General features: G+C 59.9%; 53 protein-coding genes (1 of these 53 running past the window's edge). 33 read left to right on the top strand and 20 right to left on the bottom strand.

The features are described 5' to 3' along the window. The first annotated feature begins 1,162 nt into the window (after window positions 1–1,162). The 6 genes from R5M92_RS03880 to R5M92_RS16175 all read left to right on the top strand — a co-directional run bounded on the left by R5M92_RS03880 (window position 1,163) and on the right by R5M92_RS16175 (window position 5,381). Window positions 1,163–1,474, top strand: a complete 312-nt coding sequence (locus tag R5M92_RS03880) for a DUF1153 domain-containing protein (RefSeq protein ID WP_295713727.1) — start codon at window positions 1,163–1,165, stop codon at window positions 1,472–1,474. Next, a complete protein-coding gene (locus R5M92_RS03875) occupies window positions 1,474–2,289 on the top strand; it encodes an IS3 family transposase (protein WP_346796058.1) in 816 nt (271 codons plus the stop codon). The genes R5M92_RS03880 and R5M92_RS03875 overlap by 1 nt, the downstream gene beginning before the upstream one ends. Before the next feature lie 946 nt (window positions 2,290–3,235). Beyond that, window positions 3,236–4,063 (top strand): WYL domain-containing protein, encoded by an 828-nt coding sequence (locus tag R5M92_RS03870; RefSeq protein ID WP_346798000.1) that lies wholly within the window; start codon window positions 3,236–3,238, stop codon window positions 4,061–4,063. 209 nt (window positions 4,064–4,272) lie between these two features. After that, entirely contained in the window at window positions 4,273–4,710 is a 438-nt protein-coding gene (locus R5M92_RS03865) for a hypothetical protein (protein WP_346797998.1), read from the top strand. 63 nt (window positions 4,711–4,773) lie between these two features. Beyond that, window positions 4,774–4,941, top strand: coding sequence for a hypothetical protein (locus R5M92_RS03860; RefSeq protein ID WP_346797997.1), 168 nt, complete (start codon window positions 4,774–4,776; stop codon window positions 4,939–4,941). 59 nt (window positions 4,942–5,000) lie between these two features. After that, window positions 5,001–5,381 carry a transposase gene (locus tag R5M92_RS16175; RefSeq protein WP_417339056.1) on the top strand — a complete coding sequence of 127 codons (381 nt, stop codon included), beginning with the start codon at window positions 5,001–5,003 and terminating at the stop codon, window positions 5,379–5,381. A 187-nt stretch (window positions 5,382–5,568) separates the two neighbouring features. Here the strand turns inward: R5M92_RS16175 and R5M92_RS03850 are convergent, their stop codons facing one another. After that, window positions 5,569–6,036, bottom strand: coding sequence for a hypothetical protein (locus tag R5M92_RS03850; protein WP_346797994.1), 468 nt, complete (start codon window positions 6,034–6,036; stop codon window positions 5,569–5,571). Between the two features lie 82 nt (window positions 6,037–6,118). On the opposite strand from R5M92_RS03850, the gene R5M92_RS03845 reads away from it, so the two are divergent. Then, window positions 6,119–6,397 (top strand): helix-turn-helix transcriptional regulator, encoded by a 279-nt coding sequence (locus R5M92_RS03845; RefSeq protein ID WP_346797993.1) that lies wholly within the window; start codon window positions 6,119–6,121, stop codon window positions 6,395–6,397. 708 nt (window positions 6,398–7,105) lie between these two features. On the opposite strand, the gene R5M92_RS03840 is transcribed toward R5M92_RS03845, so the two are convergent. Then, complete coding sequence (locus R5M92_RS03840; protein ID WP_346797991.1) at window positions 7,106–7,576, bottom strand: antitoxin Xre/MbcA/ParS toxin-binding domain-containing protein; 471 nt, start codon at window positions 7,574–7,576, stop codon at window positions 7,106–7,108. 454 nt (window positions 7,577–8,030) lie between these two features. Continuing rightward, window positions 8,031–9,581 carry a hypothetical protein gene (locus R5M92_RS03835; RefSeq protein ID WP_346797990.1) on the bottom strand — a complete coding sequence of 517 codons (1,551 nt, stop codon included), beginning with the start codon at window positions 9,579–9,581 and terminating at the stop codon, window positions 8,031–8,033. Between the two features lie 301 nt (window positions 9,582–9,882). Here R5M92_RS03835 and R5M92_RS03830 point away from each other — a divergent pair, with 301 nt between their 5' ends. Further along, on the top strand, window positions 9,883–10,110 hold the full coding sequence (locus R5M92_RS03830; RefSeq protein WP_346797989.1) for a hypothetical protein: 228 nt from the start codon (window positions 9,883–9,885) through the stop codon (window positions 10,108–10,110). Between the two features lie 125 nt (window positions 10,111–10,235). Here the strand turns inward: R5M92_RS03830 and R5M92_RS03825 are convergent, their stop codons facing one another. Beyond that, entirely contained in the window at window positions 10,236–11,234 is a 999-nt protein-coding gene (locus tag R5M92_RS03825; protein ID WP_346795917.1) for an IS5 family transposase, read from the bottom strand. A gap of 345 nt (window positions 11,235–11,579) precedes the next feature. Continuing rightward, window positions 11,580–12,433, bottom strand: a protein-coding gene (locus R5M92_RS03820) for an IS5 family transposase (RefSeq protein WP_346797987.1) whose coding sequence is annotated in 2 segments (ribosomal slippage) — window positions 11,580–12,091 and window positions 12,091–12,433 — 855 coding nt in all. Because the reading frame shifts where the segments join, the coding sequence is not laid out codon by codon here. 460 nt (window positions 12,434–12,893) lie between these two features. On the opposite strand from R5M92_RS03820, the gene R5M92_RS03815 reads away from it, so the two are divergent. The 4 genes from R5M92_RS03815 (at window position 12,894) to R5M92_RS03800 (ending at window position 15,401) form a co-directional block, all read left to right on the top strand. Beyond that, the gene (locus tag R5M92_RS03815) at window positions 12,894–13,253 is read left to right on the top strand and encodes an XRE family transcriptional regulator (RefSeq protein ID WP_346797985.1); all 360 of its coding nucleotides are present in this window, start codon (window positions 12,894–12,896) and stop codon (window positions 13,251–13,253) included. Further along, the gene (locus R5M92_RS03810; protein ID WP_346797983.1) at window positions 13,250–13,561 is read left to right on the top strand and encodes an RES family NAD+ phosphorylase; all 312 of its coding nucleotides are present in this window, start codon (window positions 13,250–13,252) and stop codon (window positions 13,559–13,561) included. Before R5M92_RS03815 ends, R5M92_RS03810 begins: the two co-directional genes overlap by 4 nt. A 731-nt stretch (window positions 13,562–14,292) precedes the next feature. Then, window positions 14,293–15,066: a hypothetical protein gene (locus R5M92_RS03805; RefSeq protein WP_346797982.1), complete on the top strand. Its 774-nt coding sequence runs from the start codon at window positions 14,293–14,295 to the stop codon at window positions 15,064–15,066. 59 nt (window positions 15,067–15,125) lie between these two features. After that, a complete protein-coding gene (locus R5M92_RS03800) occupies window positions 15,126–15,401 on the top strand; it encodes an HNH endonuclease signature motif containing protein (RefSeq protein WP_346797980.1) in 276 nt (91 codons plus the stop codon). A gap of 262 nt (window positions 15,402–15,663) precedes the next feature. Here the strand turns inward: R5M92_RS03800 and R5M92_RS03795 are convergent, their stop codons facing one another. Continuing rightward, window positions 15,664–15,948: an antitoxin Xre/MbcA/ParS toxin-binding domain-containing protein gene (locus R5M92_RS03795; protein ID WP_417339116.1), complete on the bottom strand. Its 285-nt coding sequence runs from the start codon at window positions 15,946–15,948 to the stop codon at window positions 15,664–15,666. 843 nt (window positions 15,949–16,791) lie between these two features. Between R5M92_RS03795 and R5M92_RS16170 the strand changes: the two genes are divergently transcribed. The 5 genes from R5M92_RS16170 to R5M92_RS03775 all read left to right on the top strand — a co-directional run bounded on the left by R5M92_RS16170 (window position 16,792) and on the right by R5M92_RS03775 (window position 19,535). Further along, window positions 16,792–16,881, top strand: coding sequence for a hypothetical protein (locus tag R5M92_RS16170; RefSeq protein WP_417339114.1), 90 nt, complete (start codon window positions 16,792–16,794; stop codon window positions 16,879–16,881). Then, the gene (locus R5M92_RS03790; protein ID WP_346797979.1) at window positions 16,878–17,162 is read left to right on the top strand and encodes an MBL fold metallo-hydrolase; all 285 of its coding nucleotides are present in this window, start codon (window positions 16,878–16,880) and stop codon (window positions 17,160–17,162) included. The genes R5M92_RS16170 and R5M92_RS03790 overlap by 4 nt, the downstream gene beginning before the upstream one ends. 76 nt (window positions 17,163–17,238) lie before the next feature. Next, window positions 17,239–18,258 carry an SDR family oxidoreductase gene (locus tag R5M92_RS03785; protein WP_346797977.1) on the top strand — a complete coding sequence of 340 codons (1,020 nt, stop codon included), beginning with the start codon at window positions 17,239–17,241 and terminating at the stop codon, window positions 18,256–18,258. A 189-nt stretch (window positions 18,259–18,447) separates the two neighbouring features. Continuing rightward, a complete protein-coding gene (locus R5M92_RS03780; RefSeq protein WP_346797976.1) occupies window positions 18,448–18,846 on the top strand; it encodes a hypothetical protein in 399 nt (132 codons plus the stop codon). Beyond that, entirely contained in the window at window positions 18,840–19,535 is a 696-nt protein-coding gene (locus tag R5M92_RS03775) for an RES family NAD+ phosphorylase (protein ID WP_346797974.1), read from the top strand. Before R5M92_RS03780 ends, R5M92_RS03775 begins: the two co-directional genes overlap by 7 nt. Before the next feature lie 30 nt (window positions 19,536–19,565). Here the strand turns inward: R5M92_RS03775 and R5M92_RS03770 are convergent, their stop codons facing one another. Beyond that, window positions 19,566–20,381: an inositol monophosphatase family protein gene (locus R5M92_RS03770; RefSeq protein WP_346797973.1), complete on the bottom strand. Its 816-nt coding sequence runs from the start codon at window positions 20,379–20,381 to the stop codon at window positions 19,566–19,568. A gap of 124 nt (window positions 20,382–20,505) precedes the next feature. Here R5M92_RS03770 and R5M92_RS03765 point away from each other — a divergent pair, with 124 nt between their 5' ends. The 3 genes from R5M92_RS03765 to R5M92_RS03755 all read left to right on the top strand — a co-directional run bounded on the left by R5M92_RS03765 (window position 20,506) and on the right by R5M92_RS03755 (window position 25,468). Then, the gene (locus tag R5M92_RS03765) at window positions 20,506–22,329 is read left to right on the top strand and encodes an ABC transporter ATP-binding protein (RefSeq protein WP_346797972.1); all 1,824 of its coding nucleotides are present in this window, start codon (window positions 20,506–20,508) and stop codon (window positions 22,327–22,329) included. A gap of 62 nt (window positions 22,330–22,391) precedes the next feature. Next, window positions 22,392–22,601 carry a hypothetical protein gene (locus R5M92_RS03760; RefSeq protein ID WP_346797971.1) on the top strand — a complete coding sequence of 70 codons (210 nt, stop codon included), beginning with the start codon at window positions 22,392–22,394 and terminating at the stop codon, window positions 22,599–22,601. Window positions 22,602–22,741: 140 nt separating this feature from the next. Then, on the top strand, window positions 22,742–25,468 hold the full coding sequence (locus R5M92_RS03755) for a cation-transporting P-type ATPase (RefSeq protein WP_346797970.1): 2,727 nt from the start codon (window positions 22,742–22,744) through the stop codon (window positions 25,466–25,468). A 57-nt stretch (window positions 25,469–25,525) separates the two neighbouring features. Here R5M92_RS03755 and R5M92_RS03750 read toward each other — a convergent pair whose 3' ends face one another. The 3 genes from R5M92_RS03750 to R5M92_RS03740 all read right to left on the bottom strand — a co-directional run bounded on the left by R5M92_RS03750 (window position 25,526) and on the right by R5M92_RS03740 (window position 29,852). Then, window positions 25,526–26,647 (bottom strand): patatin-like phospholipase family protein, encoded by a 1,122-nt coding sequence (locus R5M92_RS03750; protein WP_346797969.1) that lies wholly within the window; start codon window positions 26,645–26,647, stop codon window positions 25,526–25,528. A gap of 110 nt (window positions 26,648–26,757) precedes the next feature. Then, the gene (gene hrpB / locus R5M92_RS03745; protein WP_346797967.1) at window positions 26,758–29,220 is read right to left on the bottom strand and encodes an ATP-dependent helicase HrpB; all 2,463 of its coding nucleotides are present in this window, start codon (window positions 29,218–29,220) and stop codon (window positions 26,758–26,760) included. After that, window positions 29,217–29,852 carry a TetR/AcrR family transcriptional regulator gene (locus R5M92_RS03740; protein ID WP_346797965.1) on the bottom strand — a complete coding sequence of 212 codons (636 nt, stop codon included), beginning with the start codon at window positions 29,850–29,852 and terminating at the stop codon, window positions 29,217–29,219. Before R5M92_RS03740 ends, hrpB begins: the two co-directional genes overlap by 4 nt. A gap of 185 nt (window positions 29,853–30,037) precedes the next feature. Here R5M92_RS03740 and xdhA point away from each other — a divergent pair, with 185 nt between their 5' ends. Genes xdhA through R5M92_RS03715 form a run of 5 tightly spaced genes read left to right on the top strand, consistent with a single transcriptional unit; the run spans window position 30,038 to window position 37,021 of the window. Then, window positions 30,038–31,498 (top strand): xanthine dehydrogenase small subunit, encoded by a 1,461-nt coding sequence (gene xdhA / locus R5M92_RS03735; protein ID WP_346797964.1) that lies wholly within the window; start codon window positions 30,038–30,040, stop codon window positions 31,496–31,498. Further along, window positions 31,482–33,923, top strand: a complete 2,442-nt coding sequence (gene xdhB / locus R5M92_RS03730; protein WP_346797962.1) for a xanthine dehydrogenase molybdopterin binding subunit — start codon at window positions 31,482–31,484, stop codon at window positions 33,921–33,923. The genes xdhA and xdhB overlap by 17 nt, the downstream gene beginning before the upstream one ends. Continuing rightward, window positions 33,920–34,843 carry a xanthine dehydrogenase accessory protein XdhC gene (xdhC, locus tag R5M92_RS03725; protein ID WP_346797960.1) on the top strand — a complete coding sequence of 308 codons (924 nt, stop codon included), beginning with the start codon at window positions 33,920–33,922 and terminating at the stop codon, window positions 34,841–34,843. The genes xdhB and xdhC overlap by 4 nt, the downstream gene beginning before the upstream one ends. Before the next feature lie 15 nt (window positions 34,844–34,858). Further along, window positions 34,859–36,190, top strand: coding sequence for a guanine deaminase (gene guaD / locus R5M92_RS03720; RefSeq protein WP_346797959.1), 1,332 nt, complete (start codon window positions 34,859–34,861; stop codon window positions 36,188–36,190). Between the two features lie 45 nt (window positions 36,191–36,235). Continuing rightward, window positions 36,236–37,021: a dienelactone hydrolase family protein gene (locus tag R5M92_RS03715; protein ID WP_346797957.1), complete on the top strand. Its 786-nt coding sequence runs from the start codon at window positions 36,236–36,238 to the stop codon at window positions 37,019–37,021. A 91-nt stretch (window positions 37,022–37,112) separates the two neighbouring features. Here R5M92_RS03715 and R5M92_RS03710 read toward each other — a convergent pair whose 3' ends face one another. Further along, window positions 37,113–37,583, bottom strand: coding sequence for a pilin (locus tag R5M92_RS03710; protein WP_346797955.1), 471 nt, complete (start codon window positions 37,581–37,583; stop codon window positions 37,113–37,115). A gap of 227 nt (window positions 37,584–37,810) precedes the next feature. Here R5M92_RS03710 and pilB point away from each other — a divergent pair, with 227 nt between their 5' ends. From pilB to R5M92_RS03680, 6 genes are all read left to right on the top strand, one after another. After that, window positions 37,811–39,568, top strand: a complete 1,758-nt coding sequence (gene pilB, locus R5M92_RS03705) for a type IV-A pilus assembly ATPase PilB (RefSeq protein WP_346797954.1) — start codon at window positions 37,811–37,813, stop codon at window positions 39,566–39,568. A gap of 3 nt (window positions 39,569–39,571) precedes the next feature. Continuing rightward, window positions 39,572–40,801, top strand: coding sequence for a type II secretion system F family protein (locus R5M92_RS03700; protein WP_346797952.1), 1,230 nt, complete (start codon window positions 39,572–39,574; stop codon window positions 40,799–40,801). A 60-nt stretch (window positions 40,802–40,861) separates the two neighbouring features. Further along, window positions 40,862–41,707, top strand: a complete 846-nt coding sequence (locus R5M92_RS03695; RefSeq protein WP_346797950.1) for an A24 family peptidase — start codon at window positions 40,862–40,864, stop codon at window positions 41,705–41,707. Between the two features lie 34 nt (window positions 41,708–41,741). Further along, window positions 41,742–42,338: a dephospho-CoA kinase gene (coaE, locus tag R5M92_RS03690; RefSeq protein ID WP_346797948.1), complete on the top strand. Its 597-nt coding sequence runs from the start codon at window positions 41,742–41,744 to the stop codon at window positions 42,336–42,338. 70 nt (window positions 42,339–42,408) lie between these two features. After that, window positions 42,409–42,639, top strand: a complete 231-nt coding sequence (gene yacG / locus R5M92_RS03685) for a DNA gyrase inhibitor YacG (RefSeq protein WP_346797947.1) — start codon at window positions 42,409–42,411, stop codon at window positions 42,637–42,639. 40 nt (window positions 42,640–42,679) lie between these two features. Then, entirely contained in the window at window positions 42,680–43,552 is an 873-nt protein-coding gene (locus tag R5M92_RS03680) for a DNA replication terminus site-binding protein (protein ID WP_346797945.1), read from the top strand. A gap of 40 nt (window positions 43,553–43,592) precedes the next feature. On the opposite strand, the gene R5M92_RS03675 is transcribed toward R5M92_RS03680, so the two are convergent. Then, a complete protein-coding gene (locus R5M92_RS03675) occupies window positions 43,593–44,000 on the bottom strand; it encodes a hypothetical protein (protein ID WP_346797944.1) in 408 nt (135 codons plus the stop codon). A 417-nt stretch (window positions 44,001–44,417) separates the two neighbouring features. On the opposite strand from R5M92_RS03675, the gene R5M92_RS03670 reads away from it, so the two are divergent. Next, the gene (locus tag R5M92_RS03670) at window positions 44,418–45,359 is read left to right on the top strand and encodes an AraC family transcriptional regulator (RefSeq protein ID WP_346797942.1); all 942 of its coding nucleotides are present in this window, start codon (window positions 44,418–44,420) and stop codon (window positions 45,357–45,359) included. Between the two features lie 61 nt (window positions 45,360–45,420). On the opposite strand, the gene R5M92_RS03665 is transcribed toward R5M92_RS03670, so the two are convergent. The 8 genes from R5M92_RS03665 to R5M92_RS03630 form a co-directional block, all read right to left on the bottom strand. Beyond that, window positions 45,421–45,801: a histone-like nucleoid-structuring protein, MvaT/MvaU family gene (locus tag R5M92_RS03665; protein WP_346797940.1), complete on the bottom strand. Its 381-nt coding sequence runs from the start codon at window positions 45,799–45,801 to the stop codon at window positions 45,421–45,423. A gap of 400 nt (window positions 45,802–46,201) precedes the next feature. Next, complete coding sequence (rpsA, locus tag R5M92_RS03660) at window positions 46,202–47,887, bottom strand: 30S ribosomal protein S1 (protein ID WP_346797938.1); 1,686 nt, start codon at window positions 47,885–47,887, stop codon at window positions 46,202–46,204. 186 nt (window positions 47,888–48,073) lie between these two features. Then, window positions 48,074–48,763: a (d)CMP kinase gene (gene cmk / locus R5M92_RS03655; protein ID WP_346797937.1), complete on the bottom strand. Its 690-nt coding sequence runs from the start codon at window positions 48,761–48,763 to the stop codon at window positions 48,074–48,076. Continuing rightward, window positions 48,756–51,008: a bifunctional prephenate dehydrogenase/3-phosphoshikimate 1-carboxyvinyltransferase gene (locus tag R5M92_RS03650; protein WP_346797936.1), complete on the bottom strand. Its 2,253-nt coding sequence runs from the start codon at window positions 51,006–51,008 to the stop codon at window positions 48,756–48,758. Before R5M92_RS03650 ends, cmk begins: the two co-directional genes overlap by 8 nt. Then, window positions 51,005–52,096, bottom strand: a complete 1,092-nt coding sequence (pheA, locus tag R5M92_RS03645) for a prephenate dehydratase (protein ID WP_346797934.1) — start codon at window positions 52,094–52,096, stop codon at window positions 51,005–51,007. Before pheA ends, R5M92_RS03650 begins: the two co-directional genes overlap by 4 nt. Before the next feature lie 5 nt (window positions 52,097–52,101). Beyond that, window positions 52,102–53,205: a 3-phosphoserine/phosphohydroxythreonine transaminase gene (gene serC, locus R5M92_RS03640; protein ID WP_346797933.1), complete on the bottom strand. Its 1,104-nt coding sequence runs from the start codon at window positions 53,203–53,205 to the stop codon at window positions 52,102–52,104. Then, a complete protein-coding gene (gene gyrA, locus R5M92_RS03635) occupies window positions 53,189–55,930 on the bottom strand; it encodes a DNA gyrase subunit A (protein ID WP_346797932.1) in 2,742 nt (913 codons plus the stop codon). The genes serC and gyrA overlap by 17 nt, the downstream gene beginning before the upstream one ends. Before the next feature lie 186 nt (window positions 55,931–56,116). Beyond that, window positions 56,117–56,554 carry a thioesterase family protein gene (locus R5M92_RS03630; RefSeq protein WP_346797931.1) on the bottom strand — a complete coding sequence of 146 codons (438 nt, stop codon included), beginning with the start codon at window positions 56,552–56,554 and terminating at the stop codon, window positions 56,117–56,119. A 213-nt stretch (window positions 56,555–56,767) separates the two neighbouring features. On the opposite strand from R5M92_RS03630, the gene R5M92_RS03625 reads away from it, so the two are divergent. Then, on the top strand, window positions 56,768–57,671 hold the 5' portion of the coding sequence (locus R5M92_RS03625; RefSeq protein ID WP_346797929.1) for a recombination-associated protein RdgC. 56 nt of this gene lie beyond the right edge of the window; only the first 904 of its 960 coding nucleotides appear in the window; the start codon lies at window positions 56,768–56,770; its stop codon lies off the right edge, out of view.

Below are 57,671 nucleotides of genomic sequence, written 5' to 3'. Positions count from 1 at the left end.
GACACATATATAGAGCAACACCGAGGGCTTTGTATTATTAAGAAAATAAATCCTGTATTAGAATTACCCATGTGTCGGCATGCCCCCCATGTAGACACATATATAGAGCGCAATTCCCTCCCAAGCCTAAGCATGTGTCGAAATGGTTGATCGCTAAAAATTGGTTTACTCAGAGACGGAAGGCCAACATCGGCGACAACAGATATCTTTTTCGTATTTCAGCAGAGTAGATAGCTGATTCTTTGATAAGAGGCTCAAGTTCGCCTTGTGTACTTGCAGGTGCACTCAGGATGCTCAGTGCATGAATTTTCGTAAAAAAGTTACCTAAGGGGAACAAACCCTTAGTCCCTCCGGCAGTAAGTGCACTCCAGGTTCACTGGAAGTACGGATTGTGCATCGCTATCCCAACGCAGACCATGGGTCGCCCTCGGTACGATGATCGCCGTGGACGATACCTAAAAAGCGGAGCAGTATGGCTGCTCCGGCGAGAACTGCATCATCGCCGATAACATCAAACAACCGAATCACTGGTCATTCGAACTAAACCAACTGAAGGCATTGGATACCGAATTGCAACAGGCTGCTCTGCAGGTAGGCCGGAACATTCATACCTATGTACGAGATAGTGACGCACTGTTTCAGTCTTGGTGAGAGCGAGAATCGGAATCCTGACTACCGGCTTGTTCCTGCGAGCTTGGGGAATTCAGGTCTTTCAGAATCTTCCGAGCCTGTTGTTGTGCCCGCGCCACAACCTCGGGCTTTTCATCATTCAGAACGTCATCAAGCGATCTCGCCATAACAGCACCTCCTGTTCGCTAGCACCAGCGCCTGTACCACAATGGCCTTGAGCAGCGCATCCGCACGGTGATCGCCCTATCGAATGAGCTCAAAGCGATGGGTATTACGAGGGTGTCTGCGTGCTCAAGCCCGATAGCTTGGAGACGAAAGGCATACTACGGCGTACTTGAGCTCGATGATGTATTGGGCGTCGGGCAACGGCTAGTTGAGCGCCTGGCGATAGTCGGCGTGAAGAGCGCTTGGGACCTGGCCCAGGCCGACCCCAGGAAAATACGGCGACGCTTCTTCGTCACGCTTGAACGCACCACTGAAGTGACCCCCTCCAAAGCTGCACAGGCTATAGTGCAGCTATCAGGAGGACGAGATGAGCAACGAACCCACCGTCAAACGCTGGACCGCCAAGCGTAAAGCCGCCGTGGTCATGGATATCTTCAAGGGCAAGACCACCGTCGCTGAGGTGGCTCGACAGCATGACCTCACCGTCTCCGAAGTCGAGGGCTGGATCGAAGAGGCCCAACGCAACATGGAGAACGGGTTCCGAGCCCGGCCCAAGGATATCCGTGAGCAGTACGAATCCGATCTGCGGGAAACCAAGGAGGCGCTGGGCGAGGCTCACCTGCAGATCTATGCATTAAAAAAGTGGCGCCGCCTGCTCGACGAGGACGACAACTCGTAGTGTCGTTGCAGGCGGAATTGGCCAACGAGGGCCATTCGGTATCGCTATCCAAGCTCTGTCGCTGGCTAGGCGTACCCAGGCGGAGCGTCTATTACCGGCCCAGGAGACGGCAGCGCTTGATCAATACAGAGCTGGAAGCGCGCGTAAAGCTGACCTTGGAACGCTTCCCCACGTATGGTTATCGACGATTGGCCTGTGTCCTGGGCGAGAATCGCAAACCCGTACAGCGCATCCTGCAGCTCAAGGGCTGGCAGGTGCGCAAGCGTCCCCAAGGTTTTCGGCCTCGTGCCAAGAGCTTGCCATCAGTGACCACGCAGCCTGATGAGCGCTGGGCCACTGACCTTACTCACGTCTGGTGCGGCAAGGATCGACGGGCCAGCCTGGCAGTCATTATTGACTGCTGCACGCGGGAGATCCTCGGTTGGCGATTATCGGACAATGGCAGCAGCAATACAGCGGAAGCCGCCCTGGAAGAGGCCCTGATCCAGCGACTCGGCGCTCTGGGACGAGTCCATCAGCCTCTGGCGCTACGCTCGGATAACGGGCTGGTTTTCAGCAGCCGGCACTACACGGCGACGGTGAAGGCGTATGGCCTGAGCCAGGAGTTCACGACGCCGTACACGCCAGAGCAGAATGGCCTCGTAGAACGCTTCTTCCGTTCATTGAAGGAAGAATGCATCTGGCTTCATCGCTTCGAGTCACTAGGCCAGGCAAGAGCCGTCATCGGTCGCTGGATCCGGTATTACAATGAAGAGCGGCCGCATCAGTCCTTGGGCTATGTGGCACCCAAAGCTCACCCGGCATTAGTCGCTTGAGGTGAGCAAAAACCAGGGGGTCATTACACCACTTTGGAGCTGCGCGGCACTCCCTGCATCGAGATGAACGATTTCGGCGAAGCCCGCCAACGCATCATGACATCGCGCAGCTCTGGCAAGCTCACCCAGGACCTAAGCAAATTCAGGAGGTGATCCGGCAGAATGCTCAGCGCGGTGCAGAGAAATCGAGAAAGAAATACTGCCTGGCCTGTGCAGTGCCGGTATTCCTGAAGACTAACCCGCACAGGTTACAGGACCTCTAGTATTCACCCTCTCTTGTGCTAGAACTCGAACGCCCTACCGATGACAGCCGCGAACTCATACGCGTCGCACAGCAGGCCCTGTTGCGGATCTACCGCTCTCGGCATAACTTTTTAATGAAGGGTGGCGTGATACACCAGGAGTCGAACCCGGGACCTACTGATTACAAGCCTGCCAGTGGCGAGACGCCAGAATCAGACCGCCACTGCTCGCGGCGACGTCCTAGTTTAAAAACAGTTTAAAATAACAGTTAGTTTAGAGCCTCAAAAACAGCATTTAAGCAGTTGGATTTTAATAGAAATAAGTTATTCACAGTATGCCCATTCACGCAGATGGTATGTCCATTCACGCAGATGGTATGTCCATTCACGCAGTCCGGTAGACGGTATGTCCATTCACGCAGATAGTATGTCCATTCACGCAGGGCTACGGCGATCTCAATGACCAAGTGCAACACCTGTCCCATCTGTCCCGGTGCGGCCATGATTCATACCCTATGAAAGATCGTTGATGAGTTTCCGGACATGCTGGCAGAGGTCATGGATTACCGCGGCATGAACACGCCTGGCGAGCGGCTCAATTATCTACTGGCGACCCTGCAGGCGCACCCGCCCCGTCCGGAAAATGTCATTCTGGCAGGTTCAAGCCTCGGTGGCTGGCTGAGTGCCGCGGCGACAAGCGCACCGTGGAGCGGGGTCTTGAACAGCTGCGCGACCTTTTCCCCGAAGCCCTGCAGGAGCGCAGATGCCAAGGGAAAAACAGACGCACGACTCACTGGCTGCTGACGTCGCGGCATGGCCTGTTACCGGAAATGCTGCTCAACGAGCATGATCTAGCCATGGCCCTTTCGTTACTGGAGCGCCAGGCCCGCAGCCGGTTGCCGCAAGGTGTCCTTGAACGATTGACGCCATACTGGGAGCAGGCCCGGGCTACCGCGGCCCACAATGTCCACACCCAGCGCTGGCAGCGTGACTTCCAGTATCTTCCCGATCCCCTGCGCCCTGAGCCTCCCAGCGTCGACCCGGACATTCAGCAGGCCATCGAGGACGCCCTGGCCAACGAGCAACTGTTGAAGCTCCATTTCGATACGCTTGATGGCCCGCGTCAGTTGGAGGGTGTGTTTGCCTTGCGCCTGCTGCTTCTGGAAGAGATGCTGTATCTCCTGGCGGAGCATACCCAGGTAGAGGATCCGGAGGAGAGCCTGGCACTGATACCGCTGTACCGTGTCAGCCGAGCCGAGGCTCAGGGACTGGCCCTAGGCGGGCGTGGCCTGGAGCCCGACCTCGCCCAGCAGTACATGTTGGGTACCCGCGAGGCCATTACGCTGGAAATGCGCGTCAGCCGCGAACTGGCAGAAGCGCTCTTCCAGCGCCCCATTGGCCGCGGCCAGATCATCACCCCTCAGGGAAAGCACTATCGGGTAACCACACTCATTGTGGACTCTCCTCAGCTCCGGCGCTGGCTGAGGCGCCGGCAAGACGAAGCCGAAGTCCTGGCACCTATATTTTCCTGAGTATGGCCTTAATTCTGACGGATCCCCAGAAAATAGATAGCAAGATCAGGGGATATGATTTAAAGGGCCTGCATGGGCTGGCATGTTGTTAATCGCCAAACCAACAATATGCCGAAGGAGACCCATACAGGCCCCCCGATTCTTGCATACCTGCTGACCTTTTCACTCCCTCGATCCATGCCAAGCGCCTGCAGACACTGCTCGACACGGTGGGGGCCCTGCTGGGGGAGCGTCGCCTGGGCTTGACCGCCCTGGGCCGTGCCTTGCCGGGACCGGCGGATACCAAACACGCCATCAAGCGGGTCGATCGGTTACTGGGCAATTCTCATTTGCCCCAGGAGCGGCCGCTGTTCTATTGGCTCGTGGCCACCCGGCTGATTGGTCACACCACGCGCCCACTGATTCTGGTGGATTGGTCGCCGATCGATGATCGAGACCGACAGTTCCTGCTCCGCGCCGCGGTGCCGTTCGCCGGGCGATCACTGCCGATTTTCGAGAAGGTCCACCACAAGGAGGGCTGTCCTCGCTGCGAAGCGTACCTGCTGGCGGCCCTAGCCGAGATTCTGCCCGACGGCGCCACGCCGATCCTGGTCACCGATGCCGGCTTTCGCAATCCCTGGTCCCGGGCGGTCGAGGCGCGCGGCTGATATTACGTCGGCCGGGTTCGCTGTCCGACTCGCTACCAGGCACCGGGGCAAGCGTGGCAGGCCGTGGAGACGCTGTTTCAGCAAGCGACATCGGTGCCACGTACCCTGGGCCCCGTCCAGAACGCCGAAAGCAACCCGCTCACCACCCGGATGGTGCTATACCATCAGCCGCCGCGGGGGCGCAAGCATCGCAACAAACGCGGAAAAGTCTCCCTGGATAGCGGCAGCTAGGCGATCGCCCGGCGTCAGAAGGAGCCTGGGTACTGGTCAGCAACCTGCCGGACCGTTCAGTGCTGGCATACAAGCTGGTCGCTATCTACCGGCAGCGCATGCAGATTGAAGAAGGCTTCCGTGATATCAAGAGCCCCTTGTTTGGACTGGGCTTCGGTATGCATCGGTCTCGGCAGGGCAAGCGCATCGAGAGCCTGCTGCTGATCTCCATGCTGGCGAACGTGGCCGTGATGGTGGCTGGCCTGCAGGTCCAGGCCAACGGGCAACAGCGGCGTTACCAGAGCAACAGTCTCCGGCACCGGCGCGTGCTGTCTGTGTGGCGGTTGGACTTGGAGTGGCTTCGGCGTCATCAGTCGGGGGCCGTGCCCTGGCCCTCATGGGAAATCCTCCGAGAGAGCCTTCGCGAGGAGGTCAGTGAACAGACATTATGCGACGAATAGCACAGAACTCGTGGGGATCCCTCAGGCCTTAATTGACCGTATACCGTGACTAGGGCCAAGAGCCGCCTTGAGCGCCTTAAAGACTTAGATATACGGGAACCTACCTAGTAGTCCCGATGAAGCAAGTGTCTGTAACTAGTGCTAAAGTGTTCCCCTCCTGAGCTGCCAATGGCACGCTGTCGTTCAGTTAGCCATGCATATTCAACCAATTATTTGTTTTCTCACTCATAGAAAAAATCACCTTTTCCTCTTCCAATGTTTCATATTTATCAAAAGGCCAATCGCGCATGCTTTCCCGCCCATCGACCTCGTAAATGTACCCTTGCAGCTTAGGATTACGTTGACTTGAAACCTCATACAAGGACTTAAGAGGGTCCATCGCCCATCTTCCTAGGCCGTTCAGACTTGGCGGGCTAACAAGCATCACATCAATAAGCCAATGCCCCTCGATCAATCGCGGCAAAACATATTCGAACTGCGGCATCGGTGGAGCAAGCAGAATTAGATCGTCCTCCACTCCATTCCTGATACGGCCAATCCTTACGAAAAACCAAGCCCTTTTGTCAGCAAGCCAACCGTGCTCCCACCGGCGCTCAGGGGATTCCTCCAGCAAGCCGCCCCAGGGCATTTCAACTTGATCCAATGTGACAATCACGAGCACCTCCAAAAATGAACACTATAGATTGTAGCCCTAAAGTGTTCACTTTGGCTACATAGTCCCTTTTCAGGGGATAGTAATGGAGTCGAAACAAGCATTTGGGGCAGCATTACAGCGTTTGAGACGTGTCAAGAAGCTCTCTCAGGAGGACTTTTCAAATGTCAGCAGCCGCACTTATCTAAGTACGCTTGAACGCGGGCTGAAGACGCCGACGCTTGGCAAAGTTGAAGAGCTTGCGGAGGTGATGGGCATCCATCCGCTATCACTATTGGTCGAGTATTATTCGATCCGGGACGACTCTCCAGATCTTGAGCAACTCTTCGAATGTGTGCGCCGTGAGCTCCCAACGCATGTTTAGTTACGTAACGGCATGCCTTTTTCACCATGAGATGTAATTTTAGTTAACGATAGTACCGTCACGGTGGTTTTGGATTAGAAATAAGCAGGAACGTTTGCTCGTATCCAATAGCATCTTAATTTTGGGGACATAAGCCAAGTCAGGCCGCATTCATTAGCCCACTCCGGAGCCTCAATGCACATGATACGCTTCACTACCTTCGGGCCGTGACTGATCGTGCCGGCAGAAATGCCTTCCTGACGCCGGTGTTCGATTCAGCTCCAGCGAGTCGTGGTGAAGCGTATCAGCGACCACCCAACCGAGCTCGCCTCAGCATCGAATGGGAATCTCGGAATGCCAAGCTTGGCGCCGTCGGGCCGGTTCTCTTACTTCCGAAAAAAGTGACGCCATTATCCCCTTCACGCAGTGTACCGATAAAGCTGCAGATCTATTGAGCCCCCCGCTCGGTGCTTAACTTCTACCTTGATATGCGGGTGCGTCAGACCAAGGCCGTCCAGTGAGGCAGTTTCATCCACGCCACGATCATCAACCATTGCTCATACCGCTCCCTCGCGTTGCTATATCAAAAGTGGACACTTTAGAGAGTTCGATAAGCGATGGCTACTGTAGCTATTAATATGCGCAAGGCATGTTCTGCGGGAGGAAGCCTCGACGCCGATAGCTCTTCAGTCGCCACAAGAGACACCTCCGGTCTTGCCTACTTGATCGTCAGATATAGACCCCATAATCCAGACGATTTAGGAACTCATTAACGAGTTCGTAACCCACTTGGGTAGTAATCAGGTTAATCGGCTTATGGCCTTCCAGCCCCAACGCAGGTGTACTCATCCAGCGTACAGCTTCCACGGAGTCACCGAATACATCCTCAGCCTTGGTCAGAATCTCGGCGAACCGCCAAACGCGGCTGCTCTGATCAGCAGTAAGCGGTTCGGATTTCTTGATGCGGCGATATAGCGCGCGCTCGGACAAGCCGATTGCCTTGATCAGCGCCTTCTGGTCGTGAAGCAGGCTGAGCGACTTGACGAAGTCGATAATTTTCTGAGACGACAAGCCCTTCTCGATTACCTCAAGGATCTCGAAATCAGATTGAGCCTGCGACATCCGTTTACCGGTGAGCCGCTCCAAAGTACGCTCCCGAATGCTGAGTTCATGTTGTGCATATGATTCAGCGGCGGACATGGGCTTGCCCTCTTTTGTTTAACGCGTGACATAGTAAAGACAACTGTTAGGCTTGTACGAAAAGGGTTTTGCTAACTTCCCCTATGCCTTGACAGCATAGATGAGGTATGACAGGACGCTACGACCTTCCCCGACCAGAGCTGCTCACTGATCAAGAACATCGTCCCACTGTTCCAGGCGATGGGACGACCGCCAGGTTTTGATGGGATTCCTCTGGGTTCTGTGCTCGGGCCCAAATAGCGCGACCTACTCGAACGCGATGGTTCTGGACCACGGTATATGACCGATATAACCAGTGGCGTGACGAGGGTACTTCGAGTCCGTGCTAGAGCGCCTCCAGCTCAAGCTGCGCAAGGATGGCCTGATGCACCCGGACATCAAAATAAGCGACTCCGCGATCGCTTGCGCCACTCATGCCGCCTCGGGGGTAAAGGGGACCGGAAAACCCAGTAGATCATGCATTAGGCCGCTTACCCTCGTGATGCTCTAGCCAAGCAGGCACTTCACCGCTGCCGTACTCCTTGACCAGCACTTCAAGCATCAGCGAGCGAATCGGTTCCGGGGTACCAGGACGAGAACCAAATCGCACCATTAGTTGGAAGCTTTCTCGCTCCCGGCGACTGGTCAGCAAGATCTTGCGGTAGGCTTGGGCCGTAGAACTGGCTTTGCTGCATAGTGCCCATAGACGCAAATCGGCCAGCACTCCTTCATCAGATCGATCACAAGGCAGCTCCCAGCGCCACTGCCCATCGGCACGAGCCAGATCCTGGTCGGTGAGCCGGATACGCCGACGGCGGCGTTGGGGGATCATTTGCCAGGCAGCAATTTCCCGGCGGCACTGCCAAAGCGCCTCCGCATCGAAGCCCTGCTCAGCCAGCCGCACCAGTGTAGTCAGGCCGTGGAAGGCCGACTGCGCCCCGGCACGCTGCGGCAGCATGGTCAGCACACTCTCCAACAGCGAGTGCTCACCGGCTTCCAATCGGGTCAGCGCCTGCCTGAGCGTCGCCTCATCGATGAAAAAGCGTGCCACGTGTAGCAGCGGCATGGGCACCGTGCCGTGGCAGTCGATCGGCAGGCCATCGGGAAGGTTCACCGAGTCCAGCCGGCCACAATGATGCATCTCCAGCATGGTTGCCCACCCCAGCGATAGCCGTTCGAGACGAGGAGCATGAAGCTGCACCTCACGCCAGGCATCGGCCAGGGTCAGAGCTGGCATCTGACCGCGGAGGGTTAGATAACCCTGACACAGTACTGAATTCGGTCGCGCCTCATGGGAGTCCTCTCGGCACACCCCCTGACCGGCATCCACCCATTCCAGCGCGTCGAGCTGATCGCCTACGAAGCGCATTGGTCCAAGCAGTCGCAAGCTGCGCAAGGCGTATGCCCGCTTGATGCTGACGCGGCTGGGTCCCTCGACCACCAGTCTCTGAAGCGGGGAGGCATCGGACAGGTACACATGTCCCTTGCCCTTCAAGTGCAGCACACCCTCATGCTGCATAACTTGCAGCAATGCCGGTCCGAGAACGATGGTCAACGGCACCCCATCCTTGTCGATGAGAGAAAGGTCTGCCGGCCTGGCATCGTGCCCCAGCAATTGCACTCTCTCCCAGCAACGCCGGGGTTGAACCAGGCGAAGGGAACCCTGCTGCCAGTCAGCATCAATTTCGCTGACATTGCCATTGATGGTCAACGACCCTGGCAATTCCAGACTGAACAGGTGCAGGATGACGCCACCGACAAGGCGTGGCAGATGAATTTCACTCAGTCTCGGAAGACGATCGAGTTGCAGGTGAAGGTAGTGCTGTCGCCCACAGCAGCGCAGGTCCAGCACTTCCAGGTGCGGGTCGTCATGAAGATCCAACGCTCGCAGGCGAGGCTCATCTATTTGCAGACGACGACCTTGGTCCCGGTTACCACAGGGACCATAGAGTGCGGTACCGCCGTTGCTGTCTAGAACGATCGGGGCTTCGCATAGCCGGGTCTCGCTAGCCGTTACCTCCCCCATGTACCCCTCCTTCCTTGTCACTCTATTGTGAAATCGAGCTTAGGGTCTTGGTGCGACATATGGCGTCGCATCGGGGCTGTGACGTTTTTCTTGCGATTGAGAACTGTTGATTTTTTCCTGGTTCAGTCGACTAGGGAATGCTACTGCAAAGGAATGCCCATTTCTTAAAAAGTTATGGAGCGGGTAATTAAATAAAATTGCGAATTAGCCGAGCTACATTTTGGTGTATTAGGTGTTAATTTATAGTCAAGAAAATGAGCATTCATTTTTCTTAAATCGATCAAATTGATGAGGAGGTTGCATGAAAGAAAAGGAATTTAACCTTAACGGAATTGCCGTTAATGTTAAGAACATTCACTGTGACAACTATGCTTTTGAGGACCATGGCCTCGTAAAGGCTGACGTCACGATCTCAGAGAAAACTGCTGTCTATACTGCCTACCTAACTGACGGCAAGATCAATACTTCCAATCTTTCTTGCTGGAACGAATCCTGTGTCGATCTTGTTGCCTTGTTAGGGAACCGCTGATCAATTAGCCTCTGAGCGACTGAAGGACTCAGAGTAGCAAAATCACCGAGTCAGCGATCATTTTCTAACCACCTTAGGTGGTCTGTTTTTCCTGCCAGCCGGACTATCCGGCTGACAGGGCAGATTCAAGGCGCACTGGCCCCGTCAACTCGGCCTTCGCATCGTGTCGCCAGTACCAAATTGGCCAGTCCGAACAGGCTGAATAGCTGCGCTTGGTTCTTGGCCAACCCCTTGTAGCGCACCTTGCGGTAGCCGAAGAGGTTCTTGATGACATGAAACGGATGCTCGACCTTGGAGCGGATGCTGGCCTTGGCCTTCTCGATTGCCAGCAGCAGCGTTTTCATGGGGCTGTCTTCCATCTTCTTGATGGGGCTGCGCTTGGCGGCAACACAGCAGCGGGAGGCCGGGGCATCCTTCTCTTCGTCCAGATACTTCCACATGCCGGTGTAACCCGCGTCGCCGTATACCTGCTTGTCATCGTCTCGGACCAGCTGGTTCACCATGGTGACATCGGCGACATTGGCCGAGGTGGCAGTGACACTGTGAGCCAGCCCGGTGACGGCATCAACGCCGATATGAGCCTTCATGCCAAAGTAATACTGCTTGCCCTTCCTGGTCTGCTTCATCTCCGGATCGCGTTGCTTGGCCTTGTTCTTGGTGGAAGGCGCCGCCGCCACGATGGTGGCATCGACAATGGTGCCCTCGCGCATGAACAGGCCCTTCTCGGTCAGATGGGCATTGATTTCCTCGAAGATCCGCTGGGTCAGCGCATGCTTCTCCAACAAGTGGCGGAAACGCAGCAGCGTGGTCGCGTCCGGCACACTCTCGATGGCCAGGTCGATACCAATGAAGTCACGCATGGCCTGGCTATCGTAGATGGCATCTTCGAGCGCCTCATCGGCAAGCGCGTACCACTGCTGCAGGAAGTAGATCCGCAGCATGCGCTCCAGGCCGATGGGGGGCCGGCCGCGCTTGCCTGCCGCGTTGGGAAAGTAGGACGGCGACAGTGCATCGATCAGCCGTTGCCAAGGCACTAGCGCCTCCATCTGGGCCAGGAACCGCTCGCGGCGGGTGACTTTTTTCTTGTTCTGGTGCTCGGCTTGGGCAAACGAGATCTGCTTCATCGGGTGGCTCTGTCAGACGGTGGCAGGAAGGTCAGATTATACCCCGCCGGTACCAATCAGGCAGCTGCGGTGGGATTTGTGCAGCGTTTCCTTAGCGTCTGCAGGATGCAATGACATCGAAGATTGCGAACTCAAGTTTGCAGAGGCACTTAATCCTGAAATTTCGGATGAACAATTAACCGAGGCTGCAGTAGCTGAAAGACTTAATGAATACGGTCTTATTCTGTTCTCTCACGAATCCAGCAGCCATCCATGGCATGTCAAAAAAAGGAAACCTCGAAGCAAGAAAAACTATCTAACGATCGGTATTTTTTCTTCACTTACAGCGATAATTAACGATTTGAGCTAGGTTCTGTCTGAAAAGTCGGCTCTCATGCATCGCTCGATGCAGGCCAATGTCACCATGGCTTTAAAGCTACTGGCTAGTTTATCGTAACGAGTATTGAGCCGACGTTTTTCCTTCAGCCAGCCAAACAGACGTTCCACCACGTTACGCTGGCGATATTTTGGCCGGTCAAACCGGTGCGGAAGTCCGGGCTTCGGGCGTCGATGCATACGGCGATACGGGATGATCGGGCGCATGCCATAACGCGTGCAGTAATGCCGCAGCGCATCACTGTCGTACCCCTTGTCTGCCACGATGTAACGGCTGCGTTTGCGGGGTCGACCTGAACGACCCGGTAACCGGACCTTTTCCAGTAGTTCCGTCAGGTAAATCGAGTCGGCGCGCTGACCTGCCGACAGAGAAAAGGCGAGTGGAAAGCCATGGCTATCGCACAGCATGTGTATCTTAGTGGTCAGCCCGCCACGGCTACGGCCGAGCGCATGATCCCGGGGTTCTATCGATCCCCCTTTTTGCCGGCACCGCTGGCCGACCGGGTCGCTCTGATGGAAGTGGAATCCACCATCCATGTGTCGAGATCCATGGTGCCATCTTCACGCAAACGAAGATGCAGACGGGCCAGTATCCGGTCGAAGGTACCGTCATCACGCCACTGCCGAAAACGCTGATAGACGGTCTTCCAGGGACCATAACGCTCCGGCAGGTCGCGCCACTGTGCGCCAGAGCAAAGAATCCACAGGACACCGTTGAGCATCTGGCGATCATCCCGGCGTGGCCGCCCGATGGTCTGCGGTGGAGAAACGATGTCTTCGATCATCTGCCAACGTTGATCAGAAAGCTCGTAACGGCCTGTCATATCGCCCTCCCGTTCGATGAACGGGAATAGCGTAGCATTTATGACTTTTCAGACAGAACCTAGTACAAAAAGTATTTACCTACAAATTTTGGCACCAATCGGGTCCCGGCTAGTTGTCGGGACCCGTGTGATTCAACGGAGCTATGGTGACTTCTGGTGTATGCAGGCACCGCCGGCTGGGTCACCTCTGCTTCACCCCAGAGGCCGGTTTGCCAAAATCGATTGAGTGCCGAGGGGCGTTGCCCGTTTCGTCTTTATGTCTGTAAAGACTCACGGGTTCGCAGAGATGCAACCCACCCCAATGGACCATGGTCTCGGTTACGATTCCGGCCTCCACTCAGGTCACCACCATCTCACGCTTCGTCGGCCCTCGACGATGAGCCTCTTCCCTTCCCCTCGCTTGAGCTGCGGCCGACTCCATCTAAGCTGACGTATAAATACGTCATTTTCAGGTATTGCCATGAACGTTGAACTGCAGGATGTGATGGAGCGACAGGGTTACCTCGCGCCAAACGCCTTGGTCGCCGAACTGCACATCACCAAGAAGGAATTCGCCTCGGCGATCGGGCTCCGACACGATGCTATCATCCGCCGGGACCGCCTGACATCGGTTGCGACCCAGCAGAGGTTGCGCCAGGCGACGGAGATCCTCAAGCGCATCGAGCCCTGGGCCGGTAGTCTCAGTGTCGCCTGGTCGTGGTATCGCTCGTATCCGATCGCCCCTCTGGGCGGGTTGACGGCCGAGGATCTGCTCTCCCAGGGTCGGGCCGATGAGGTGCGCGAGTACCTGTCCCATATCGCCGAAGACGGGTATGCGTGAGTCTGCGAGATCACGCCTTCCCCTACCGCGGTATCGTGTATAAAGGTCACAACCCCCTCTGGCAGCACGCCTCCGAGAGCGGCGACGGTGCCGCTCGCTGGAATCAAAGGGGCCGTCCAACACTCTACACCAGCGAGCGCTTCGAGACGGCCTGGCTGGAGGCCCAGCAGGGGTTTGCGTTCAAGACTCAGCCATTGACCCTGTGCAAATATGAGGTGGATTGCGGACCGATTCTCGATCTGTGCGAGCCACGGATACAGTCGCTGGTGCATCCAGCCCCAACGAGTGGCTCAGCGAAGCCTGGCTGACTAAGAAGCGTCAGGGCAAACCTGTGATCGCCTGGCGCATCGCCCAGCAGCTGATCCATGAAGGCATCGTGGGCATACGGGTGCCACCCTAGGCAACCGGTGCCTTGGCGCGTGACGTCAACGTCGTGTTCTGGTCCTGGTCCGGCATCTCTCCCCTCAAGGTGGCGGTCATTGACGATGAAAGGCGCTTGAAAGGGAGAACGTAGACCGGCTGCAGATCGAGGGAAAGGCTGTTAGCCCCGAATTTATGTCTGATGGTAGAGTTCGAAGGAGGCCCGCAGCTTGTCGGTCGGTGCCGCCGGGCTTGTCATGGCGTCGAAGACCACTCTCTGGTCCGCTTCGGACAGGTCCGTGACGCGCTCGGACAGGCCCTAAAAGTCTGTTTCTGCATTGAGAGATGGGACGAAAGGCATCGCCATTGCCTCTTGGTCGGAGAGTGAATGGTGCTGGTCTCCGCACTATGGCACATCTTGTTGGAGCATTGCTCGGGCTTATGCTTCTATCGGCGAGTTGCTAGCTATGTCGCTACCGCTCTGCCGATCCGTTCCCGCGCTTCCCGCCCCGCTCGCCGATGCTATGGATGGCTGAAGTGAACACAGGCGTTGAAAGCGCACGGCATTACGATAGATACGAGTCGCAGGATGTCTTCAAAATCAAGAGCAGAAGCCAAAAATGCCGCGAAGCGAATGAGGTTGGCTCAGATCGAAAGAGAGCGGCTGGGATTACGTCGCATGAGCCCGCCGGGCAGAGTCCGGTTTGTCCCCTACGGCCGCCACAATGGCGAGCCACCGGAGCCGCTCCACCCGCTCGAACTAAGGCTGATCAGAGAAAATAAAGTCGTTTCCTGTGGCGACACTGGACCCATCATTGACGATTCTCTCGAAGCGGAACCTAAAGAAGCGGTATTCGCATACCCTACCCTGGGGCATCTCTGGGTCTACGAGCCCGACGATCTTGCCGAGATGACGCTCGACGAGGTGCATGTGATCTGGGAGCACCGCAACCGGCTGTGCGGGTCGCGCGAAGTGGCGGCAGAGGCGCTGGCGCTGGTCGAGAGCGACACCGGAGCTGTCGATACCTACCAGGGCTGGCTCGCCTACATGGATCGCGACGAGATCCGCACATTCATGCCCCAAGTGGAGCCCGAGTCGCCGCTGGACGACCAGGCGCCTTGTGAGTCGGATGACGCCAATGTCTCCACCTCCAGGCCGCTGACGCGCCGAGCCCTACCAGAGTTGAACCATGTGGAACTTAAGGAGGCCTGGGAGCGCCGGCCGGACAGCTTCGCCAGCCTGGAGGCCGCCTGTGGGGCACTCGCCCGGCTCCGCGCACAGGCAGGCATCGCCGCCGATAGCGGCTGGCAGTCGCTACTGGAACACAGCGAGATCCTCAAACTGGAAGAGTTTCTACCGGACCACGATGAGGGGGCGATGGCCCGCTGCTGGCGCCGGCGCCTGCTTCTTACGCCAGCGTTCCCAGCCCAGAGACTTTACGCAAGGACCTAAGAACACGCCGCCGCCATGACATCGTCGTCCGGGAAGGACAGCCAGGCTTTCGCCAGGAGGTGCTCGCTAACTTTGACGATACCTGCTGCGTCACCGGGTGCCGGGAAGACCTGGTCCTGGAGGCCGTTCATATCAGCCGCTATACGGGGCCGCACTCCAACCATCCCGCCAATGGCCTATGCCTGCGCGTCGACATACATCGCCTCTTCGATAGTTTTCGGATCGCCATCGACCCCGTCACCCTGACCCTTGTCGTCGCGCCCCAGCTAATTGAAGACCCCACCTATGGTGCCCTCGACGGTAAGCGGATGGCCCCTGGACATGTGCCGGCCTGAGGTGATCTGCTTGATGCGCACTATCGCCGTTTCCTGGAAGGGCTCCCCGAGGACCACCCTGCCCGCCTTCGCCGGCAAGAGGGTTAGGAAGCTCGTCCGCCGCACCCTCAAGTTGAACAAGAATCTCCAGCACGCAGAAGGCCGGTAATCCACGAGGTAGACTATGGGGCGGCCCTTGTGGCTAGGCCAACGCCATGGTACCTCCGTCCCTCCGATGTCCGAATTCCCCGAACTACGATATTTCGCCAGAGACAGGCCTCACTCATGACACATATCCGTAGCGCAGCTGCTCAAGCAGCTCCTCGACAGCGAGGAAGCCCGGAGTTGTCTTGATGGCGTCAAAGGCACTCTGTCCGTCCAGAGCGCGGCGCGGCTTGCTCAGCCACCTGGCGGCCTTCTCCTGGTTGACGAACACATCCTCGGCCAGCACCACGATCCGACTCAAGCGGTAGAGACGGTCCCCCTCGTCGCACGACAGGGGCTCCGACTTCTGCCGGCGGTGGCGCAGGGTGCGCGTATTGATGAAGCCTAGCCGGCTGGCGTCGATACCGTGCTGGGTGAGATTGTCTAGTGCGACCAGCGGGATACCCGAGCGGATCAGGCCATCCAGCGTGTCTCCGGCGCGGCCACCCAGAAGCTTGAAACGGCCTTCTCAGTGTCACGTTCATGCCTGTGCTCTTCCTTCAGTGCTTCCATAGCTGATACACCATGGAAATTTGATATAACTATATTGCAAAGTATCTCAGTCGGCGAACCGAAGGGCTATCCGGACATAGAATGCCATAGTACTGACCTCGCCCCCGTTAACAGAGGCAGCTCCTACTAAGGTCTAGGTATGGGAGAGAACTCACAAGTCACGAGCAGTGAGGTGTATGTGCCTCGCCAATTTCTAGGTTCCAAATAGGTTCCAAGCGTCGGCAACAAGCAGCAACATCCAGCAACATGCCATAAAGCCGGATATAGGCTTATCATTTTGATTTATCAACCTTTTCTACCTCATTAAGGTGGATATCGTTTATATCCAAAAACTCTAAGTAAAGGTATGGGGTTGCAAAGGTCGCAGGTTCGAATCCTGTCGCTCCGACCAGAATCAGTAAAAGAAACCGCCACTTACGGATCATGCCGGGTGGCGGTTTTTTTGTGTGGTCAACAAATTGTCAACTATCGCATAGGAACGCATAGGAATCCTATCCTGCAGAGCCATGTGCCTGCACTCGGCCGCTTACATAATTAAACTGCCAACTTCCCCACAACTCCTACCCTTAAGGTCAATCAGCCGATAAGGGAGGATTCGCCATGTCTCACAACCCGTTGCGCAACAAAGTCATGCCCATGACATCGTTCAAGAGCGGCGACCTCTCGATTCGGAGAGAACGCTCGTCCCGAAGCAATCATCCTGACTCACGGTCACTTCGATCACGTCGGTTCGGTAGCACTCAAGGACACGTATCTTTCTTCCGCGACACGGACCGCGCCATGATCGTCGGCGATGCCTTCGTTACCGTCCGCCAGGATGAGCTCTATCAGGTATTGACCCAACATCGAGAACTCAGTGGACCGCCGCGCTACTTCACTCCCGATTGGGAGGCTGCCCGCGATTCCGTGCGACGCCTGGCCGACCTCAAACCCAGCGTGGTCATGACCGGTCATGGACGCCCCATGTCCGGCGAGACCATGGCGCGCGATCTGGAGGCGCTGGCCCGCGATTTCGACAACGTGCCCGACCCTCGCACGGCAAGAGTGTGGAATAGTGTTAGCTGACTGAAACACCTCAGCGACAACCACTCTTGCCCCAACCCTCATCAGTCACCATCAACAGTCAGCAAGGAGAGCGACAATGGCACTGCACTTGAAAGACCTGGAAGATCAGACGATCGTGATAACCGGCGCCACCACGGGCATCGGCCTGGCGACCACGCGCATGGCCGCCGCCCATGGGGCACGTCTGGTGCTTGCGGCACGCGACGAGAATACGCTGCGCGAGTTGTGCGATGAAATCAATCATGCCGGTGGCGAGGCCGTCCACGTCGCGGTGGACGTCGGCGACAAGGTGCAGGTTCACAAAATAACGCAAACCGCCATCGAGGCCTTCGGCGGCTTCGATACCTGGATCAACAATGCCGGGGTGTCCCTCTTCGGCAACCTGCTCGACATCGGGGAGGAAGATCACCGCCGCCTGTTCGAGACGACCTTCTGGGGTGTCGTGCACGGCTCGCTGGAAGCGGCACGCCACCTCGGCCAGCACCGCGACGGCTACTCCGGCGCAATCATCAACATCGGTTCGATCGCCTCGGACCAGGCCATTCCCTATCAGGGTATGTATTCGGCCGCCAAGCATGCCGTCAAGGACTTCACCGACGCCCTGCGCATGGAACTCGAACACGTCGGCGCGCCCATCTCGGTCACGCTGATCAAGCCGGCCAGCATCGCCACGCCCTTCCCCGAACACGCCGGCAATGCCATGGACCACGAGCCGACCCTGCCGCCGCCGCTCTACGATCCCCGCATCGTCGCACGCAGCATTCTCTTCTGCGCCGAACACCCGCGCCGTGACATGTTCGTCGGTGGCGGTGGCCGGCTCATGGCCGCACTGGGACACTGCGCACCGCGGTTGATGGATAAAATCATGTCGGCGAAGGTCATTTCCCAGCAGCAGACCGGCAAGCCGGAACATCGTCGCCACTTCGCGCTGCACGAACCGGCTACTGACATGCGCGAACGCGCCCATTACGCCAGTCACGTTTCCAAGACCAGCCTGTACAGCAACGCCTCGATGCACCCGGTAATGACCACGACCGTGATCGCGGGCGCGTTGATCGGCGCCGTTGCCCTGGCCGGGCGGCGCTCGAAAAACTGATGCGGTAGCGCCTCGCTCGACACACCGGCAGCTCCTAAGGGCTGCCGGTTTTTTTGTTGTGTTCGATTAGGTGCAGGATGCCAATCACCCCCACCCGAAGTACCTTATACTCAGCCTTCTTCAGAAGTATTTGCAGATACTTTTTCAATGAACTAGTATTTGCAAATAAACATCAGGAGGCACTCGATCATGTATGCCCAGGAAGCGCTTACCCACGACAAGACTGTGGCTGCCACCGGCTTGAAAGCCGCCGTCCGCATCCTGGAGAAGTGGAACGCCAGCGGCGAGCAGGGTGAGGCTATTCTGCGGGTCTCACATAGCACCTACGCCAAGGCCAAGAATGGCAGCATGCATGAGATCAAGCTCGACCGAGACCAGCTGACGCGTATCAGCTATATCCTCAATATTCATGCCGCCCTGCGCATCGTGTTCGATAACCCGGACAACCTCTATGGCTTCATGAAGATGGCCAACGGCAACCCCTTCTTTGCCGGCCGCTCGCCGCTGGAAATCATGGGATCGGGGGACTTCGCCGCCATTTACGAGACATTCAAGCGTATCGATGCGCTGCGTGGTAGCCAATGGTAGCGCTGGAGCACCTGCCGCGCTTGCCGGCACGCCCGGTCAAGGGCTACCGGCTGGTTAACAGCAAGTTCCCTCCCATCAGCCTTTTCGAGGATGTCGCCAGCGCCGATGAGTTCGAGTCGCTGTACGAACTGCAGGCCCTGACCAACCCGCGAATATTGACAGAAGCGGGCAATCTCGCCCTGGTGGCCCGCGACGAGATTCCCTTCGGCATCTCCGGCTGCACCTATGCCACCGCTCCTTTTACCCATGTCACGCCCGACGGCTCACGCTTCAGTGACGGCAGCTTTGGCATTCTCTACATGGCGGATGCGCTACAGACCGCCATTGCCGAGGTGAAACATCATCAGCAGGCCTACTGGCGCAACGTACCGTCATTGAACTACGAACGCTTCACCTTCCGTGGCCTGGCCTGTGAATTCGACGAAGCGGGAGTTCGCGATGGGCTCGTCCTGCCGCCGAGCGACCCCATCTACAGCGCCAACGATTACAGCGCGGCAAGACAGCTCGGCGCAGCCATGCGGGATAACCGTGAAATCGGGATTCGCTACCACTCGGTACGCGAGGCCAATGCCGTGTGCTGGGGACTGATGACACCCAAGCCGGTACGTTCGATCGTGCAGACCGCGCACTACGAGATGATCTGGAATCAGGGGATCACCACGGTGATCCAGGTCTCGCGGCGCTATTGAACGCTTTCTGCTCCACTTTCATCTATTGGCTCATTCACCATCCGACTCACGCAGCAGTTTCTCCAGCGCCGAATGAATGGCCGGGGTTGCCACCACCAGATTTTCCCCATGAAGGTCTGCGGGAATACCGGAAGGAACCGGGTAAAGGTGGGAAACCGACGCGCCCGCTTCCTGGGCGATCACCCAGCCGGCGGCAAAGTCCCAGGGGGAAACGCTTTCGTAGTAACCATCCAGGCGCCCGCACGCCACATCGCACAGATCCAGTGCCGCCGATCCGTTGCGCCGTATATCCTGGCATTCATTGATCACCTGAGTGAAACGCTTGAGCAACGCCTGTCGCGACTCCCGGCGATAGGGAAACCCGGTCCCGATCAGGCTGCGTGCTAGCTGATCCTCGGTACTGACGCGTATGGGTTGCGAATTGCAATGCGCGCCCCCGCCTTCCACGGCAGAAAAGGTTTCCTGCAGAAATGGAGCATGCACCACTCCCAGCCTGGCCTTGCCCTCTTCCACCCAGGCGATGGATACCGCCACATGACGCAGCCCATGGGCAAAGTTGACGGTGCCATCGATGGGGTCGATAACCCATAGCGCCTTGGCCTGGGCGATGTTGTCCCGTTCCGGCGCCAGCTCTTCACTCAGGATACCATCGCCCGGGAAGAGCGAATTCAAGCGCTGGGTAATGAAGGTATCCACCTCTACGTCGATATCGGTCACCAGTTCGTGACCGTCCTTGTAGCGATGATCGAACCCCTGTTGCTCTCGGGCTCGGGATATCATGCGCCCCGCTTCATGGGCGATATCAATCGCCACGGCAAGACGTTCGGATAGCGTGTAATTCGGCATGGGCGTCTCGTATCCAATGGGCAAGAAAGATTGCATAAAAGCCGTCAGGTGTTCGTTAGACTAGCAATACCTGCCAGCCATCACGACTACCGATAAGGAAAATTATGCGTATCCGGTTGAAACCATGAGGCAAGTGTCGAACTTTCTGGGTGTCTTCCGCTACAGCCGTCGGGCGCTGCGCCTGGTATGGCAGACGTCCCGCCGGCTGACCCTCGGCCTGGCCTTGTGCACGGTAGTGGCCGGCGTGCTGCCGGCCGTGGCGGCGTGGGTCGGCCAGTTGATCGTCGACTCGGTGGTCGAGGCCATGGCCTACCATCAGGAGACGGGACGCTCGCTTAGCGTCGCTGGCGTCTGGCCAGTACTGCGCTACGTGGCGGCGGAAGCCGGTATCATTGCCGCTATCGCCCTCGCCCAGCGGGGCCTTTCCGCGCAACAGTCTCTCTTGCGGGCGCTGCTGGGCCAGAAGGTCAATGTCATGATCCTGGAGAAAGCCGGCACCCTGTCGCTGGCCCAGTTCGAGGACAGCGAATTCTACGACAAGCTGACCCGCGCCCGCCGTGAAGCCTCCACCCGGCCGCTGGGCCTGGTCAACAAGACCTTCTCCCTGACCCAGAACGGCATCTCCCTGTTCAGCTTCGGCGTTCTGCTGGTTCAGTTCTCGCCATGGGCGCTGTTGATACTGGTCATCGGTGCGTTGCCGGTTTTCGCCTCGGAAGCCAAGTTTTCCGGCGATGCATTCCATCTGTTCCGCCGACGCTCGCCCCACACGCGTATGCAGATGTACCTGGAAACCGTGCTCGCCCGGGAGGACAGCATCAAGGAGGTCAAGCTGTTCGGTCTCGAACCGCTGTTGCTGGAGCGTTATCGCCATATCTTCCAGACCCTGTACGGCGAGGATCGCAACCTCACCCTGCGCCGCGAAAGCTGGGGCTTTCTGCTCGGGCTGCTGGGTACTCTGGCATTCTATGGCGCTTATGCCTGGGTCGTGGTGGAAACCATTGCCGGAACGTTGACGCTGGGCGAAATGACCATGTATCTGATGGTATTCAAGCAGGGACAGGGCGCGCTATCCGCCAGCCTGACCTCGGTCAGCGGCATGTACGAAGACAATCTGTATCTCTCCAATCTTTACGAGTACCTGGAGCAACCAGTATCAGCGCCGGCGGGCACACGCCATGAAGGCGAATTCCCCGGCGACGGCATCCGCTTCGAAAAAGTGAGCTTCCGCTATCCAGGCGCCGAGTCTTCAGCGCTCAGCGATATTTCTCTGCACCTGGCACCCGGCCAGAGCCTCGCCCTGGTGGGCCGGAACGGCTCGGGCAAGACCACCTTGATCAAACTGCTGACGCGCCTCTATGAACCGACCCAAGGCCGGATTCTGCTCGATGGCAGCGATCTGAAAGAGTGGGACATCGAAACCCTGCACCGGCGCATCGGCGTGATCTTCCAGGATTTCGTCCGTTACCAGCTCAAGGTGGGCGAAAACCTGGGCGCCGGGGATGTCGAAGCCTTCGAGGATGAGGGGCGCTGGGAAACCGCCGCCCGCCAAGGCCTTGCCGAAGACTTCATCGATGCCATGCCGCAACGCTATCACACGCAACTGGGTCGCTGGTTCAAGGGCGGCCAGGAGCTATCCGGCGGGCAGTGGCAGAAAATCGCCCTTTCTCGAGCCTACATGCGCGAAAGCGCCGATATACTGGTGCTCGACGAGCCGACGGCGGCGATGGACGCCGACGCCGAAGCCGCCGTATTCGCGGATTTCCGCCGCCATCGCCACGACAAGATGACCATCCTGATTTCACATCGCTTCTCGACGGTGCGCACGGCGGACCACATACTGCTGATAGAGAATGGATCGATCATCGAGCAGGGCGATCATCAAAGACTGATGAACCAGGACGGCAGCTATGCGCGCCTCTTTCGCTTGCAGGCCCGGGGTTATCGTTAAGCCGTCCGTACGCATTGCGACCGTTGAAACCATGTTCAAATACTTATATTCGGAGTTCTCTTATGCCACGTTTTATCGTCCTTCCCGTGATCGCCAGTCTGCTGGCACTCGGCGGCTGCACTACCTACACCTGGCCGGACGGCTCGCGGGAGACGGTGATGGGAATGCCCGCCGAAGAGGAAAATCGCCGCTACGAAGAAACCGCGGCGGATGGTGTGCGCTATCGCGTTCCCGGCCAGGAAATCGAGGAACCCACTCCCGTCAATGAGTGAGGGATAGCGCCTTGCTTTCCAGTATCGCAGTGCAGCATGATAAGCCAGCGGCAAAGCTCAATGAAGACTCGCCCGTGGCTCTCGACCCGGAGCAAAGCGCGAGGCCTCGTCATGAAGCACTAGATGTCTGGAGGTAAGGAATGGCCGAAAATGCGCCGACGAACACCCCTGCACGCCAGGTTTGGCATAACTTGTCCGGTGAAGCCGCCTTGGCCGCGCAGGAGAGTTCATCGCAGGGCCTTTCCAGCACTGAAGCACGAACTCGCCTGGAGCGCTACGGCCCCAACAAGCTCCAGCAGCAACAGGCACGGCCCTGGTACAAGCGGCTTCTGGACCAGTTCAACAATATCCTGATCGTGATCCTGCTCGTGGCGGCGGTCGCAAGCTTGTTGCTGGGACATACCCTGGACGCCGGCGCCATACTCGGTGTAGTGATCATCATCGCGCTAATCGGCTTCATCCAGGAAGGCAAGGCCGAGCAGGCCCTGAACAGCATTCGCAACATGCTCTCGCCCCAGGCCAATGTGCTGCGCGACGGTAAACGCACCACCATCCCGGCCGAGGAGCTGGTCCCCGGCGATATCGTCATGGTCGAAAGCGGCGACCGTGTCCCGGCGGATCTACGCTTGATCGAGACCCACCGTTTTCGCACCGAAGAAGCCGCCCTGACCGGCGAGTCCGAGCCGGTTTCCAAGTCGACCGAGCCCGTTGCCGAGGATGCCGACCTCGCCGAGCGTAGCGCCATGGCCTACGCCAGTACCATCGTGGTGCAAGGCAACGCCAAGGGGCTGGTGGTGGAAACCGCAAGCCATACCGAAATCGGCAAGATTTCCGAGTTGCTGCGTGGCGTGGAGCAGCTCAAGACGCCGCTGCTGCAACAGCTGGATCGTGCCGGTCGGGTTCTGGCGGTGTTCATTCTGGGAGCAGCGGCGCTTACCGCCCTCCTGGGCATGCTGATCCATGACCAGCCCGCCGGTGAGATGTTCATGGCTGCGGTGGGCCTGGCGGTCGCCGCGATTCCCGAAGGGCTTCCCGCCATCGTCACTATCGGCCTGGCCCTGGGCGTCCAGGCCATGGCCAGGCGCAACGCCATCGTGCGGCGCCTGCCGGCGGTGGAAACCCTGGGCTCCATCTCCACCATCTTCTCCGACAAGACCGGCACGCTGACCCGCAACGAGATGACCGCCCAGGCCATCTGGCTCGCCGACCAGGAGTACCACATCGATGGCGTCGGTTTCGCTCCCGAAGGCGAGTTTCACCTGCGCAGCGATAACCCCGACGCGACACTACGGGAACTGAACCTCGACGATCACCCCGCCCTCGCCCATTTCCTCAAGGTCGGCGTCCTGTGCAACGATGCCGAGCTGGCCCGAGAGGATGAACGCTACCGTATCCACGGCGATCCCACCGAAGGCGCTCTGGTCGTCGCGGCCGGCAAGGCTTGTCTCGACACCGCCCATTTGCGCCAGCAGCACAAACGCCTGGACACGATTCCCTTCGAATCCGAACGCAAGTACATGGCTACCATGCACGACCTGGAAGGCAAGCAGCACCTGGTGGTCAAGGGTGCTCCGGACCGGCTGCTGGAAATGTGCCACAAGGTGTGGACCGCCGATGGCGATGCCGAACTCGATACCGCGCTATGGGAATCGCGCATCCAGGCGCTCTCCTCTCGCGGCCTGCGGGTACTGGCAATAGCGGAAAAGGAAGCCGAACACATCGACGAGCTCGAGGATCACCATGCCGAGGAGGGCCTGCGGCTGCTGGGAATCGTCGGACTGCTCGATCCCCCTCGCGAGGAAGTCATCCTGGCGGTAAAGCAGTGCTTCGAAGCCGGTATCCGCCCGGTGATGATTACCGGTGACCACGCCACCACGGCCCTGGCGATCGCCCGCCAACTGGGCTTCCGCCACACCGACAAGGCCTTGACCGGCCGTGAAATCGAAGCGATGAGCGATGCCGAGCTCGAGCAGATCATCCTCGATATCGATGTCTTCGCCCGCGCTTCGCCGGAACACAAGCTGCGCCTGGTCAAGGCCATGCAGGCCCGAGGGGGAATCTGCTCGATGACCGGCGACGGCGTCAACGACGGCCCGGCCCTCAAGCGCGCGGATGTCGGCGTGGCCATGGGCATCCAGGGCACCGAAGCCGCCAAGGACGCCGCGGAAATGGTTCTCGCCGACGACAACTTCGCCACCATCGTCAGCGCCATCGAAGAGGGCCGCAAGGTCTACGACAATATCCGCAAGACGATCACCTTCATCCTGCCCACCAATGGCGCCCAGGGGCTGGCGATCATGCTGGCGGTACTGGCCGGCTCGAGCCTGCCGGTGACGCCCCTGCAGGCGCTGTGGGTCAACATGGTGGTGGCGGTAACGCTAGGGCTGGCGCTCGCCTTCGAGCAGGGAGAGCACAACTTGATGCAGCGCCCGCCCCGTGACCCCAGAGCACCGCTGCTGGACCTCTTCCTGCTATGGCGGGTGGTGTTCGTTTCGATACTGCTTCTCGCCGGAGTGTTCGGCATTTTCGCGTGGATACTCGACCAGGGCGGCAGCGAAGCCTTGGCGCGCGCCGGTTCGGTCAACATGCTGGTCACCGGCAGTGCCGCTTATCTGATCAATAGTCGTTTCCTGATCAATAGCACGCTCTCCATGAACGGCATTTTCGGTAGCCGCCCGGTGTGGATCACCATCGGCCTGATCATGCTTTTGCAGGCGGCTTTCACTTACCTGCCGTTCATGCAGTACATCTTCGGTAGCGCCGCCCTCGGACTCACTCACTGGCTGGTGATCGTCCTGGCCAGCGTGGCGATTTTCCTCATCGTCGAGTTCGAAAAATGGGTATGGCGCAGACGCAGCGACAATTAAATCGACCGATGCTGATAAATCGACCGATATTGATAAATCGCACGGTACTGGCAAACGTTATACCGTGGTTTCGTCAGCATCAGCGCCGCGACCATTGTATGCATGCACGGCAAATTCACCACGGCCGGCACGCCGGGAACCCAGCATATCCAGGGTTTGAGCCATATCCGCACGGCCGGTTTCCCAGCGTTCGCTCAAGGAGCGGCGCGAAAAATCGAAAGCTCGCATCTCGGTATCGTGCTCCACGCGGCCATGGCTGAGCAGTAGCAGCGTGGTCGCGCCGTCGGCTCTGGCACCCTCCTTCAGGGCAGGGGCCAAGGTGGGGTCATCGCGTAGGGCTTCGGGAATGCGTTCGCCAAGCTGACGTAACTGTCGGCGCAGCTCGTGGGTTCGCTCAAGATTCTGCAGTGCTCGCCAGGTCTGGGCCGAAAGCAGCAGCTCCAGCTGGCGATCCACCGCCTGCCCGACGGTTTTCAGGGCGGCGCCGCGACGGCTGAAAAGATCCAGCGCGATACATAACCGGCTCTCCAGGGTCGGTTCTTCCAGTGCCGCCTCCAGCGGCAGATTCGACGCCATGCCGCCATCCACCAGCAGTCGCCCATCGACCTGCGTAGGCGGAAAGAAGGGAAGAAAGCCTCCGCTCGCCAGCAGATGCTCGACGCCAATAGGCGTTTCGGCGGAGTCAAAGCGCACCTCCTCGCCGCTGTGGGCGTCCACGGCCACGATCACCACTCTCAGCTGCCCGTCGTTCAGCCGGTCGAAATCGATCGAGCGCTCCAGGCTCTCGCGCAGGGGAGCGAGATCGTAGATCCCCGCATCCGGGGGCGCACCCGGCAGCCCCGATAGAGCACCCGGTAGGCGCAGACGGTAGAAGGCGGGGCTGCCGAAGAGCAGCGATTGCAGAGCGCGTGACCGATTGACGTGCCATAGCTTGGGCCAACAGGAAGCCCCGAAACCCCAGACACCATCCTGCACCGCGGAATCCCAGAAATCGCGCAAGGCGTCCACGCGCTTTTCGGCAGGGGTGCCGGCGATCAACGCGGCATTGATCGCGCCGGTGGAGACGGCGAATATTTCATCGGGACGCATGCCACGTTCGTGCAGCGTCTCATAGGCTCCGGCTTGGTAGGCACCGAGGGCGTTACCCCCGGACAGGATAAGTGTCGTTCGCTCGGCCATGCGCGCTCCCGTTGCTCTTGTCACTCGCTGCAGCGGATAGCCACAGCAACACGAGTCTTGAGTCTGGTCGACATGCCGGCGGAAGGCGACTTTTTCATCGCCCGCGACGCCTAACCGCTTCGCTGCCGGGTCCTGGCCGTCGCCTGGGCGGTCAGCGGATCTTCCGGCCACGGGTGCTTGGGGTAGCGACCGCGCATCTCCTTGCGCACCTGGGGATAGCCGCTGTTCCAGAAGCTCTCCAGATCGCTTGTGACCTGAAGCGGTCGGCGCGCCGGCGAGAGAAGATGCAGAAGGATCGGCACTCTCCCCTGAACAACGCTCGGGCTTGAACGCCAACCGAACACTTCCTGCAGTTTGACCGCCAGCACCGGCTCGCCGCCTTCGTTGCAGGGCTGGTAATCCACCGCCACTACGGAGCCGCTGGGTACCGCCAAACGCGATGGCGCCAACGTGTCCAGCTCATTTCGCCGGGACCACTCCAGGCTGTCCAGCAGGATGGTTGCCAGCGGCAAGTTATCCACCTCGCTCAGCCAGGTGATGCCGGGCAAATACGGCGCCAGCCAGGTCTCGAGCGTCGCCAACAGCGTCGGCATCGACCAATCTGGCCAGTCTTCGCCCAGCGTCTGGCGCAGCAGGGCGACACGCCCCAGCAGTTGGCGCGCGGACTTGTCCATTGTCAGATGACCGCGCCGACGCAGCGCCTCGATAAGTGCCGCCGTAACGGCTTCCGGGGGCAACGTGTGCAGAGGGCGGCTTGCCAGTACCACCGCCTCCAGCGCCTGTACCTCCTCGCCCACCAGTCGCCCCTGAGAAGATGACCAGGCCAGTCTCGGCTGCCACTGTCGGGTTTCGGGGTACAGACTGCGCAAGCGGGCTTCATTCAGAGCAACGGCCTGGAAAATGCGCGCCTGACTCGGATCGCCATCCAGCTCGACGGCCACGATAATGTCCTGGTGAGCCAAGGCGTGATCCAAAGGTAACGTTGCCAGGCCACCCGCGGCCAGGCGAAAACGCCCCGGTTCCAGGCATTGGGCGACTCGATCGGGATACGCCAGCGCCAGCAACTCACCCAGCGCCCTCTCGCCGCAAGCCTCCAGCTTGACTCCTCCAATCCGCGCCAACCGCCAGGCCTGGGCATGCCATTGAGAATGGCGCTGGGGCTCGTTCATCCGTTGGCGCAGCGCGGAGGCAAGATCCTTGTCGCGGGTCCCTTCGCGGCTTTCCAGCAGGGCCGCCACCTGACACGCCAACGGTGTAGCATCGAAATCAAAGGCGCGCTCGAGCATGACGGCCAGCCGTGGCGATACCGGCCAGCGGCTGCAGCGGCTTCCCAGCGTCGTCAACCGGCCCTGGCGATCCAGCACACCCAAGCGCATCAGCAGCGCGCGACCGGCTTGCCAGGCGCCTTGCGGCGGAGGCGTCATCCAGGTCAGGGCATCGGCACTATTGACGCCCCAGCGCGCCAGTTCGAACACCAGCGAAGAGAGGTCCGCCTGCCGTATTTCCGGTTCGCCGTGAGCCACCAGCGGCTGCTCTTGCGGCCATAGGCGAAAGCAGTGCCCCGGCCCCTGGCGACCGGCCCGCCCCCGCCGCTGATCGGCACTGGCGCGATTGACCCGACGGGTCTCCAACCGCGAGAGCCCGTTACGGGGCTGGAAGGCGGGAACACGCTCGAGGCCGGCATCGACCACGGCCCCGACCCCCTCGACCGTGACACTCGATTCGGCGATGGCGGTGGCCAACACCACCCGCCGCCCCGCTGCCGGCCGCAATGCCTCGCGCTGCCGGGCCAGAGGCAAACGACCGTGCAAAGGCTGGATACAGACCTCCGGCATGCGTGCATCAAGCGCTTGTGCCAGGCGTTCGATCTCCGCCACCCCCGGCAGAATCACCAGCACGTCACCGGCGCCCGTTTCCACGGCCTCCACCACTACCTCGGCCTGCTGCATGGCGCTATCGGCGAGCCTTGACGGGTTTCTCGTCCCGCTCCGAGACAAGGGGCGATAGTGCGTGGTCACCGGAAACTGCCGCCCTTCGCACTCGATCAGCGGCGTACGCTCGCCCAGCACGTTCAGCAACGCCGAGGTATCGAGGGTCGCCGACATGACCAGCAGGCGCAGCTCGTCGCGCAGGCCCTGCTGAATATCCAGCGCTAGCGCCAGACCGAGATCCGCTTCCAGGCTGCGTTCGTGGAATTCATCAAAGATGATGCCCGCCACGCCATCGAGCAGCGGATCATCCTGCAACAGGCGAGTCAGGACGCCCTGGGTTACCACTTCCAACCGCGTGTTCGGCCCCACGCGGCTTTCACCGCGCATGCGATAGCCCACCGTCTCGCCGACTTCCTCGCCAAGCGATGCGGCCATGAAGCCCGCCGCCAGCCGCGCGGCCACTCGCCGTGGTTCCAGCAGCAGCAACTTGCCGCCCGCGCACCACGGCTCATCGAGCAGAGCCAAGGGCACCCGGGTGGTTTTCCCGGCACCGGGCTGGGCCACGAGAAGAACACGGCTATGCTCGCCTAGCGCTTGCCGGATAGCGCCAAGACGCGCCTCGATCGGCAAGGCATCGCTCATTGCGGATGGACTCCGCACCCTTTCAGGATCACCGTGACCAGGAACTGAGTGATGTCTTCCAGATCGTCGGTGGAAAGCGCGTCACGGCCGGTGATCCCCAGTACCTGAGCGCTGTAGTCGGTATAGTGCTGGGTGGCCGACCAGATCAGAAAGATCAGCCAATAGGGATCGACCGCGTCCATCTTGCCCTGGTCGCTCCACTGGCGAATGATGGCGGCGCGCTCCTGGGTCCACTGGCGCAACTCACCGCTCAGGTACTCGGCGAGAAACGGTGCCCCGGCAAGAATTTCCGCCGCGAACAACTTTGATCCTTCGGGATAGCGCTGCCCCAGCACCATCTTGGTGCGAATAAAATGGCGCAGCACCTCGGCCGGGTCGCTTTCCGGCGTGATGTCCTCGAGTACCGCATTCCAGCGCTGCATCATGCGATTGAGCAGGCGCACATACAGCGCCTGCTTGCTGCCCATGTAATACAGCACGTTGGCCTTGGGCAGCCCGGCCGCGTCGGCAATGGCCTGAAGGCTGGCACCACGATACCCGTGGCGGGCGAATACCTTTTCCGCCGCGCCGAGAATAGCCTGCTCGGTGCGCTCACGCGTGCCTGTTTCCGATGTTGGGGGCGACACTGTCATTCACGGCTCCACACAAAGTCCAAGTTCAGCACACCGCATCACCCTCGGCATTGCCCTGTTTCGGCGCAAAAAAGCTGTAGACACTCCACGAAAGTACATCCATTCACCACTTGCAAGCCGCGGCATTTTGTCTCAAGCTCAAGCAACTTGACCAATCGGTCAGCAAGATTCAGCGGGAGTCCGGCATGGCGACAATTGACTTTTTACTCAATGGGGAGGCCCGGCAATGCGACGTTTCCCCCGATACCAGCGTATTGGAATTGCTGCGTGACCAGCTGGGTTACACCGGCACCAAGGAGGGTTGCGCTTCCGGCGACTGCGGCGCCTGCACCGTCGCCATCGGCTCGACCTCCCCGGAAGGGAAGGTACATTATCACAGCGCCAACGGCTGCATCACCCCGGCCCATCAGCTTCAGGGGCGCTCGCTGGTGAGCGTGGAGGGCCTGGCACAAGGCCAGCGGCTGCACCCGGCCCAGGCCGCCATGGTCGATTGCCACGGCAGCCAGTGCGGTTTCTGCACGCCGGGTATCGTGATGTCGCTGTTCACCCTGCATGAAAGCCATTCACGACAACCCGCGCCGCTGACCCCGGAGCGCCTCGAAGCGGCCCTAGGCGGCAACCTCTGCCGCTGTACCGGCTATCGCCCCATTCGCGACGCCGCGCTGAGTATGGCGGAGTATGCAACCGAGCGCCCCGCCTGGCTCGATGTCGCGCCTAAAGACGCAGCATCGGCAGGTCTCGCCAGCCCTGCCACGAATACCAGTTCCGCTTTCTTCCAGCCCCGCAGCCTCGATGAGCTCGTTCAGCTGCGCCGGGATCGGCCCCAGGCGCGCCTGGTCGCCGGCGCCACCGACCTGTGGCTGGAAAGCACCCAACGGCTCACGATACTCGACCAGCTGATCGACGTGTCCCGCGTCGAAGAGCTGCTGGGCATCGAAGAGACAACCCACGAGGATCGCCCGGGCTGGTGGATCGGCGCCGCGGTGACGTACTCCCGCCTGCAGCCACTGTTCGAGGAGCACCTGCCGGCTTTCGCCCACTTGCTGCATCGGCTCGGCTCCGCCCAGGTTCGCAACCGCGGCACGCTCGGCGGCAATATCGCCAATGCCTCGCCGATCGGCGATTGCCCCCCGGTGCTGCTGGCGCTGGGCGCCAAGCTGCAGCTCGCCTCGTCGCAGGGCACGCGCATTATCGAGCTGGAAGAATTCTTCCTCGACTACAAGCGTACCGCCTTGGGCGAAGACGAGGTCATCGCGAGCATCTTCGTGCCGCGTCTCGCCGCCAATGAAACTCTCAAGGTATGGAAGCTCTCCAAGCGCCGGGAGGACGATATTTCCGCCGTCCTCGGCGCCTTCCGCTATCGCCATGAGGATGGCGCGCTGCACGCGGTACGCGTGGCATTCGGTGGTATGGCGGCCATACCCAAGCGGGCGATGGCAACCGAACGCTGTCTTGACGGTCAACCTGTCAGCGCCGACGTTTTCAGTGCCGCCAAGCGGGCCATGAGCGAAGATTTCCAGCCCATGAGTGATGTTCGTGGAAGCGCCGAATACCGCAACCTGGCGGCGGCCAACCTGCTCGAACGCCTCTACCTGACCCTTTCCACACCCGATCAGGAGGTCATGCTCCATGCGTACGCTCACTAAAGTGGATGGCACCAGCAGCCGTGCGCGGGAGGAACTCCACGACCGCATCAAGGGCTCCTCGCCTCTGGCCCGCCATACCGTGGACGTTCATGGCAACCAGCACGCCGGCAGCTCCGGCTTCCACGAAAGCGCGGTCAAGCACGTCACCGGCAAGGCGGCGTACATCGACGATTTGAAGATTCCCGCCGATGGCCTGCATGTCGCCCTCGGCCTCTCGCCGGTGGCCCACGGTCGGCTGACCAAACTCGACCTCGAAGCGCTCAAGCGCGACCCCGATGTGGTCGATGTCATCACCTTCAAGGAAGTCCCCGGCCATACCGATATCGGCCCGGTATTTCCCGGCGATCCGATCTTCGTCGACGAGGAGATCAGCTATGCCGGACAGTGTCTTTTCGCCGTCGCCGCACGCAGCTACAAGGCAGCGAGACAGGCCGTGCAGCGCGCGGTGGTGGAAATCGACGAGCAGCCGGCGAGCCTTGACCCGGTAGCCGCCGCCGAACGCGAGGAGTTCGTGCGCCCCACCCATGTGCAGGAGCGCGGTAACTGGAAACTGGCGCTGGGTCAGGCAAGCCTGCAGATCGAAGGCGAGCAGTTCGTCGGCGGTCAGGAGCATTTCTATCTCGAAGGCCAGGCCTGCGTGGTGCATCCCACCGAAGATGAAGGCGTGGTGGTGCATACCTCCAACCAGCACCCCAGCGAAACCCAGAAGCTGGTCGCCGAAGTGCTCGACATTCCCTTCCACGCCGTTACCGTCGAGGTCCGGCGCATGGGCGGCGGCTTCGGCGGCAAGGAGACCCAGGCCTCGCCCTGGGCCTGCATCGCCGCGATCATCGCCCGGCGCACCGGCCGCAGCGTGCGCCTGCGCCTGCCTCGCAGCGAGGACATGCGCGCCACCGGCAAGCGCCACCCCTTCCATAACCGCTACCATCTGGGCATCGACGAGCAAGGCGTGATCCAGGGCGGCGAGATTACCGTCATTGGCGACTGCGGCTACTCGCCGGATCTCTCCGACGCGATCGTCGACCGGGCGATGTTCCACTCGGACAACGCCTACTCCTTGGGCGAAGCCCGAGTTACGGGACATCGCGCCCGTACCCATACCGCCTCCAACACGGCCTTTCGCGGTTTCGGCGGCCCCCAGGGCATGATGGCGATCGAAGCCGCCATGGACGACATCGCCCGCCGCGTGGGCGAAGACCCGCTGACCATCCGCAAGCGCAACCTGTACCGGCCGGGCCGGGACGTTACCCATTACGGCCAGAAGGTGGACCAGACCACCCTTCTGCACGAATTGATCGAACAGCTGGAAACCAGCAGCGAGTACTGGCAGCGCCGCCGCGACATTGCCGACTTCAACGGCGCAAGTCCCATCATCAAGAAAGGCCTGGCGCTGACGCCGGTGAAGTTCGGTATCTCGTTCACCGCCCAGCACCTCAACCAGGCGGGCGCCCTGCTGCACATCTATACCGACGGCAGCGTGATGATCAACCATGGCGGCACGGAAATGGGCCAGGGCCTGCACACCAAGATCTGCCAGGTGGTAGCCCGCGAGCTGGGGCTCGACCTCAGCCAAGTGCGCATCACCGCCACGCGCACCGACAAGGTGCCCAATACCTCGCCCACGGCGGCCTCCAGCGGCGCCGACCTGAACGGCATGGCCGCCCGCGACGCCGCCGGCAAGCTACGCCGCCGCCTGTTCGATTTCGCCGCGCAACATTTCGGTGAATCGCTGGGAGGGCTCGACCGCGAAGGCATGCGTCTGGAAAACGGCGAACTGGTGGCGGGCCATGGCGAGAGCGAGCGCCGCATCGCCTGGGGCGAACTGGTGCAGAGCGCCTATCTCAATCGCGTCTCGCTTTCGGAAAAGGGCTTCTACGCCACGCCGCTGATTCACTACGACCGCGCCGTCGGCCAGGGCCGCCCCTTCTATTACTACGCGTTCGGGGCCGCCGTGGCCGAAGTCAGCGTGGACACCCTGAGCGGCGAATACCAGGTGGACCGGGTGGACGTACTGCACGACGTGGGCGACTCCCTCAACCCGTCGATCGACCTGGGCCAGATCGAGGGCGCCTTCATCCAGGGCATGGGCTGGCTGACCAGCGAAGAGCTGAAGTGGAACGAGGCCGGGCGCTTGATCAGCGATGGCCCCGCCACCTATAAGATCCCCACGTTCGGCGACCTGCCGCCGGTATTCAACGTGGCGTTGATGGAGGGCCATCCCAACTCGATGGCCAGCCTCTATCGCTCCAAGGCGGTCGGCGAACCCCCGTTCATGCTGGGCATCAGTGTGTGGTCGGCGTTGAGAGACGCCCTCGCCAGCCTGACGGATTATCATGAATCACCACGCCTGGACACGCCCGCCACTCCCGAGCGGGTGTTGATGGCGGCACAGGCACTACGCGAACGTTCGAGGCAAGTGTCGTGACAACGGGCCAGGCTCATCTCGACCCGCAGCAGAGCTGGCACGCAGCGCTGCACCGCCTGCAGCAGCAAGGCGAGCCGCATGTGCTGATCACCCAGGTCACCAGCGCCGGCTCCACCCCCCGCGAACCCGGCGCGCGCATGGTGGTGACCGCCACTCACGTCTACGACACCCTGGGCGGCGGCACCTTCGAGTGGCAGGCTATCGCCATCGCCCGTGAACGCCTGGCCGCAGGCGAGGCCGGCATCAGCCTGGAAGCGTTCTCCCTGGGCGGGCGTAGCGGCCAGTGTTGTGGCGGCTTCGTCAATCTGCTGATCGACGTGTTTCCCGGCGCACCGGTTACGCTTGCGCTTTTCGGCGCGGGACATGTCGGCCGATGGATCGCCAATCTTGCCGCTCCGCTGCCCTGGAAACTACTGTGGCACGATAGCCGGGTTGAGGCCTTCCCAGCACAAGCGGCCCACCAACCCAGGCTCGAGTGCCGCCATGCGCCCCGTCCCGAGGATGCCGTGGCGGCGCTTCCCGCCCAGGTACATGCCTTGGTCTTGACCCACGACCATGGCGAGGACTACCAGCTGCTCAAGGCCTTGCTGGCGCGTGGCGACTACGCTTCTCTCGGCTTGATCGGTTCCGCCAGCAAATGGGCGAGCTTTCGCTCACGCCTGGCGCGGGAAGGATTCAGCGCCGCCGCACTCGACCGGGTACGCTGTCCGATCGGTGTGGGGCCAAACGGTCACAAGAGCGCCGACAAGACGCCCTACGCCATCGCCCTGGCGACGGTCGCGGAGCTGCTGTTCTTGACTGATATCGCCGCCGAAGCCGCCGACAGTGCCGCACCCTCCGGCGCGCGCGGTGTTGCGCCACAGGCCCTGCGCCAGGCGTTGTCTTTTCCGAACGACTCCCCAATAACTTCCGCTGACTGATTATCCCGAGACATCATGACGACACTTTCTCAAGACGGGACCTCCCGCGACACCCTGCTGCGCGCCGAGCTGCTGAGTTTCAACCGCGACCCCGGCGAAGGCGACATGCCGAGCCCCGGCAGCCTCGAGCATTACGAGGACGGCTTGCTGTGGCTGAGAGATGGCCGCGTTCATGCCATCGGTGACTACGCCACCCTCGCCGCTGAACTACCTGCCGACTGCCGGGTGGAAGATTATCGGGGCAAGCTGATCATGCCCGGCTTTATCGATACCCATGTCCACTACGTACAACTGGATATCATCGCCTCTTACGGGCGCCAGCTGCTCGACTGGCTGAACGAGTACACCTTCCCCGAAGAGTGTCGTTTCGCCGAGCAGGCGCACGCGCAGTCCATCGCCGAGGCGTTTCTCGATGAGCAGCTCCGGGTCGGCACCACCACCGCCCAGGTCTTCGGCTCCAGCCACCCCGGTTCCATGGACGCCTTCTTCAGCGCGTGCCGGGCGCGTGACCTGCGCATGATCGCAGGCAAGGTACTGATGGACCGCCATGCCCCCGACGCCCTGCTGGACGGCGCCACCGGCATTGCCGACAGCGAACGCTTGATTGCCGACTGGCATGGCAAGGGCCGCCTGGGCTACAGCGTGACGCCGCGCTTCGCCCCCACCTCCACCCGGGCACAATTGGACGCCGCCGGCGGCCTGTTGCGCAACGACGCAACACTCTGGATGCAAACCCACCTGGCGGAAAACCCCGGCGAACTGGACTGGGTGGCTGAGCTTTACCCCGGCAGCCCGGACTACCTGGCCGTCTACGAGGAGTCCGGCCTGGTCGGCCCGCGCAGCACCTTCGCCCACGGCATTCACCTCGACAATGCCATGCGTACCCGCCTGGCCGAGCGCGGCGCCAACATCGCCTTCTGCCCCAGCTCCAACCTGTTCCTGGGCAGCGGCCTGTTCGACCGCCACGCCGCCCGGGAAACCGGCATGGCCTTCACCTACGCCAGCGACATCGGCGCGGGCACCGACCTTTCGGGCTTCGCCACCCTCAAGGCGGCCTACCAGGTCGGCCAGCTCAAGGGCCAGCCGCTGACCGCCTGGCAGGGATTCTACGGCCTGACCCTGGGCAACGCCTCGGCACTTTCGCTGGATGAGCATATCGGCCGCCTGGCCGTCGGCAAGGAGGCGGACTTCGTCATCCTCGATGAAAGCGCCACGCCGCTTCTGGCGCGCCGAACCGCTCGCTGTACTACGCTGGGAGAACGCCTGTTCGCACTGATGATGCTCGCCGACGACCGCGCCGTGGCGGAAACCTGGGCGGGCGGCACGCGCCGGCATCAACGCGGCTAGGCCGGGCTCGTCCTTTTCAACGGCTTTCCTCAAAAGGAGCTTCCCATGGCTGCACGTTCGCTCGTCGTTCCGCTATCGCTCACCCTCGCCGCCCTGTCGCCGCTGGCGCAGGCCCAAGACCAAGACCAAGACCAAGAGTTTTCACCCGCTGGAAAGGATGTGAACTACACCGCCGGAGACGAGAACTTCGAGGGATATCTAGCCCAGGCCGAGGGAGACGCCAAGGGCACTATCCTGATTATCCACGACTGGGACGGCCTCGACGATTACGAACGCCAACGGGCGGATATGCTTGCCGAAAAGGGTTTTGATGCCTTTGCGCTGGACCTGTTCGGCCAGGGCAACCGGCCCCAGGCCACCGAGGACAAGAAGGCGGCCACCAACCGGCTTTATGAAAATCGCGAGCGGATGCGCGAGCTGACTCTCGCCGGTCTGGAGCAGGCGCGCCAGCAAGGCGCCGCTGAGGCCACCGTGGTGATGGGCTACTGCTTCGGCGGTACCGCCGCGCTGGAATTCGCCCGCTGGGGCGAGGCGGAGAACATTCAGGGCTACACCAGTTTCCATGGCGGCCTGGATATCCCCGAAGGGCAAGAGTACGGCGACGACACGGCGCCGATCTTCGTGGCCCACGGCGGCGCGGATGAAATGGTCAGCATGGAGGATGTGGCGCAACTGGCCACCAATCTGGAAGAGCGCGGCATTACCTACGAGATCGGCGTCTATTCCGGAGCGCCCCACGCCTTCAGCGTCTTCGGCAGCGACGCCTACCACGAACGCGCCGACCAGCGCTCCTGGGATACGTTTATGGAGTTTCTGGGAGAAATTATGTAATGGGATGCTGCCTATCTTAATGTCAGACAAAACGCCAGCGGCCGGCAAAATGCCGGCCGCTGTTGATCATACTAGAAAAAAATATCAGCCTTCATTGAGGAGCCACATACTTTTTACATCCGCGAAGCTCTTCAATATTATTCTTGAGGTTATTAAATTCGCAGCCCCACGACCCATTATTAGAATCTCTTGTCCATTCGATCGTACCGGCTGTGCCAGTAGCGTGTACTCCATCAGTAAAGGTAAAAGTTAAGTCAGGAGTACTCCAGGCTACAGTACCCAGCTCTTTGTCTACATTACCTGAGTCATCGGCTCCAGAAAGACTTATTTCACTACTATCTTGCGTTAACCCTTGCGTATAGATCTGGTCATCAATTTCAGTTTTATAAGCACTTACCATTGATAATGCGGAGGAGGCCTCAGCACGTGCGATGTAATTCTGATATTGAGGTATACCGATTGCAGCCAAAACACCAATGATCGCGACGACGATCATCAGTTCGATCAAGGTGAAACCGCCTTGGCGGGTGTTGCGTGTGTGGCTGGTTTGGGTGTGCTGCATGGCAATGCTCCTGGGCGGGAAATTATCGAGCTGCATGGCGATGCAGCATTAGGTTCATGATCGTTACAGTAGCTTACGCTTAGTCATTACTCAAGCACTTCACTAACCTTTATCGGCTGGTGAAAAACAGTCTTTAGAAATAATATTGAATCACGCTCACCATGTTGGGATGACCAGCTTTGTGGTACAAGGTACCTACAAAACGCTTACGTGTTTCAAGGTATCCAATGAGCCAACCGTCCTACCAGTCCACGCTCAGCCATGCCGCCGCGCGCGGCGGGCTGCGCGGTGTCGCCCAGCGCCTGGTCAAGCACGGCCTGCTGACCGAGGCCCAGGCCGCCACGGCGGAAGCCGCCGCTATCGAGCAAGACCTGTCTCTTTTGGAATTCGTCGTCGAAAGCGGCCAGGTGGACCCCGGCGAAGCCGCCGTGGCGGCGGGCTGGGAGTACGGTTTGCCGGTGGTGGCTCTGGACAGCCTGCGCCTCGATTCCCTGCCCCCCGCGGCGGATTATCCGGTCAAGGTGTTGCGCCGCTTGAATGTGGTGCCGCTGGCTCGCCACGGTCACCGCTTGACCGTGGCGGTGCCCTACCCCGCGACCCTGACCCAGCTCGATGAATTGCAGTTCGCTACCGGCTTGAGCGTCGAGGGGGTGCTCGCTCCGGTGGACCAGCTCACCACCGCGCTGGAGAGCTACCTGGCGCAGAACGAGCGCAGCATGCTCGACGAGCTCGAAGACGTCGACGATGCGGTCGGCTCAATAAATGTCATGCATACTGCCGACGGCGAGGAAGTGCCGCTGGAGGAGAGCTCGCAGGACAGCGATGACGCACCGATCGTCAAGTTCGTCAACAAGATCATGCTCGACGCCATCCGCCGGGGCGCCTCGGATATTCACTTCGAGCCCTACGAGACCCACTACCGGGTGCGCTTTCGCGTGGATGGCATGCTGATCGAGGTGGCACGCCCGCCCTTCGCCATGCGCGCACGCATCGCGGCACGTCTGAAGATCATGTCCCGGCTGGATATTTCCGAGCGACGCCTGCCCCAGGATGGCGCCATCAAGCTCAAGCTTTCGCGCACCCGCTCGCTGGATTTTCGCGTCAACTCGCTGCCCACCGTGTACGGCGAGAAGATCGTGCTGCGGATACTCGACCCCGCCGCCGCCCAGATGGGCATCGACCAGCTGGGCTTTACCGAGCCCCAGCGCCTGCACTACGAAGCCGCGCTCAGACAACCCCAGGGCATGATCCTGGTCACCGGGCCGACGGGTAGCGGCAAGACCGTTTCGCTGTACACCGGCATCAATATCCTCAACCAGGTGGAGCGCAATATCTGCACGGCGGAAGATCCGGTGGAGATCAAGGTAGCCGGCATCAACCAGGTCAATGTGCTGCCCAAGATCGGGCTGGATTTCGCCAGCGCCTTGCGCGCCTTCCTGCGCCAGGACCCGGACGTGGTGATGGTGGGCGAGATACGCGACCTGGAAACCGCCGATATCGCCGTCAAGGCGTCCCAGACCGGCCACCTGGTGTTGTCCACGGTGCATACCAACTCCGCGGCGGAAACCTTGACCCGCCTGGCCAATATGGGCGTTTCTTCGTTCAATATCGCCAGTTCGGTGAGCCTGATCATCGCCCAGCGCCTGGCGCGCAAGCTGTGCAAACACTGCAAGGAGCCGGCGGATATTCCCCACGAGGCGCTGCAACGGGAAGGCTTTACCGCCGACGAGATCGGCAATGCCAAGATCTTTCGGCCGGTGGGCTGCAAGCAGTGTACCCATGGCTACAAGGGCCGGGTGGGGGTTTACGAGGTGGTGCCGATTACCGATGACATGCGCCACCTGGTGTTGTGCAACGCCAACTCGATGGAAATCGACGAGCAGGCACGCAAGGAGGGTTATCCCAGCCTGCACCGCAGCGGCTTGCTCAAGGTAATGGAGGGCATTACCAGCCTGGAAGAGATCAACCGGGTCACCAAGGAGTAAGCAATGGCCAAGGCCAAGCGTCAACGTGACGATACCATCAAGCTGTTTCGCTGGAAGTGGTCAGGCAAGGGGCCGGGGGATCGCGCCATCAACGGGGAGATGATCGGTCGCACCAAGGCCGAAGTCTCCGCCGAGTTGCGCAAGCAGAACATCACCGTGCGCCGGGTCAGCAAGAAAGGCGGCATAGGCGGCTCGGGGCGCATCACGCCCAAGGATGTGATGGTATTCGCCCGCCAGATGGCCACCATGATTCGTGCGGGTATTCCTTTGCTGCAGGCGTTTCAGGTAGTGGCGGAAAGCCTGAAGAAACCCGCCATGGCGGCGATCGTCCAGCAGATGATGAACGAAGTATCCGCCGGCTCGAGTTTCTCCGATGCGTTGCGCCGCCACCCCAAGCATTTCGATCGGCTGTTCACCAATCTCGTCGCGGCAGGCGAACAGGCCGGGGCGCTGGACAAGATGCTCGACCGGGTGGCGATCTACAAGGAAAAAGTCGAATCGCTCAAATCGAGGGTCAAGAAGGCGCTGTGGTACCCGGCGGCGGTACTGGCGATCGGTTTTTGCGTCACTCTGCTGCTGTTGATCAAGGTAGTGCCGGAGTTCGAGAGCATGTTCAACAGCTTCGGGGCGGAGCTGCCGGCACTGACGCAGCTGACGGTGCATCTTTCCGAGCTCGCCCAGCGCTACTGGTTGTATGTTATCGGCGGTCTTGCCGCTGCCGTGCTGCTGCTGCGGGAGGGAGCCAAGCGCTCCCCGAAACTGGCGTACCGCCTGCATTCACTGCTGCTGCGTTTTCCGGTGATCGGCGATATCATCGACAAGTCCTCTGTCGCCCGCTTCGCCCGCACCCTGGCCACCACGTTCGCTTCCGGCGTCCCCTTGGTGGAGGGGCTCGATACCGCCGCGGGCGCTACCGGCAACAAGGTCTACGAACGCGCGGTGGAGCAGGTTCGCCACGACGTGGCCACCGGTCAGCAACTGCATTTCTCGATGCGCATGACCAATCGCTTTCCCGCCCTGGCGGTGCAGATGGTCAGCATCGGCGAGGAAGCGGGTTCACTCGATGCCATGCTCAACCGGGTCGCCGATTATTACGAGGAGGAGGTCGACAACAAGGTGGACGCGCTTACCTCGCTGCTGGAGCCCTTGATCATCGTGGTGCTGGGTGTGCTGGTCGGCGGCGTGGTGGTATCGATGTACCTGCCGATCTTCAATCTGGGCTCTGCCATATAAGGCTTCCACGACTCTTGGCCCCCTAAGACTTTCATTTTTGACAACAGGACGACACGTTAGATGGCGCTTCCTCCGCTGGTTTTATGGCCTCTGGTTATCCTGCTGGGCCTGTGTTTCGGCAGTTTTCTCAATGTGGTGATCACTCGCCTGCCGGTCATGTTGATGCGTCGCTGGCGCCTGGAGGCCCGCGATGCGCTGGAGCTTCCCATGGAGGCAACGCCACGCTTCGATCTCGCCACGCCGAAATCCATGTGTCCCGCCTGCGAAGCGCCGATCGCCTGGCACGATAATGTTCCGCTTCTGGGGTGGCTCAAGCGCCGGGGGCGCTGCGCCAATTGCAACGCCGGGATCAGCGCCCAGTACCCGCTGGTGGAGCTTGCCGGCGCGGCTTTCGCCGTTGCCGTGGTTGCCCTGCATGGGGCCACGCTGGAAGCGGTGTTTCTCTATGCCGCCTGCCTGGCCCTGCTGGTGCTGGCGGTGATCGACTTCCGCACGCAATTGCTGCCGGACATTCTCACCCTGCCATTGCTGTGGGCCGGGTTCATCTACCAGCTCGCCTTCCAGCCGTTGATGCTGAGCTCGGCGGTCATCGGCGCCATGGCGGGCTACCTGGTGCTGTGGAGTTTCTATTGGCTGTTCAAGCTGCTCACCGGCAAGGAGGGCATGGGCTACGGCGACTTCAAGCTTCTGGCGGCACTCGGCGCCTGGATGGGCTGGCAGTTCCTGCCCCTGCTGTTGCTGCTCTCCGCCGGTATCGGCGCTATTCTGGGCATCCTCATTCAGCTGGCCCTGCCCCGCTTGCGCGGCGCCCCGATGCCCTTCGGCCCGTTCCTGGCCGTGGCCGGATGGGTTGCCTTGCTGGTGGGTGACGAGTTGATGGCCGCCTACACTGGGCTATTCTTGTGATCCGGCAGCAGGTCTTGAGACAGGGTGAATTTGCATGATCGTAGGCCTTACCGGGGGTATCGCCTCGGGGAAATCCACCGTGGCGCGGGCCTTTGGCGACTTGGGCATTCCGTGGGTGGATGCCGATGACGTGGCCCGGGAAATCGTGCAACCGGGCGAGCCGGCCTTGCGTGCCATCGAGCGCCGCTTCGGCAAGGGTATCCTGCAGGACGATGGCAACCTGGACCGGCGCGCCCTGCGCACACTGGTCTTTGACGACGAGAAGCAGCGTCAGTGGCTGGAATCGGTGACTCATCCTCGGGTACGCGAACGATTGCTCGAGCATCTTGCGCGCTTGCAGGCGGACAATCCCCCCTACGTTCTGCTGGTGTCACCGCTGTTGTTCGAGTCGGGCCAGGATCAACTGGTGGATCGCTGCGTTGTGGTGGATGTGCCCGAGGCCATGCAGATAGCGCGCACCCAGGCGCGGGACAACGTCGAGGAAGCTCAGGTCAGCGCCATCATCGCCGCCCAGATCCCACGCCGGGAAAGGCTTTCACGAGCGGACGATGTGATCGATAATAGTGGCAGCGAAGAATTCATGCGCGACCAGGTCGCGGTTCTGGATCGGCGTTATCGCCAGATTCTCTAGCCCGAGCAACCGTCCCGACCCTCGCCCACATCAAGCGCCTGCTTGCCTGTGCTTATCTAATGGAGACAGAATGCCGTCACCGACAAAAGCCCCCCTTGAAGTGGCTTGCCCGCAATGTAGCAAGAAAGTGCCATGGGTACCCGAAAGCTCGTTTCGTCCGTTCTGCAGCAAGCGCTGCCAGTTGCTGGATCTCGGCGCCTGGGCGGAGGAATCCCACCGCATCGCCGGCGAATCCGCCATGGACGAAGCCGACCTGGACCGCCTGCTGGCCAACGCCGACCGTGACGCCCCGCTTAGCTGAACTTCCCTTGATCTATGACCGCCTCTTAGAGCGCCGACCCATGCCTGAATTGCCGTCCGCTACCTACCGCCTGCTGGCGGAGCTCGAGAGCGCCTTCGATACCCTGCTCGAGCAACTCGAACAGGTCGCTCTGATATTCGAGCAGGGAAATTATCCCGCCTGGATATTCGAGCACGAAGAGGACGCGGGTAAGTGGCTGCGCCGCGCCCTGTTCGACATGTGGCACGAGGAGGGGCAAGACGGACGCGAGACGCGCAACTATATTGGCCTGATTGGTGCCGACGAACGGTTGATGGATGCGGTACTGCAGGCCAATAGCGCCAAGGAAGAGATCAGCCGACTCATCAACCGGATCAAGACGAGCAGCCCCCAAGGTGTCAGCGAAGCCAAGGCCAGGCTGCCCAAGCGTCATCCGGATGTGAACGAAGCCTTGCGTGGCGGGGGGCTGGCGCGACTACATCTCAAGCAGTGCTGGCGGCACCTGCCGGTAGCGCCGGCTGCCGTGGCCAGGGTGCGTCTGGCATGGTATGCCAGTGGGCGCTCGATCAAGCGGCTCACCGTGGCTGAAGCGGAACAGAAGCTGTTACAGCTGGATACCGACGCGGCCCATGTACGAATTCAGCTTCGCAAGCTCGCCGATATTCCCTCGCAGGAGACTCTGGCTCAGGTTCAACGTCAGGCCCCGCTGATGCGCGCCAATCTGTTCTATGTGGAACCGTTGGCAGATGGACATATTCGCCAGGCGATGAATGTCGCCCTGCCCCTGTTCGTCCCCATCCACCGCGGCCGCCTGCCCGATTACAACACGCCGCCCGCTCATCCCCCGCTACAGCGCACCCGCGCCAGGCGACGCGACGAGAAACTGGAGGACGAGCCCTTCCTGCCTAGTGTGCGAGTCTATCGTTATCGGTAATGGCCGCGCTTAGAACAGCCACAGTGCTTCGCCGTTTAGATCACTTTTGCTGCGGCTCTTGCCACAAATCGTAATCGAGCAGAGTTTGCAACAATTGACCTACGCTGGCTGCGGGCTGGTCATGTTCCGCTAGCAGCGCATCCAGTTGACGCTTGAACTGCTTTTCGCGCTCTTCGGCATCAACCTGAGCTTGCTCATTTTCCAGCGACTGCAGCGATCTTACCGGCGGGCCGGTCGGAATGCCCAGCGCATTGTTGGGGTCATCGAGTTGGCGCAACGCATCCGCGAAGGCATCGTCAAGCTCACGAAACTTGCGCAGCTTGTCACGTTCATCCAGAGGTTTAGGGGCTTTTTGATATTTCATCGAGATCCAGTTCGCAAGGTGGCGGCCGGTTGCCGTCCCTTGTCCTTTCCGTAAACACAGTATGACGTCATCGTGGTAATCCATGATGCCACCACGCAGTCGTCACATTACGTCTTTCTTGGCTCTCGTCGATTACTTTTCAACTCGACTCGGGCAATTTTCTCCGAGAGCTTCCGCCTGTATGGGCTACAGGCAATTACCCTATTAATTGTGCTCAAACGCGTAAACTCGCCAGCCAAACTTGCCTTCGCACCTCGGTTACCAGCATAAAGTAAGAACGCATTTGAAGGTGCCGGGAAGACACGAGGAGGCCAACAGCCAAGTAACTCCATGTTACTAAAAGAATCGTGAATTACACACAGTTCAACTTTGCCGCAAAAAGCGTTAGCTGTAGGACGCCTCTACAAGGCTCACTACAGTCCTCAATCCATGGCATCGGGGGAATTCCCACGGGTCGCATTATAAACCGCGCCTGGATGATGTAGCACAGGAGTGCCAGATATGTTCCATGCAATGACACGAGCTGAAATCTGGCTACAAGAAGCCTTGGAAAGCCCCCTTAGCATCGATGAACTTGCCAAGCACCTTGGCTATTCTTCTTCGCAGGTACGTCGCCAATTTCGCCACTGCTTCAATGTCTCACCCAGCAAATACCGTGAGAAACGGCGGCTGGAACGAGCTGCTGTATTACTTGCCTATTCTCCGCAAAATATAGCGCATATTGCACAACGTTGCGGCTATTCGAATCACTCTTCCTTCTCGCGTGCATTTCAGCGGCAATATGCACTAAGCCCGAGAGGTTTTCGCCAGGCGATATTCAGTCGTTTAAAAAACGAACTCGCCCAGACTGAGATAACCGCCACCATCGAGAAAAGTCGTCCCGGCCAGGCCTTGACGATGCGCTTGTACCAAGCGCCAGAAAGTATCGATGAATTGGGGAGCCATACGCAGCACTGTAACGCGATAAGCTGTTTCCAGTCACGCCTGCAAGAAGCGGTGCCGATAGTGCTGCTACCCGATGCGCTTGCTTCCAGCATCAACGCTGTGGCTGATCACGCCGGGAACTCTGCTGCCATCTCCGCCACTAATTCCGCCGCTGCTATTTCCACCGCTACTAATTCCACCGCTACTAATTCCACCGCTACTATCTCAACCGCTACTATCTCCCTATCCACTCGGACCGATATTGGCGTCTACGTGAAAGATGACAGTATCGCTGAAAGTATTGCCTTGCCAGTACCTTACCGGCGACAGTATATTCCGTCACACTACCATGCCAGTACGGTCATTCAAGAAATCGACCAGTTGAAGCCCGTTTTACAGAATTTGCTTAACTGGATACTATTCGAGGCCAAAGGCTATTACCTTTCAGGGGAACCACCTTGCGTTCTCTGGCATGGTAATGGCATCGAGATTCGCGTCCCCCTCTCTTCCATGGATTGAGCACCTGTCGGGCTCTACAGCCGTCTGCAGCACACCTAGACAAGTGTGCTGCAGTAACAGCTCAGTCTTCCATGCGAACCAGCCAGGACTCCACGGTTTCATCACCATGCTCGTCCTTCCAGCTACGCAGCCCCTTATGATTGCCACCGCGAGTTTCGATCACTTCGCCGGTATTGGGGTTCTTGTAAATCTTGAGGCGACGCTTGCGACGCACATTACCACTATTGGTGGTAGAGGCTGACTTGGCACCGGACTCCTGACCGGAACCCAACAAGGCCAGGACATCCGCCGGGCTTTTATTGAATTCAGACATCAGTTTTTCAAGCTTGTCCTTGAACTCGAGCTCGTTTTTCAGGCGCTGATCGTTCTCGAGACGCTGAAGATCTTCCTGCAGCTGTTTCAGCTGCTGCTCTTTCTGGATGTATTCACTTAGAAGTGACATAGATTTTCCTTTTAACGAAACGCAGGGCGGGATGCATTAACCGAACCCTAAACAAGGCACGGCGATATTATTCCTGTAAAAACTATCAGTGACAACAGGAAAGGACGTTTTTTTGCTTCTTTAATGAAATCCACTGGCTCTAATCTCCAGTATGACGCTTAAATTTCCCTTTGGTTCTATTAGTTCAAACTTAATCTCACTCTTCATTGCACCACCCGCTAAAACACATGGTTAAATCAGGTGGAAGCAGTAAATGAGACAAGACAGTAGCGACTGAGTTCTTCAGCTTCAATATCACCGACAACAGCAATACAGTATTAAGCGACAACTTAAAGAATAGTCAGACAAGCAAAAAAAACGCCGCCCCGGAGGGCGGCGTTTTATCGAACAAGTCAGCGGATCAGTCTTGACCCATCTGCTGCTTGATCAGGTCACCGATCGTGGTGGGACCACCAGCGGTATCGGTGTCAGAATCCTGCTCACGCAGCTTCTTCAGGTTCTGACGTGTATCGTCCTGCTCCTTCGCCTTCACCGACAGGTTGATCTGACGGTTCTTGCGATCCACACCGACGATGCGGGCTTCAACACTGTCACCTTCACTCAGCACGTTGCGCGCGTCTTCGACACGGTCAGCGCTGATTTCGGATGCCTTGAGCACGGCAATGACGTCAGTCGCCAGTTCAACCTGGGCTTCCTTGGCGTCCACTTCAATAACGCGACCGGTCACGATAGCGCCCTTGTCGTTGACGGACAGGAATTCGGCAACCGGGTCGGTATCCATCTGCTTGATGCCCAGGGAGATACGCTCGCGCTCCGGGTCGATCGAGAGGATAACGGCTTCGGCTTCGTCGCCCTTCTTGAAGTTGCGAACTGCTTCTTCGCCGGTTTCCGTCCAGGAGATGTCAGACAGGTGAACCAGACCGTCGATACCGCCTTCCAGGCCGATGAAGATACCGAAATCGGTAATCGACTTGATGGTACCGGAAACGCGGTCGCCCTTGTTGTACTCGGCGTTGAAGGTTTCCCACGGGTTAGCGGTGCACTGCTTGATACCCAGGGAGATACGACGACGCTCTTCGTCGATATCCAACACCATCACGTCGACGTCGTCGCCCACTTGCACGACCTTGGACGGATGGATGTTCTTGTTGGTCCAGTCCATTTCGGAAACGTGAACCAGACCTTCGACACCCTCTTCCAGCTCGGCGAAGCAGCCGTAGTCGGTAAGGTTGGTGACCGTGGCGTGAACCTTGGTACCTTCGGGGTAACGGTTCTTGATGTTGACCCACGGATCTTCGCCCAATTGCTTCAGACCCAGGGAAACACGGTTACGCTCGCGATCGAACTTGAGCACCTTGACATTGATCTCGTCGCCGACGGCCACGATCTCGGACGGATGCTTGATGCGCTTCCACGCCATGTCGGTGATGTGCAGCAGGCCGTCGACGCCACCCAGATCCACGAACGCGCCGTAGTCGGTGAGGTTCTTGACGATACCCTTGATCTGCTGACCTTCCTGAAGCGTTGCCAGCAGTGCTTCACGCTCGGCGCTGTTCTCGGCTTCGAGAACGGCACGGCGGGAGACCACGACGTTGTTACGCTTGGGATCGAGCTTGATGACCTTGAAGTCCAGCTCTTTGTTTTCCAGGTGAGCGGTATCGCGCACCGGACGGACATCGACCAGCGAACCCGGCAGGAAAGCACGGATGGAGTCGACCTCGACGGTAAAGCCACCCTTGACCTTGCCGTTGATCACGCCCTTGATCATTTCGTCTTTTTCGAAGGCGGCTTCCAGAATCTTCCACGCTTCTGCGCGCTTGGCCTTTTCACGGGACAGACGAGTTTCACCGAAACCATCTTCCACCGCTTCCAGGGCCACATGCACATCGTCGCCGATGGCAATGTTCAGTTCGCCATTCTCATCGCGGAACTGCGATGCAGGGATCTGGCCTTCGGATTTCAGACCGGCATTGACGGTAACCCAATCACCATCAATATCGACAACTTGGGCCGCGACAATGGCGCCCGGCTCCATGTTGATGTCGTTAAGAGACTGTTCAAACAGTTCAGCAAAGCTTTCGCTCATGGTGTTCCTACGTGATCAACGTTGTTGAGGCAAGAATGCCTTCTCCGCACCACCAGCAAGTGCGGGCCTAATGTACTCTGCCCCCGGGGATGTTAGCGCTGGTTCGACCTGGCCGGGCTCACGGAAATGTGAGAACTAGTGCCCTGCCACGTCATGACATCAATCCAGGGGCGCCGCAAGGGAGAATCAGGTGCCGGACGCCATGCCACGCTGGGCCAGCAATTCGGTCAGCCGATCTACCACTTCCGGTATGCTCAGGCGCGTGGTATCAAGCGTAATGGCATCATCTGCCGGCTTGAGAGGTGCCACACTGCGTTGCATATCGCGTGCATCGCGTGCCTGAATCTCCTTCAAAAGACTCGAAAGACTAGCATCCACCCCGGCTTCCTGCAACTGCAGATGACGCCGGCGAGCACGTTCGGAGGCCGATGCGGTCAGAAATATCTTGAGCGGCGCCTGGGGGAAAACCACGGTGCCCATGTCGCGCCCATCCGCCACCAGCCCGGGTGGCTGCTGAAAACCTTGCTGGCGCTGCAGTAACGCCGTGCGCACGGAAGGCAGGGCCGCCACCTGTGAAGCCCGCTCTCCAGCCGCCTCGGTGCGGATCGCGCGCGTCACGTCCTGCCCTTCCAGCAGGACCTGAGGCACGCCATCCGATACGGGGAACTCAACATCCAGGGAAGCGGCGAGCTCCGCCAGGGCGGCTTCGTCATCCAGGGCGACCTCATGCTTGATAGCCGCCTGGGCGGTCAGCCGGTACAGCGCCCCGCTATCCAGCAGGTGCCAGCCCTGACGCTCGGCGATCAGGCTGCTGATGGTGCCCTTGCCGGCGCCGCCCGGGCCATCGATGGTGAGAACCGGCACTTGTTCATGCATTCGCCGTCTCCTTGTCGATCGTCAAGCCGATACGGGCGGCCAGTTCAATGAAGCCGGGGAAGGAGGTCGCCACGTTGGCACAATCCTGAATCAGGATCTCTTCACTGGCGCGTAGAGCGGCTACGGCAAAGGCCATGGCGATACGATGGTCGCCCAGGCTATCGATACAACCTCCACCATAGCTCGGGCCGGAGTCGCCGTTACCGATGATATCGATGCCGTCATTCAGCACTTCATGGGGCACGCCCAGTACGGCAAGGCCATCCGCCATCGCCTGGATGCGATCGGACTCCTTGACTCGCAGCTCTTCCGCGCCGCGCAGACGGGTCGTGCCTTCAGCGTTGGCAGCGGCAATGAATAACGCCGGAAACTCATCGATGGCCAGCGGCACCTGCTCCACGGGAATATCGATGCCCTTGAGAGGAGCATAGCGGATATGCAGATCGGCCACTGGCTCGCCACCCACCTCACGCTGATTGACCAGCCGCAGGTCGGCCCCCATCAATTGCAGGATATTGATCACGCCGATTCGCGTCGGGTTGATCCCTACATGTTCCAGGGTAATGTCCGACCCCGGCGTGATCGCGGCTGCCACCAAAAAGAACGTCGCCGAGGAAATATCCGAAGGCACATCGATCGGGCCTGCGGTCAGGCTGCCGCCGCCCTTGAGCCAGCAGGTATCGTCTTCTCGAGAAACCGGATAATCGAAGCCGTTGAGCATGCGCTCCGTGTGGTCACGGGTGGGGGCGGGCTCGCGCACCCGGGTGTCACCCGTGGCATAGAGCCCGGCCAGCAGCAGGCAGGATTTCACCTGGGCGCTTGCCATGGGCATGGCGTAATCGATGCCTTGCAAAGGCGCGCCACCGCTGATCTTGAGCGGCGGCCGTCCGCCTTCGGTGGTCTCGATCCGGGCTCCCATCAGGCGCAGCGGGTCGGCCACGCGCCCCATGGGCCGCTTGGAGAGAGACTCGTCACCGGTCAATTCGCTGTCGAAGGCCTGCCCCGCCAGCAATCCGGCGAACAGGCGCATCGCGGTACCCGAATTACCCACATACAGCGGACCCGCAGGCGCCTTCAGCCCGTGCATGCCCACACCGTGAATGGTCACGCGGCCCTGGTGCGGCCCTTCGATGGCAACGCCCATCTCGCGAAACGCCTGGAGCGTCGCCAGGCTGTCTTCGCCTTCGAGAAAACCCTGAACCTCGGTCACGCCATCGGCCATTGCGCCCAGCATGATGGAGCGGTGAGAAATCGACTTGTCGCCGGGAACGCGCAATTGGCCCTGGGCACGGCCACCGGGGCTCACTCGAAAGTTCAGCTTGCCATGTGATTGCATCTGATATTCCGCCTGGTAACTGGTTTTGTTCAATAACGATTCGAAATAGTGTCGGGCATGGCTGGCGCGGTCGAAGGTGGCCAGCATGGCATCGCCGTCGCCCGCTTCGATTGCCTGGCGCAAGCGCCCCAGTCCCGCCTCGAAATCGGTCAGCGACGCCAGCACGGCATCTCGATTGGCGACGAAGATATCGCGCCACATCACCGGGTCGCTGCCGGCGATTCGAGTGAAGTCACGAAACCCGCCGGCGGCGTAGCGAAAGATATCCAGGCGCTGATCTTGTCTTGCCAGGGTATCGACCAGCGAAAACGCCAGCAGATGCGGCAGATGGCTGGTACGGGCCAGCACCTGATCGTGGCGCTCGACATCCATCTCCAACACTTGCGCACCACACGCCGCCCACAATTCGCGAACGCGGCGAACCGCCTGGGAATGAGTATTCTCACAGGGGGTCAGGATGACCTTGTGCTTCTGGTAAAGCGCCGGATTGGACGCCGCCACCCCGCTCTTTTCCGAGCCGGCGATGGGATGACCGAGCACCAGGTTGGGCAGCATGCTACCGAAAGCCCGCTCGGCCGCCTGCTGAATCGCAGCCTTGGTACTGCCGACATCGGTGATGACCACATCATCGGCGGCCCGATCGAGACACGCCGCCAGTTCGCCCATGACACTTTCCATGGCCAGAACCGGCACCGCCAGCACGATCATGCTGGCGTCATCGACAAGTGAGGCGAGTTCGGTATCGCCGCTGTCGATCAAGCCCATTTCGATACCCAGCTCGATCTCCGATGCACTCGGGTCGCAAGCGAAGATTTCGCCTCGAAAGCCGCTTTCACGCAACGCCGCTGCCAGGGACCCACCTATCAAGCCCAGCCCGACAATGACAATTCGTGATTCCCTGACCTTCATAGAACGCCTTGGGGATACGAGCCAAGCACCTTGAGTTCGGCGGCTCGCAGGCGCACTTCCTCCAGTAACGCCTCTACCTGCGGTTCCTCGCGATGACCCTTGAAGTCGATGAAGAAGACGTAGTTCCACACGCCGCTGCGCGAAGGCCGTGTCTCGAGGCGAGTCAAGTCGATATTGTGGCGATGAAACGGTTCGAGCAGCGCATGCAGGGCGCCAGGCTGGTTGCGCATGGCCACTACCAGGGAAGTCTTGTCGTCGCCGGCCATCGGCACATCCTGGTTACCGATGATCAGAAAGCGCGTGGAATTGTCGGGACGGTCCTCTATCTTCTCCGCCAACGGGGTCAGCCCGTACAGCTTGGCCGCCATATCGCCCGCGATGGCGGCGCTATGCCATTCGCTCTTGACCAGCCGGGCCGCTTCCGCATTGGATGAAACGGGAATGCGCTCGGCGCGTGGATAGTGCGCATCGAGCCATTTACGGCACTGAGCGAAGGATTGCGGATGGGAATATATGCGGGACACTTTATCGCGTAGCGTGGTATCCGCCACCAGCAGGTGATGATGGATTCGCAGCACCACTTCGCCGCAGATCCGCATCGACGAGTCCATGAAGGAATCGAGCGTATGGTTGATGACGCCTTCGGTGGAGTTCTCGACCGGCACGACCCCATAATTGACCGCCCCCGCCTCGACTTCACGGAAGACCTCATCGATCGCCGCCATCGGCAGGCTCACCGCACTCTCGCCGAAATGCTTGAGCGCCGCCTGCTGGGTGAAGGTGCCCTCGGGCCCCAGATAAGCCACCTTGACCGGTTGCTCCAACGCCAGGCAGGCGGACATGATCTCGCGAAACAGACGGGCCATCTCCTCGCTGTCCAGCGGCCCGTTGTTCAACGACATGATACGACGCAATACCTGGGCTTCCCGCTCGGGCCGGTAGAATACCGCATCCGGGTCCTGGCCCTGCTTGACCTTGGCCACCTGCTGCGCGCAGGAAGCCCGGTCGCTGATCAAGCGCAATATATCGCTATCGATTCGATCGATCTTCTGACGCAACTCATCCAGGTTGACGGGAGTGTCTGACATGCGGATTAGCCTCTTTTATTCTCGAAATCGGCCATGAAACCGATCAGCGCGTCCACGGCGGCTTCCGGGACGGCATTGTATAGACTGGCCCGCATGCCGCCGACACTGCGGTGCCCTTTCAGGTTGAGCAGCCCTGCCTGTTCGGCCTCGTCGAGAAATGTCTTCTCCAGGCGAGCATCGGCAAGCACGAAGGGAACATTCATGCGCGAACGATTTGCAGGCTTGATGGGGTTGGAATAGAACGAGCTGCCATCAATGGCGGCATACAGTTTGTCGGCCTTGCGCTGATTGAGAGCATCCATGGCGGCCAAGCCCCCGATGTCGTTTTTCAGCCAGTCAAAGACCAGCCCCGACAGGTACCAGGCGTAGGTGGGGGGCGTGTTGACCATGGAACCCGCCGCCGCCATCGCCTTGTAATCGAACAGGGTAGGAATTGCCTCTTGCGCCTGGTCGAGCAGGTCATCGCGCACGATGACCAGTGTCAGCCCCGCGGGGCCGATATTCTTCTGGGCGCCGGCATAGATGAGACCAAAACGAGAGACATCCAGAGGGCCGGAAAGGATGTTCGACGACATGTCGCACACCAGCGGTACCGGGCTGCCATCGGGCCGGGTCGCCTGGGGAATATAATCATACTCCAAGCCGCCAATGGTCTCGTTGGAGGTGTAGTGCAGGTAGGCTGCATCCGTGCTCACCGAAAGCTCCGCCTGGGTGGGAACCGCCGTGTGACCGTTGGGCTCGCTGCTGGCCGCCAAGTGGCCAGGTAGCCCCAGGCGTTCGACCTCGGCCATGGCCTTCTTGCCCCAGATGCCGGTGCAGGCGAAATTGGCGCTGCCGCCCCGCCCCAGCAGGTTCATCGGCACCATGGCGAACTGCAGGCTCGCCCCGCCCTGGAGAAACAGCACGCGATAGTTGTCCGGCACCGCCAGCAGCTCGCGCAAGTCACGTTCGGCCTGCTCGGCAATGGCCACGAACTCGGGCGAGCGGTGACTCATTTCCATGACCGAAAGCCCGCGGCCGTGATAATCCAGCAGCTCTTCGCGAGCGCGCTCCAGAACCGCCTGGGGTAATGCCGCCGGGCCGGCGCAGAAGTTATAGAGACGTGTCATTAGCGTCGTTTTCCTGTGGGCCGTCTTCAGATGAGGTAGCGTCGCTGTCCTGTGCGTCGCCGGCCAGCAGCTCGTTGCCCTCCTCGTCGAGGATCGAGGCCATTTCGTCTTCGTCCGGCTCGTCGACACGCACCGTCTTGACCAGTTTTTCTTCCTTGCCCAGACGGATCAGCATGACGCCCTGAGTATTGCGCGAGGTGGCCGAGACCTCTTCGACGCGGGTACGCACCAGGGTGCCGCGGTCGGTGATCAGCATCATTTCATCGTTGGCGTAGACTTGCATCGCCGCCACCAGGGCGCCGTTGCGCTCGCTGGTCTGCATGCCGATGACACCCTGGCCGCCGCGCCCGCGCAGCGGGAACTCCTCCAGCCGCGAGCGCTTGCCGTAGCCGTTCTCGCTGGCGGTCAGAATATAGATCTGGCCGCCATTACCCGCTTCCGAAAGGCCCTCTTCCGTCGCGTCATCCTCGGTTTCGGCAGCTTCCGTATCGATCTGCTGGCTCTTGGGAATGATCAGGCTGATGACCTCGGCCCCGTCGAGCAGACGCATGCCGCGCACACCTCGTGCCGTGCGGCCCATGGCGCGCACATTGCCTTCCTCGAACCGGATGGCCTTGCCATTGGAGGAGAGCAGCATCACATGATCCGACCCGGAGGTGATCGCCGCGCCGACCAGGCGATCGTCCTCTTCGAGGTCGATGGCGATCAGCCCGACGCTACGCGGCCGCGAGAACTGCTCGAGGCTCGTGCGCTTGACCGTACCCTTGGCAGTGGCGAAGAAGATGTAATGCTCGGGATCGTAGTCGCGCACCGGCAGGATGGCGTTGATCGCCTCGCCTTCGTCCAGCGGCAACAGGTTGACCAGCGGCTTGCCGCGCGAGCCACGGCTGGCATTGGGCATCTCGTACACCTTGAGCCAGTAGACCTTGCCGCGGTTGGAGAACAGCAACACGGTATCGTGAGTCGAGGCCACCAGCAGGTGTTCGATGACATCCTCGTCTTTCATCGCGGTAGCGGACTTGCCGCGCCCGCCGCGACGCTGGGCCTGGTAATCCGACAGCGGCTGGGTCTTGGCGTAACCCGAACGCGACACCGTCACCACCATGTCTTCTTCAGCGATGAGGTCTTCCATGCTCAGGTCGAGGCGGCTGACCTGGATCTCGCTACGCCGATCGTCACCGAACTGGTCGCGGACCGCATGCAGCTCCTCGCGAATCACTTCCATCAGCCGATCCGCGGACGCGAGGATGTGGGTCAGTTCGGCTATCTTCTCGAGAATCGACAGATATTCATCCAGCAGCTTCTCGGTTTCAAGCCCTGTCAAACGATGCAGGCGCAATTCCAGAATCGCCTGGGCCTGGGCGGGTGACAAACGGTACTGAGTGGCAGAAGGATTGAGCCCGTAGCCCTCTTCCAGCCCCTCAGGCTTGCATGAAGTAGCGCCAGCGCGCTCGAGCATGCCGGTGACCTGGCCTGGCTCCCACGATTGAGCCAGCAGCTTTTCGCGTGCTTCGGTGGCGTTGGGTGAGGCCTTGATCAACTCGATGACCTGGTCGATGTTGGAGATCGCTACCGCCAGACCTTCGAGGATATGGCCGCGCTCACGGGCCTTCTTGAGTTCGAACAGAGTGCGCCGGGTCACCACCTCTCGACGATGGCGGATAAAGGCTTCCAGCATCTCCTTGAGGTTCAGGGTGCGCGGCTGACCGTTCTCCAGCGCCACCATATTGATGCCGAAGACATTCTGCAGCTGGGTCTGGGCGAAGAGGTTGTTGACCACGACCTCGCCGGACTCGCCACGCTTGACCTCGATCACCACACGCAGGCCATCCTTGTCCGACTCGTCGCGCAGCTCGGCGATGCCTTCGATCTTCTTCTCTTTCACCAGCTCGGCGATCTTCTCGATCAACCGCGCCTTGTTCACCTGATACGGCAGCTCGGTGACGATGATGTGGTCGCGACCGGTCTTGTCGTCATGCTCGATGGTGTGACAGGCACGTACATAGATGCGCCCGCGGCCGGTACGGTAGGCCTCGATGATCCCCGCGCGGCCATTGATGATGGCGCCGGTGGGAAAATCGGGACCGGGAATGTACTCCAACAGGTCGTCGACGGAGAGGGTGTAATCGTCGATCAGTGCCAGGCAGCCGTCGATCACTTCGCGCATGTTGTGCGGCGGGATATTGGTCGCCATCCCCACCGCGATGCCCGAAGAACCATTGACCAGCAGGTTGGGAACCTTGGTCGGCAAGACATCGGGAATACGCTCGGTACCGTCGTAGTTGTCCACCCAGTCGACGGTATCTTTTTCCAGATCGGCCAGCAGTTCATGCGCCAGCTTGGCCATGCGCACTTCGGTGTAACGCATGGCAGCGGCGTTGTCGCCATCGATGGAACCAAAGTTACCCTGGCCGTCCACCAGCACATGGCGCATGGAGAAATGCTGGGCCATGCGTACGATGGTGTCGTATACGGCGCTGTCACCATGCGGGTGATACTTACCGATCACATCGCCGACCACACGAGCCGATTTCTTGTACGGTTTGTTCCAGTCATTGCTCAGTTCATGCATGGCGAACAGCACACGCCGGTGAACTGGCTTGAGGCCGTCGCGGACGTCAGGCAGCGCCCGGCCGATAATGACACTCATCGCATAGTCGAGGTACGACTGTTTGAGCTCGTCTTCGATGTTGACGGGCAGGATTTCTCTGGCGATGTCACCCATGAAAGTCAGATCCTTTGCACTGCGTTGGCACAGCGAGAGTTGAAAGCGCAATAAAATGCCGTGGCATGGCGCGCAATTACCCGCCCATCATACCACCCAGAACGCAGCAAGGGCAGTCGGGCAACGCAGGCCGAACGGCCTCGACCAGCGCGCTGGGAACACCACCGTCAAACCCTCGACTTCACCTCAGGAACGCTCGAATGCCGTCGGGTCCACCCTCAGGCGAGTCAGCGTTTCGTGCAGTTCGCCCTCGATGGCGCAGGCCTTGTTGGCGCGTACATCGAGCAGCACGAAGGTCAAGTTGGCATCGGCCACCAGAGCGCCATCGGCGCGGCGTATCTGATGGTGACAGACTCCACTGCGGCCACCGACCTCGGTGATACCGGTGCTGATGATCAGATCGTCGCCATTCACCGCGGCATGGCGGTAATTGATATTGAGATTGACCACCACAAAGGCCATGCCGGCCTGCTTGAAGCGCTCCATCAGCCGGGGATGCTGATCGAAGAACGCCCAGCGCCCTTCCTCCATGAATTCCAGGTAGCGGGCATTGTTGACATGGCCGTAGCCATCCAGATGGTAACCACGCACCCGCAAGTTGATCGTCGATAACGATTGGGTCATGAACTTCTCCTTTTTATGATCGCCAAATATTTTGTTTGCCAGCACATTCACGTTCGCCGAAAAAAATGGCAGTGATTGGGCAAGCCATTCAATCAAACATAAGTTTGAAACGTGCGCAACACAGGCTATTCCTGTAGCGACACAGAATTGCAATACTGGTACCCACCCTTGACTTTCGCCATAATATGCAGCCTTTTGCACAGGACATACGTCATGTGGTTCAAGCATCTGCACCTTTATCGTCTACACGGCGCGCCCAGTATCGCCACAGCGCAACTAGAAGAGGCCCTGTCGTCCCAGCTGGCCCGGCCACTAGGCGGCGCCGACGCCCGGCGCATGGGCTGGTGCGCTCCCGCCGGCCGAGCGGGCTCGGGACAGTTACTGCATGAGTTGCAGGGGCAGCGGCTGATGGCGGCCCTGCGCCAGGAGCGTTTACTGCCCGCCTCGGTGGTACGCGAGGAAGTCGAGGAGCGTGTCGCCGAGCTGGAGAGCCAGGAGAGCCGCAAGCTGTCACGCAAGGAAAAGACCGCGATCAAGGAAGAAGTCACCGAAGCCTTGTTGCCGCGTGCATTCGTGCGCAGCCAGAAGGTGGAGCTGTGGTGGGATACGCGCAACAATCTGATCGGCATCAACAGCAGCAGCCGCAGCCGCGCCGAAGAGGTTCTGGATTTGCTCAGGGAGACGCTCGGTAGCCTCAAGGTCACGCCATTGGCGACAAAGACCCTGCCTATCCGCGCCATGACCACCTGGCTCAGCGACGCCGCCTCGCGACCCGGCGATCTGCAGCTGGGCGACCAGGTGGAACTCAAGGCCAAGGGCGACGATGGCGTACTGCGCGCGCGTCAGGTCGATCTGGATAGCGACGAAATACAGCAGCTGCTGGAAAGCGGCCGACAAGCCAGTAAACTGGCGTTGAACATTGAGGGACGCCTGGCTTTCGTACTCCATGACGACCTGGCTCTCAAGTCGCTGCGCTTTGGCGATGCCTTGATCGAGGAAGCGGACCACGCCGAGGATGGCGATGACGCCCTGGTCAGGCTGGAAACCGACTTCATTCTCATGGCGCAAGCGCTGTCGCAAGATATCGCCCGCCTGGTCGAATGGCTGGATGGCGAGA

The organism is Halomonas sp. Bachu 37 (assembly GCF_039691755.1).
Taxonomy (GTDB): Bacteria; Pseudomonadota; Gammaproteobacteria; order Pseudomonadales; family Halomonadaceae; genus Vreelandella; species Vreelandella kashgarensis.
This window is presented reverse-complemented; position numbering and strand designations above follow the sequence as displayed.

Bases quoted from the DNA above. Each gene is read 5' to 3' on its own strand.
- gyrA (WP_346797932.1), bottom strand. From the start codon at position 55,930: ATGGGTGACATCGCCAGAGAAATCCTGCCCGTCAACATCGAAGACGAG.
- R5M92_RS03765 (WP_346797972.1), top strand. From the start codon at position 20,506: ATGAGGCAAGTGTCGAACTTTCTGGGTGTCTTCCGCTACAGCCGTCGG.
- R5M92_RS03675 (WP_346797944.1), bottom strand. From the start codon at position 44,000: ATGGATTACCACGATGACGTCATACTGTGTTTACGGAAAGGACAAGGG.
- R5M92_RS03700 (WP_346797952.1), top strand. From the start codon at position 39,572: ATGGCCAAGGCCAAGCGTCAACGTGACGATACCATCAAGCTGTTTCGC.
- R5M92_RS03670 (WP_346797942.1), top strand. From the start codon at position 44,418: ATGTTCCATGCAATGACACGAGCTGAAATCTGGCTACAAGAAGCCTTG.
- R5M92_RS03780 (WP_346797976.1), top strand. From the start codon at position 18,448: ATGTATGCCCAGGAAGCGCTTACCCACGACAAGACTGTGGCTGCCACC.
- hrpB (WP_346797967.1), bottom strand. From the start codon at position 29,220: ATGAGCGATGCCTTGCCGATCGAGGCGCGTCTTGGCGCTATCCGGCAA.
- R5M92_RS03715 (WP_346797957.1), top strand. From the start codon at position 36,236: ATGGCTGCACGTTCGCTCGTCGTTCCGCTATCGCTCACCCTCGCCGCC.
- serC (WP_346797933.1), bottom strand. From the start codon at position 53,205: ATGACACGTCTCTATAACTTCTGCGCCGGCCCGGCGGCATTACCCCAG.
- R5M92_RS03750 (WP_346797969.1), bottom strand. From the start codon at position 26,647: ATGGCCGAGCGAACGACACTTATCCTGTCCGGGGGTAACGCCCTCGGT.
- R5M92_RS03825 (WP_346795917.1), bottom strand. From the start codon at position 11,234: ATGAAGCAGATCTCGTTTGCCCAAGCCGAGCACCAGAACAAGAAAAAA.
- R5M92_RS03830 (WP_346797989.1), top strand. From the start codon at position 9,883: ATGAAAGAAAAGGAATTTAACCTTAACGGAATTGCCGTTAATGTTAAG.
- R5M92_RS03835 (WP_346797990.1), bottom strand. From the start codon at position 9,581: ATGGGGGAGGTAACGGCTAGCGAGACCCGGCTATGCGAAGCCCCGATC.
- R5M92_RS03815 (WP_346797985.1), top strand. From the start codon at position 12,894: ATGAACGTTGAACTGCAGGATGTGATGGAGCGACAGGGTTACCTCGCG.
- R5M92_RS03695 (WP_346797950.1), top strand. From the start codon at position 40,862: ATGGCGCTTCCTCCGCTGGTTTTATGGCCTCTGGTTATCCTGCTGGGC.
- cmk (WP_346797937.1), bottom strand. From the start codon at position 48,763: ATGCATGAACAAGTGCCGGTTCTCACCATCGATGGCCCGGGCGGCGCC.
- R5M92_RS03630 (WP_346797931.1), bottom strand. From the start codon at position 56,554: ATGACCCAATCGTTATCGACGATCAACTTGCGGGTGCGTGGTTACCAT.
- xdhB (WP_346797962.1), top strand. From the start codon at position 31,482: ATGCGTACGCTCACTAAAGTGGATGGCACCAGCAGCCGTGCGCGGGAG.
- R5M92_RS03840 (WP_346797991.1), bottom strand. From the start codon at position 7,576: ATGTCCGCCGCTGAATCATATGCACAACATGAACTCAGCATTCGGGAG.
- R5M92_RS03790 (WP_346797979.1), top strand. From the start codon at position 16,878: ATGATCGTCGGCGATGCCTTCGTTACCGTCCGCCAGGATGAGCTCTAT.
- pilB (WP_346797954.1), top strand. From the start codon at position 37,811: ATGAGCCAACCGTCCTACCAGTCCACGCTCAGCCATGCCGCCGCGCGC.
- R5M92_RS03845 (WP_346797993.1), top strand. From the start codon at position 6,119: ATGGAGTCGAAACAAGCATTTGGGGCAGCATTACAGCGTTTGAGACGT.
- R5M92_RS03805 (WP_346797982.1), top strand. From the start codon at position 14,293: ATGAGCCCGCCGGGCAGAGTCCGGTTTGTCCCCTACGGCCGCCACAAT.
- rpsA (WP_346797938.1), bottom strand. From the start codon at position 47,887: ATGAGCGAAAGCTTTGCTGAACTGTTTGAACAGTCTCTTAACGACATC.
- R5M92_RS03760 (WP_346797971.1), top strand. From the start codon at position 22,392: ATGCCACGTTTTATCGTCCTTCCCGTGATCGCCAGTCTGCTGGCACTC.
- yacG (WP_346797947.1), top strand. From the start codon at position 42,409: ATGCCGTCACCGACAAAAGCCCCCCTTGAAGTGGCTTGCCCGCAATGT.
- R5M92_RS03770 (WP_346797973.1), bottom strand. From the start codon at position 20,381: ATGCCGAATTACACGCTATCCGAACGTCTTGCCGTGGCGATTGATATC.
- xdhA (WP_346797964.1), top strand. From the start codon at position 30,038: ATGGCGACAATTGACTTTTTACTCAATGGGGAGGCCCGGCAATGCGAC.
- coaE (WP_346797948.1), top strand. From the start codon at position 41,742: ATGATCGTAGGCCTTACCGGGGGTATCGCCTCGGGGAAATCCACCGTG.
- guaD (WP_346797959.1), top strand. From the start codon at position 34,859: ATGACGACACTTTCTCAAGACGGGACCTCCCGCGACACCCTGCTGCGC.
- R5M92_RS03880 (WP_295713727.1), top strand. From the start codon at position 1,163: ATGAGCAACGAACCCACCGTCAAACGCTGGACCGCCAAGCGTAAAGCC.
- R5M92_RS03755 (WP_346797970.1), top strand. From the start codon at position 22,742: ATGGCCGAAAATGCGCCGACGAACACCCCTGCACGCCAGGTTTGGCAT.
- R5M92_RS03665 (WP_346797940.1), bottom strand. From the start codon at position 45,801: ATGTCACTTCTAAGTGAATACATCCAGAAAGAGCAGCAGCTGAAACAG.
- R5M92_RS03710 (WP_346797955.1), bottom strand. From the start codon at position 37,583: ATGCAGCACACCCAAACCAGCCACACACGCAACACCCGCCAAGGCGGT.
- R5M92_RS03740 (WP_346797965.1), bottom strand. From the start codon at position 29,852: ATGACAGTGTCGCCCCCAACATCGGAAACAGGCACGCGTGAGCGCACC.
- R5M92_RS03650 (WP_346797936.1), bottom strand. From the start codon at position 51,008: ATGAAGGTCAGGGAATCACGAATTGTCATTGTCGGGCTGGGCTTGATA.
- R5M92_RS03785 (WP_346797977.1), top strand. From the start codon at position 17,239: ATGGCACTGCACTTGAAAGACCTGGAAGATCAGACGATCGTGATAACC.
- R5M92_RS03775 (WP_346797974.1), top strand. From the start codon at position 18,840: ATGGTAGCGCTGGAGCACCTGCCGCGCTTGCCGGCACGCCCGGTCAAG.
- R5M92_RS03680 (WP_346797945.1), top strand. From the start codon at position 42,680: ATGCCTGAATTGCCGTCCGCTACCTACCGCCTGCTGGCGGAGCTCGAG.
- pheA (WP_346797934.1), bottom strand. From the start codon at position 52,096: ATGTCAGACACTCCCGTCAACCTGGATGAGTTGCGTCAGAAGATCGAT.